Genomic DNA, 44337 nt, shown 5'->3' with positions numbered 1-44337 from the left:
TAATGTGGCGTGCGGATCTTTAGTGTGATCGTTCCCCCGCTCCGCGTGGAAATGCATCCCGTGACGCTCTGCGTCACCTACTCAGGCATGGGACGCGGAGCGCCCGGGGCGGCATTCCCACGCGGAGCGTGGGAACGATCATGGTGCGGCGTGGGGAGAATCATCAGCGCTAAAAGCGATCCAATCCGCCCGTGGCATTTGCTGCCGCCCTCGCCCCGGATTTAAGTACGAAGTAGGGTCCCGTCTCCCGGGGCGCGACGAATCTGCCGAATATCCCGAGCCCTCTTGTCAGCCCTCACATCAGGTGGGATACAGGCGTTCAGTCCCACTTGAATAACGCATAACGGAGCCTCGCCATGTCCGCCCTGCCGCACCCTTCTTATACCTATCGCCCCATGACCGTGGCCGACCTGACCGCCGCCCATGACTTGTCAGTGCAACTGAAATGGCCCCATCGCCTGGACGACTGGGCGATGCTGCACCGGGTCAGCGACGGCTTCGTGGTGATGGATGGCGGCCGCCTGATCGGCAGTGCCTTTGTCTGCCCTCAGGGTGATTTCGCGACCATCGGCCTGGTGATCGTCAGCAACGATTACCAGGGCCAGGGCATCGGCCGCCGCTTGATGGAGAGGGCCCTCGCCGCGTGCGAGCCGCGCACGCCGATTCTTAACGCCACCGTCGCCGGCAAGCCGTTGTATGCCAGCCAGGGTTTCGTCGAATTCGGCCGGGTGCAGCAGCATCAGGGGCAGGCCATTGTGCCGGCGCTGGTGGAGCTGGCTGACGGTGAAACCTGCCGCGCCCTCACTGCCGACGATCACGCCGCCCTGCTCGCCCTCGCCAAAGCCGCCAGCGGCCTGGACCGCAGCGACGTGCTGCGCGATCTGCAGGTGGAGCACGCCGTGGGCATCGAGCGTGACGGTCAGCTGCGCGGTTTCGCCCTGCTGCGGCCGTTCGGGCGCGGGCGCTGCATCGGGCCGGTGGTGGCGGAAAACATCCATCAGGCCCAGCACCTGATCGGTGTGTTGCTTGCGCAGGTGCCGGACACTTTTGTGCGCATCGACATCCCCGTGGCCTGCGGCCTGAGCGACTGGCTGGAAACGGCGGGCCTGAAGAACATCGACACCGTGGTGCAGATGGCCCGAGGCACGCCGCCCGAGGCCAGCCAGGGCGTGCAACCTTTCGCGCTGATCACCCAAGCCATCGGCTGACTTTTTCAACGGAGCGCTAACCATGTCATCTCCCGGTATTTTGCTGTTGGCGCGCGCTGATGGCAGCGGCGTTGCGACGTCTTTCAACTCGGCGCCATTGGGCGCCCTTGACCCCTTTGCCGAAGCGCGACAGGTGGCGTGGCGCGGCGACGACGGGGTGTCGGCCGGGCTGGTGCGGTTCACCGGCGACGCGTTGATCGAGGACTTTCCCTACAGCGAGACGCTGGTGGTGCACGCCGGCCATGTGGTGTTGAGCAGCGCGGAGCAGACGCTGGAGTTGGGCGTCGGTGACAGTGCGGTGATTGGCCGTGGCAGTCGCGTGGCGTTGCATGCCAGCACTGGCAGCGAGTGGGCGTTTTGTGCGGTGGATGTGGAGGGTGCGCCGGCGCGTCCCGGTTTGACGCTGTTGCCGGCGCATACGTGGCTGGAGCCGTCTGCGACGCTGGAGCCGCCGATTTTGGTCGGGCCTGCGCCGCAGTGTCGGGCGTTGAGTCTGTTCGAGGATGAGGTGACGGCGTTGAAGGTGGGGATCTGGGATTCGACGCCGTATCAGCGCCATGGTCGTGCACATCGGTTGCATGAGTTGATGCATCTGTTGGAGGGGAGTGTGACGCTGGCCGATGATGAGGGCGGTGAGGTGACGGTTAATCCGGGGGATACGGTGTTTGTGGTGAAGGGGGCGTTTTGTGCGTGGACCAGTACGGTTTATGTGCGCAAGGTCTATGCGGTGAAGTGATTTTTTTTAATCAAGATCAAGATCAAGATCAAGGGCGTCTGCCTGGGGGCAGACTGTTTCGCCTTCGGCGAGTTACTTGGAAAAGCACCCCAAGTAACCAAGGGTGCTTGCTCCTGGTTGGGCTCCTCCTCCGTCGGAGTACCCTCACTCCGACGACGCTCCGTGGGCCCGCGCCGAACGGACATCCATGTCCTGACGGCGCTCTCGCCGCATCCATGCGGCTCGGCCCACTGCGCGTCGTCTGCGTTCGGCCTGCACCCAAGTCGCGTTCTGCGGTGTCTGGGCTATTTGTGTTTGAAGATCAAAAGCGCTTAGTAGGACCGGCTTTAGCCGGGAAGCCTTTGATCTTGATCGTTCCCACGCTCTGCGTCTTGATCGTTCCCACGCTCTGCGTGGGAATGCATCCCCTGACGCTCCGCGTCACCGGTCTCACTGATGCAACGCGCGCTGTTAGTGGGACCGGCTTCAGCCGGGAAGAGGCCAGTCTGGACGACATCAATTTAGCAGTGTGACGCCTGACGCCTTCCCGGCTAAAGCCGGTCCTACAGGGCGCGCGGTGTTTTTTTGTGGGACCGGCTTTAGCCGGGAAGAGGCCAGTTGCAGCGCCGACGATGTTGCGGTGTAAAGCCTGCTTGCCGATCGAACTCGCCGTTCACACCTTCAACGCATCTTCCAGAAACGCCACTAACGCTTGCACCCTCGGGCTGCGCAGTTTGCGGGAGGGTACGAGGAGGTTGACGGGGGCGCTGTCGAAGTTCCAGTCGGCGAGGACGCGCACGAGGTTGCCGCTGGCGATGGCGTCGCTGACGTCCCATTGCGAGCGCAGGACCAGGCCCAGGCCTTGTTCGGCCCAGCGGCGGGCGACGCTGCCGTCGTTGGTCAGCAGGGCCGGTTCGACGCGCAGGGTTTTGCGGGCAGGGCCTTTGCGCAGGTGCCAGAGGGTGACGTCTTCGTCGTTCTCGCGGATGCAGATGCAGCGATGGGCGCTGAGTTGGTCCGGCGCGGTCGGTTCGCCGTGTTCTTGCAGGTAGGCCGGGCTTGCGCACAGCCAGCGTTCATTGGGGGACAGTTGCCGCGCGGTCCACAGGCTGTCGTTGAGGTGGCCGATGTGGATCACGGCGTCACTGTCGTGGCGATCCGGCCAGGGGGTTTCGCGCAGGTCCAGGTGCAGGCACAGCTGCGGATGCAGCCGGATGAAACGCGCCAGCAGCGGTGCCAGTCGCTGGCGTCCGAAACCGAAGGGCGCCGCCAGTCGCAGGGTGCCGACCAGTCTTTCGTCCTTTTGCCGGAAGGACTCTGGCAGCGCTTCGAGCTGTTCCAGCAACAGCGCGCTTTCCCGGGAGAAGCGTTCGCCATCGGCCGTCAGGCTCAGGCGGCGGGCGTCGCGGTTGGCCAGGGTCAGGCCCAGCAGGGTCTCCAGTTTACGCAGGCGCATGGACAGCGCCGGCGGCGAAACATTGAGCGCTCTGGCCGCCGCACTCAGGGACTCGGCACGGCTCAGGGCGACCGCCAGGCGCAGGTCTTCGATGGAGATCATTCACTTTTACTTAATGATTGATGAGACTGGATTGAACCACACCTTAACGGCAGCTGAGTAGAGTGCAGCCTGTCCCTCGCCACCCGAGTTCCGTCATGTCTACGCCGATCGCTTCTCTCGACACGCCCGCCGCGCTGGTGGACGTCCCGCGCATGCAGCGCAACATCCAGCGCATGCAGCAACGCATGGACAGCCTCGGCGTGCGGTTGCGTCCCCACGTCAAGACCAGCAAATGCCTGCCGGTGATTCAGGCGCAGATCGCGGCCGGCGCCAGCGGCGTGACGGTCTCGACCCTGAAGGAAGCCGAGCACTGTTTCAACCAGGGCATCAGCGACGTGTTGTATGCGGTCGCCATCGCGCCCGGCAAATTGGCCCAGGCACTGGCGCTGCGGCGGGCCGGCTGCCACCTGAGCGTACTCACCGACAGCGTTCAGGGCGCACAGGCCATCGTCGCGTTTGCGCAGGAGCACGACGAACGCTTCCGCGTCTGGATTGAGGTCGACTGCGACGGTCATCGTTCGGGCCTCGCCGCTGAAGACCCGGCACTCATCGACGTGGCGCGCATCCTCATCGACGGCGGCGTGCAGCTGCGCGGTGTGATGACCCACGCCGGTTCCAGCTACGAACTCGACAACCCGGAAGCCCTGCAGGCCCTCGCCGAGCAGGAGCGCGCCCTCTGCGTTCGCGCCGCTCAACGCATTCGTGACGCCGGGATGGCCTGCCCGGACGTCAGCATCGGCTCCACGCCCACTGCCCTCTCGGCCCTGAACCTGGATGGCGTGACGGAAGTGCGTGCTGGCGTTTATGTGTTCTTCGATCTGGTCATGCACAACATCGGCGTCTGCCAGGCCGACGAGTTGGCCCTGAGCGTGCTGACCACGGTGATCGGCCATCAGCAGGACAAGGGCTGGATCATCACCGACGCCGGCTGGATGGCCATGAGTCGTGATCGCGGCACCCAGCGTCAGCGCCATGATTTCGGTTACGGCCAGGTGTGCACCGAAACCGGCGAGTGGATCGAAGGGGCGTTGGTCACAGGCGCCAATCAGGAGCACGGGATCGTTACCTTGGGCGTCGCCGACAGTGCCGACCTCGCCACACGTTTCCCCATCGGCAGCCGCCTGCGCATCCTGCCCAACCACGCCTGCGCCACCGGCGCGCAGTTCCCGGACTATCACGCCCTCGACGCCGATGGCGCGGTGCACACCTGGAGTCGTCTGCATGGCTGGTGATCTCGAAATCATTCACACGCCCGACGCAGCGGCGCCGGGCGGACACTATTCCCAAGCAGTGGCTTACGGCGGCTTGCTGTACGTGTCCGGGCAGTTGCCGGTGCGCGCCAACGGCGAGCACAGCGCGGACCAACCGTTCGAGGTGCAGGCCTTGATTGCCCTCGACAACCTCATGGCGATCCTTGCACAAGCGGGTTTGAGCCCCAGCGATCTGCTGAAAGTGACGGTCTATGTCGTGGGCATTGAACACTGGCCGGCCTTTGACCAACTCTATGGGCGATACCTGGGTGAGCATCGACCCGCCCGCGCCGTGGTGCCGGTCCCGGTCTTGCATCACGGTTACCTGATCGAAATCGAAGCCGTGGCGCGTGACCTGCAACCCCGCGGCCTGCCAGCCCGTAACCTGCAAGAGGAGCCTTTATGAACCCGCAAAAAAGCGATGTGCTGGTGATCGGCGGGGGCGTCATGGGCGCCTCGTCGACGTTTTTTCTGCAACGGCGCGGCTGCTCGGTGACCCTGCTGGAACGCGACCAGATCGGTCAGTACGCCAGCGGCGTGAACTTCGGCAACGTCCGCCGCCAAGGGCGTTATCTGGGCCAGCTGGAACTGGCGAATCGGTCGTGGGGATTGTGGAAGCGCCTGCCGGAGTTGATCGACGACGACCTCGAATTCATCCCCAGCGGGCACATGCGCGTGTGTTATCGCGAGGACGAAATCGCCGAGCTGGAGGCCTATGCCGCTGCCCCGGAAGCCGAGCAACTGGACCTGAAAATCTATCGCGGCGCCGAGCTGCACAAGCGGTTCCCCTTCCTTGGCGCAGAGGTGAAAGGCGGCTCCTACGCGCCCCACGACGGTCACGCCAACCCGCGTCTGGCGGCACCCGCCTTTGCCCGCGCGGCTCGTCGGCTTGGCGCACGGATCGAAGAACGCACCGAGGTTGCCGATGTGCAAAAGGTCGGCGGCGTGTTTCACGTCACCACCACTGACGGGCAATTGTTTGTCGCCGAGCAGCTGTTGATCACCGCCGGCGCATGGGCGACCAGGCTGTCTCAACAGTTCGATGAACCCGTGCCCCTGGAACCCAACGGTCCGCAGATGTCGGTGACCGAGCCGGTGCCCTACGCATTGCCGACGGTAATCGGCGTATTCACCAAGATTAAGGAAGAGGTGATCTACTTTCGGCAGATCCCGCGCGGGAACATCATCATCGGCGGCGGCGCCCGTTGCGCGCCGGACATGGTCAACCGTCGGGCGTTTTTCAAGCCTGAAAGCCTGCTCAATCAGATGCGTCAGATGAAGCGGCTGGTTCCCGGCGCCGAGAAACTCAACATCATCCGCACCTGGAGCGGCATCGAAAGCTACACCCCGGACTCCCTGCCGGTGATGGGCCGCAGCGGCATGGTCGACGGGCTGTTTTACGCCTTCGGTTTCTGCGGCCATGGCTTTCAGCTCGGCCCTGGGGTCGGCGATGTGATGGCCGAACTGATCAGCACCGGCAGCACCAGCACGTCCATCAGCCCCTTCGACATTCGCCGGTTCACTCAGCCATCACTCGTACCGCAATTGGCGACCAGCCTTTTCAGCACAGGAAAACTCATATGAGCGACGCCTACGTTTATCGCATGGCGACGGCCGCCGACATGCCCGCCGCCCACGCGCTGTCCGTGCAGTTGAAGTGGCCCCATCGCGAGGCAGACTGGGCGATGGTGCAGCGCACGTCCGAGGGTTTCGTCGCTGAACATGACGGGCAATTGGTGGGGGTGGCGTTTGCCTGCCATCAGGGGGCTTATTCTTCCATCGGGCTGGTGATCGTCAGTGATCAGCACCGGAGCAAAGGCATTGGGCGCCGGTTGATGAACCTGTGCCTGGACGCCGCCGCGCCGCGCACGCCGATCCTCAATGCCACTGAATCAGGGGCGCCGCTCTATGTAAGCATGGGTTTCGTCGAATACGCGCGGATTCAGCAGCATCAGGGCGTGCCTCAGACGCCGCCTGTTCCGGCTGCGATGGGGGCTGGGCTTTGTCGCGAAGTAACCCAGGACGAATACCCGCAGGTGATCGAACTGGCCAACGCCGGCAGCGGGCTGGATCGCACGGCGGTCCTCAATGATCTGCTGCCGATGACGGAGTGTGTGGTGGGCGTCGAGGTGCACGGCCAACTGAAAGGCTGCGCCCTGCTCCGCTGTTTTGGTCGCGGGCATCTTATCGGGCCGGTGGTTGCGCAGAATCTGGAGCAGGCGCAACAGATGATCACGCACTTGCTGGACCTGATCCCCGGCGCGTTTGTGCGTTTCGATATTCTGGCTGATTGCGGGCTGGTGGATTGGCTGGAGGGTCTCGGCCTGCCATGCGTTGATCGCGCGCCCCGCATGGTGCTGGGCGAACCGCCGCGGTCACGGGATGGGATTGCCCAGTTTGCGATGGTGACCCAGGCGATTGGGTGAACGTTGCCAGGCGCGCCGCCATTTGTAGGACAGGCTTTAGCCAGGAAAGCGTAGGGCGCTACACCGAAAAATTGATGGCGCTCACACGGGCCTCTTCCCGGCTGAAGCCGGTCCTACAAAAACAGACCGCGTGCATTCAGGATATCCGGCATGACCCCGACTGTAGGACTGGCTTTAGCCGGGAAGACGTCGGGCGTCACTCCGCAAACTGATGTCGCTTACACGGGCCTCTTCCCGGCTGAAGCCGGTCCTACAAAAACAGACCGCGTGCATTCAGGATATCCGGCATGACCTCGACTGTAGGACTGGCTTTAGCCGGGAAGACGTCGGGCGTCACTCCGCAAAATTGTGGGTGCTCATGCGGGCCTCTTCCCGGCTGAAGCCGGTCCTACAAAAACAGACCGCGTGCATTCAAGATATCCGGCATGACCTCGACTGTAGGACTGGCTTTAGCCGGGAAGACGTCGGGCGTCACTCCGCAAAATTGTGGGTGCTCATGCGGGCCTCTTCCCGGCTGAAGCCGGTCCTACAAAAAACAAACCGCGTGTATCCCGCCAATGATGCAGCGCACGCCATCACCTGTAGGACCGGCTTTAGCCGGGAAAGCGTCAGGCGTTACACCGCAAAATTGATGGCGTACACATCGCCGGATTCAGCAGATTCTCCCTTGCAGACCGCAACAACGGCATCTTTTGCCTGGGCCGGTTTGTTAGCGTATCGAGACGTCAGGACTCGCTGTTCGCAGCACTTATCACCGCTCCAGGGAGCTAGCTGGATGACCTCACACTCTTCACACACCCACGGCCTTGAGCTGCACAACGCCGGGCAGTTTTACATCAATGGCGAGTGGACTTCCCCCGCGGTTCCGGCTCTTCTGCCGGTGATCAATCCCGCCACTGAAGAGGTGGTCGCCGAGGTCGCGCGGGGTTCGGCCGAAGACGTTGATCGAGCCGTCGCAGCAGCGCGCGCTGCCTTCCCCGGCTGGTCGGCAACGCCGGTGGTAGAACGCGCATCGATCCTGAGCAACATCCACGCGCTGATCCTTGAGCGTAAAGAGCCGCTGGCCCAGGCCCTGTCGCTGGAAATGGGCGCGGCCATCAGTTTCTCCCGCGCCATGCAGGTACCGCTGGCCGCCGAGCACGTGCGGGTGGCCCGGGATCTGCTGTCCACCTACCGCTTCCAGACCGTCGAAGGCAGCACCGCCATCGAGCGGGAAGCCATCGGCGTCTGCGGCCTGATCACGCCGTGGAATTGGCCGCTCTACCAGATCACCGCCAAAGTCGCGCCGGCCCTCGCCGCCGGTTGCACCGTGGTGTTGAAACCCAGCGAGCTGTCGCCGTTGAGCGCTTTGCTGTTCGCTCAACTGGTCCACGACGCCGGCCTGCCCCCCGGCGTGTTCAATCTGGTCAACGGCAGTGGTCCTGACGTCGGCGCCGCGATCGCCGCACACCCTGACATCGACATGATTTCCATCACCGGCTCAAATCGGGCCGGTGCCCTCGTCGCGCAAGCGGCGGCGGTGACGGTCAAACGCGTGACCCAGGAACTGGGCGGCAAGTCGCCGAACGTGATGCTGCCCGACGCTGACTTCGCCAAAGCCGTGCCGCTGGGGGTGCTGTCGGCCTTCCGCAACGTCGGCCAATCGTGCAGCGCGCCGACCCGGATGATCGTGCCCCGCGCCCGCCTCGCCGAAGTCGAAGCGCTGGCCGCCGACACCGCCAACGCGTTGATCGTCGGTGACCCGCAATCCCCCGACACCCAACTCGGCCCGATTGCCAACGAAGCCCAGTTCAGCCGCGTCCAGGCCATGATCCAGGCTGGCATCAGCGAAGGCGCGAAACTGCTGTGCGGCGGGCCGGGCCGCGTGGAAGGGTTTGAAAAAGGTTATTACACCAAGCCAACGGTGTTCTCCGAAGTGGGTTCGGCGATGCGCATCGCTCAGGAGGAAATCTTCGGCCCGGTGCTGTGCATCCTCGCCTACGACACCATCGACGAAGCCGTGACCATCGCCAACGACACCGTCTACGGTCTGGGCGCCCACGTGCAGGCGCAGGACCTCGAACTGGGCCGCGCCGTCGCCTCGCGCATCCGTGCCGGACAAGTCCACCTGAACCACCCGGCGTGGGATGCGATGGCGCCCTTCGGCGGCTACAAGCGCTCGGGCAACGGCCGGGAGTATGGGGTGATGGGGTTTGAGGAGTATCTCGAGACCAAGGCAATTATCGGTTTCAACGCCTGATCGCCAGCTGGCCGGGATCCTTGGACGTCGCAAATTGTGGGACCGGCTTCAGCCAGGAAGGCGTCATTCGTCACACCGCAAAATGGGTGGCGCACAAACCGGCCTCTTCCCGGCTAAAGCCAGTCCTACGAAGGCGTCGCGTGCAAGACAGCATCCGAAGCCGCTGAAACCAGGAATCAGCGCCCACAAAAAAGGGCTGTCCGCGCAAACGGACAGCCCTTTTCAACAACCGCCCGGTTTACGCCAGGCTTTTGCTCACCACTTCATACACGTCCGGCGACAGCGGGCCGGAGGCGAGGATGCGCTCCAGTTCCGCCTTCATCAGCGCTTGCCGCGCACTGTCGTACTTGCGCCAGCGGGTCAGTGGCGCCAGTTGGCGAGAGGCGATCTGCGGGTTGAAGCCGTTCAGCTCGATGACCAGATCGGCCAGGAAGCGATAGCCCGAACCGTCCGCCGCGTGGAAGTTGATCAGGTTCTGCCCGGCAAAGGCACCGATTAGGGCACGCACCTTGTTCGGGTTCTTCATCGTGAACGCCGGGTGCTGCATCAGCGCTTTCACCCGCTCCAGCCCGCCCGGCAAGGTGCTGCCGGCCTGTACGCTGAACCACTGATCCATGACCAGTGCGTTGTCCTTGAAGTTTTCCGCGAACACTTCCAGCGCCTTGGCCTTCTCTGCCTCGAACGGCGAGTTCACCAACACGGCCAGCGCGGTCAGCCGCTCGGTCATGTTGTCGGCCGTGTCGAACTGATCGATGGCGGCGGCCAGCACGTCCGGCTTGCCGGTCTGCATCAGGTACGACAGCGCGATGTTCTGCAAGGCACGGCGAGCGAAGTGCTCGGACGCAGCCACGTACGGCGTCTGCTTCGACAGCTCGCGGTTGGCCTGATAACGCTGCCACAGCGCGTCGCTCAGGTTGTCGGCCAATTGCTGACGGGCAAACTCCCGCGCGGCGTGGATGGCGTCGACGTCCGCCACTTCGCTGATCTCGATGAGGTACGCCTCGCCCGGCAGCGACAGCATTTCCGCGACCATGGCCTGATCCAGAGTCTCGTCCGTCAGCACCGTGTGCAGCGCGGTGATCAGACGCTGATCCATGACCAGCGGCTCGCCCTTCTGGTGCTGGGCGATCAGGTCCTGCAGCACCTGAACCGACAATTGCTGACCGGCATCCCAGCGGTTGAAGCCGTCGCTGTCGTGCTGCATCAGGAACATCAGCTGATCGCGGTTGTACGGGAAGCTCAGTTTCACCGGCGCCGAGAACCCGCGCAGCAGCGAAGGCAGCGGCTGCTCGGCGATGTCGATGAAGGTGAAGGTCTGCTCGGCTTCGGTCACCGACAGCACGCGGGAGGTATTCACCGCCGGTGCCTCGCCCTGCAGGCGCAGCGGAAGCTCCTGACCCTGAGCGTCCAGCAGGCCCATGGCGACCGGAATCACGAACGGCAGCTTCTGATCGCCCGGCTGGCCCGGCGTGGTCGGCGTGCTCTGACGGAAGGTCAGGCTGTAGGTCTTCGCGTCAGCGTCATAGGACTCGCTGACCGCCAGACGCGGCGTGCCGGCCTGGGAGTACCAGCGCTTGAACTGGGTGAAGTCGACACCGTTGGCGTCTTCCATGGCCTTGACGAAGTCGTCGCAGGTCACGGCCTGGCCGTCGTGGCGCTCGAAGAACAAGTCGCTGCCCTTGCGGAAACCTTCAACGCCCAACAGCGTGTGGATCATGCCGACCACTTCCGCGCCCTTCTCGTACACGGTCAGGGTGTAGAAGTTGGAAATCTCGATGAAGCTGTCGGGGCGCACGGCGTGGGCCATGGGGCCGGCGTCTTCGGCGAACTGGTGGGTGCGCAGGTAGGCGACGTCTTGAATGCGCTTGACCGTGGCCGAGTTCATGTCCGCCGAGAAGCCGGAATCACGGAACACCGTGAAGCCTTCTTTCAGCGACAGCTGGAACCAGTCGCGGCAGGTGACGCGGTTGCCGGTCCAGTTGTGGAAGTATTCGTGGGCAACGATCGCTTCCACGCGCTGGTGAGCAGCATCGGTGGCGGTTTCGGCGCGGGCCAGTACGGCGCTGGAGTTGAAGATGTTGAGGCCCTTGTTCTCCATGGCGCCCATGTTGAAGTCGTTGACGGCGACGATCATGAAGATGTCCAGATCGTATTCGCGGCCATAGACTTCTTCGTCCCAGCGCATGGACTTCTTCAGGCTGTCCATGGCGTGCTGGCATTTGTCGACGTTTTCCGGCTCGACGAAGATGCGCAGCGTGACCTTGCGCTGGCTCATGGTGGTGAAGGTGTCTTCGATGCACCACAAGTCACCGGCCACCAGCGCGAACAGGTAGGCCGGCTTCTTGAACGGGTCCTCCCAGGTTGCCCAGTGACGCTGGGTGTCATCGGAGGGGCCGGCGGCAATCAGGTTGCCGTTGGACAGCAGGATCGGGAAAGCCTGCTTGTTGGCGCTGACCGTCGTGGTGAATTTGCTCATCACGTCCGGGCGGTCGAGGTAATAGGTGATCTTGCGGAAGCCCTCGGCCTCGCACTGGGTGCAGAACATGCCACTGGATTTGTACAGGCCTTCCAGGGCGGTGTTGGTTTCCGGGTGGATCTTCACGGTGGTGTCGAGGGTGAAGGTCTCGGAGGTGGGCTGGACGGTCAGGCTGTCAGGGGTCAGCCGGTAGCCGTTCTGTGCAAGGTCGCCCTCGGACAGGTCGACATCCGCCAGCTTCACCGACAGCAGTTCAAGCTGCTGGCCGTCGAGTTCCAGCGGTGGCAAGGCCGCGCCCTGGGCAAGCGCGGCGCGCTCCGGGTTGCGGCGCATCACCAGCTGCGCGTGCACCAGCGAGTGGTCGTCGAACAATTCGAATGTCAGGTGGGTCTCGTCAATGAGGTACTCAGGCGCCTGATAATCCTTCAGGTAAATCATTTTGGGCTGGTCGGTGCGCATGCGGTTGTCCCTTCTTCTGCTAATACGGGCTACTGATGCACGGCGAGTTGATACGCCGTGTATTTGCGAATATTGATCACGCCGGTGTCGAAGATCAGGTACTGCCCTTTGACGCCCAGCAGGGTGCCTTCGGCGATCGGATCCTTGTCCAGATTGAAGCTGACGATCTTGGTCGGATAGGCCTCTACCGGGTATCGAATCTCGATGGGCTCGACATCGTTCATCACCTGAATGGCCTGCAGGCCAAAGCGCATCTGCAGCGCGACCAGGCCTTCGGCGCAGGAGTCGAACAGTTGCTGACGAATCGCCGCCAGATCAACCGCCGGTGCGTCGCCCTTGAGCAGCGCGCGCCAGTTGGTGCGGTCGGCCACCTGGCTGCGGAACAGGTCTTCGACGAAACCGGACTGCTGGCGCGTGGCGCAACGCACGATCGGCAACGCCTGACTGGCGCCCTGATCCAGCCAGCGGGTGGGCAGCTGGGTGGCGCGGGTGATGCCGACTTTGACGCCCGACGAGTTGGCCAGATAGACCACGTGATCGGTCATGCAGAACTGCTCGCCCCACGCCGGATCGCGGCAGGTGCCATGCTCGTGATGGCAGCGCTCGGGGCTCATGATGCACAGGTCGCACTGCGCCAGCTTGAGCATGCACGGGTAGCAATAGCCCTGGCTGTAGCTGGTTTTGGTGCGCTTGCCGCAATGGCTGCAATGAATCGCACCCAGAAACTCAAGGCGCACGGTCTTGCCGATCAGTGGATTGACCGGGATCTGTGAATCACCCAGCCGGAACGCGTATTCCACCCGCGAGGCCTCAAGCCGCGCGGACATTTTGTTGACGGAGCCTCTGCCGATTTCAATCAATGAATGGAGTCCGATTTGAACAGGATATTGGGCACCGGCGCCGACTTCGAGGCGCACTCTTGCGGGCCCATGTAGCCGATGCGCTGGTCCTCGGGCACGTTGCGCACTTCCCAGGCAATCAACGCCTGCAGCGACAGCTCACGTTGCTCCTGGGTCAGCTTGCGGCCGTCGGACCATTTGCCGATTTCCACCGCCAGCTTCAGGCTTTCGTAGACGTCCGGGGTGATGTTTTCGATCATTTCGACAAAAGAGGACATTGGGTTCTCCCAGAATGTAGCGGGCAATTTTAGTGCTTGCGGCGGGCCAGTGCACCGCCCACAAGACCTGTAGCACAACCGATGATCAGTCCGCCGACATGAGCGCCGTTGGCGATTTCGCCAAACCCGAACGCACCGACGACGCCGGACAGGCAGACCACCAGCCAGATCAGCATCATCCCCAGAACACCCCGTGGTAAACGATACATGGGGTTGGGGGCGAGCAATTGAAAGATCCAGCAATGGCCGAGCAAGCCATAAAGTACCCCGGACAGGCCGCCGAACAGGCTCGGGCCGCTCCAGAAATACTGGACGTAATTTGAAAACGCGCTGAACGCCAGGGTCAGCCCGAGCAATTGCCAACCGCCCTGGCGCATTTCGATGCGCCGACCCAGTTCCCAGAACCACAGCGCGTTCATCACCAGGTGCAGCAGGCCGAAGTGAATCAGCATCGGCGTGACGACCCGCCACCACTGCCCTGCCCCCAGGGACGTTTCCACCGGCAGGAAGCGGATGTACTCGCCGTTGACGCGGAAGTCGTTGAAGGTCAGCCAGCTCAAGGCCTCGAAGTTGTCGCCGAGCAACGTGACGCCAGCGACGATCAGGCACAGCAGCAAGATCACGCTGGTCACCGGGCTGCTGCGCACTTGCACCAGCGGGCTCGGCCTGCTCACGGCCACGACTTCGCGGCCCGGCGGCAACTGCGCGGTCGGGTCGCCTTCGGGGTATTGCTGATACAGCTGGCGGATGTCATCGGCCAGTTGTGGCGCATCGGGCACCCACAGCACTTGCTCGCCGGCCTCTTCGCTGACCCGATGGGGCACGTTGAGGCGCCGTAGCAACTCGACAAAACCGCTCAGGTCGGTTTGAAGCGGCAGGCGTAAGACAGCAACCGGACTCATTGACCTATCTCCGGTCGGGTAACGTCCACCCAGACGAACTTGTCCGGGTCGATCTGTATTTCCTGATCCAGCCGGTAGGCGACCAGCTTGCCGTAGAGCACGGCACTGTAGTCGAGGCAGGCCAGGTTGGGGCGGATCGGTGCGGGAATGCCGCTGCGCCAGTAGTGACCGACGAACAACAGCGGCTCATCGGCGCCGTACCGCAGCAGCGCGTTTTTCTCGCTGGGGGACAGCGGCCGACGGGCCACGGGCTCCGGCAGCGCGTCAGGCTGGAACACCACGTCGCCGTAGGTCTGCGGGTCGTCTTCCCAGAATTTGGTGCGGAACGAGGCGCGGGTCAGGCCGTCGCCGCCGGTCAGGGTCATGCCGTGGGGCAGGCGCATGTCGGTGCCGCGCAGCAGCCGATCAAACACCGCGCTGGCAAAACTGCCCGGCTCCGCCGAGGCCTGCACGAAGGCCTGATCGATGCGGCCGTCGCCGTAAACGCTGCGCAAAGGCGCGATCAGGCTGGCATCCCAACAGGCGTGGACGACACGAAAGCGCTCGGCGTCGATGAACAGCGGCAACTGATAAAACCATTTGAGAAAGTCATTCCAGTCACCGGGGTGCTGCTCGAACTGCGCCAGGGTTTCGCCCAGCAGGCGGGCATGGCGCGGCGTGTGTTCGCGCACCCACTCATGGCCGCTGTCGGGCGGCGCCGGCGTGCTCCAGCCCAGCGCGTTGAATTCATGGTTGCCCATGATGCAGAACGCCTGGCCGGCCTCGACCATGTCACGGACGATGTGCAGCGCTTCGCGAATGTGCGGGCCGCGGTCGATGATGTCGCCCAGGAACACGGCGATGCGCTCAGGGTGGCGCCAGACGCCGGCCTGAAAGCGGTAACCAAGGGTGGCGAGCAAGTGCTCAAGGGTCTGGGCACAACCATGCACGTCACCGATCAGATCGTAGCCACGCGCGGGATCGAGCATCAGTCGCTCCCGCCGCCAAGCCGACTGCCCCAACCGAGTTTGGTCCGGCAGACTTCGTAGTAGTTGTGGTCGAGGGGGTGAATGAGGCGCAGCTTCTGCGGCTTCTTTTTCACGGTCACGGTGTCACCCGGCGCGCAGGTGAAGTGGTTCTGGCCATCGCAGGAAACCTGTGGGTAGATCGTCATGTCCTTTGAGACAACGATTTTCAGCTCACTGTTTCCATCGACGACAATCGGCCTGCCGGACAGCGTGTGCGGGTACATCGGCACGATGACGATAGCGTCGAGCTTGGGGTGCATGATCGGGCCGCCCGCCGACAGCGCGTAGGCCGTGGAGCCGGTCGGGGTGGCGACGATCAGGCCGTCGGCCTTCTGGCTGCAGACGAACTGGCCGTCGATGTAGATTTCGAACTCGATCATCCGCGTGGACTTGCCAGGGTGCAACACCACGTCGTTGAGGGCGTCGCCCTGGCCGATCGCTTCGCCATGGCGGCGCACTTCGGCCTGCAGCAGGAAACGGTTTTCCACCAGATAGTGGCCGTCGAGCACTTCGGCGACTTTGACTTCCAGCTCATCGGGGCGAATGTCGGTCAGGAACCCCAGACTGCCGCGGTTGATGCCCAGCACCGGCACGTTGTGCTTGGCCAGCGCACGGGCAGCGCCGAGCAGACTGCCGTCGCCGCCGACGACGATGACCATGTCGCAGACTTCGCCGAGCATCTTGCGCGAAGAGGTCTGCAAACCGTGGCCAGGCAGGACCTCGGCAATGGCGTCTTCGAGGATCACATGCAGGTGCCGGGATATCAGGAATTTCTTGAGTCGGCGAACGGTCTCCACCACCTGGGTACTGCCCAGGCGACCAATGATGCCGATATTTCGAAATTGCTCCATGGGGCTCCCGCAGGCTTGATGCGTGTAAAGAACGCGATTATGGGCGAAGGGGTCGGGGGCGGCAAATGGGCTCTCTGCGCGCAACCTCCGATCAGCGCCGTTCCATGGGTGCGAAATGTTTGGGTTGCATCCGAAGGCGACGGTGGAGCGGTGGCCCCAAGCGCCCATCACCCGCTATTCTGCCTGGATGAATAACCCTTTCCCGTCCCTGAGCGCCCTGCCCCGTCAGCTGCGTACGCCCACCGTGCGTGACCTGGCGTGGGTGATTCTGTCGCCGCCCCTGCTGGCGGAAACCCGGTGGCCCCAGCGTCACCCGCTCAGCGGCAGTGACTGGGTGCAGCAGCCCGAAGCGCTTGAAGCGTTTTTAACGCAGCTGGACCAAGACGACAGCGCACTCAGCGACTGGCTGGCGAGAAGCTCGACGCGCCGGCTCGGGCTGTATTACGAGCGGCTGTGGCAATTCGCGATCCAGCACGCGCCAGGCGTCGAGCTGCTCGCGGCGAATCTGCCGATCCAGGGCGAAGGGCGCACGCTGGGCGAGCTGGACCTGCTGCTGCGGGATAAAGACGGCGTTTACCACGTCGAGCTGGCGATCAAGCTCTACCTTGGTCGGGAAGACCAGGACGGCGAAGATCCGGCGCACTGGCTCGGCCCCGGCTCCGTTGACCGGCTGGATGTGAAGCTCGCCCACCTTAATGAGCATCAACTGCCCATGTCGGCGCGCCCGGAAAGCGCAGCGATCCTCGCCGAACGCGGTGTGAACACCTTCGGCGCGTCGCTCTGGCTGGGGGGTTATCTGTTTTACCCGTGGCCAAAGACTGCATCCTCGCCGCAAGGTGCCCATCCCGAGCATCTGCGCGGGAGGTGGCTGCATCAAAAGGACTGGCCGGGTTACGCAGAAAACAGCCTGGACGGCCGCTGGCAATTGCTGCCGCGTCCGGCCTGGCTGGCACCAGCGCGCTGCGACGAGGCATGGACACCCCGCGAGTTTCAGGACTGGCTGTGTGCCCTCGACCCGCTGGCGCCGGCGCAACTGCTGGTGCGCCTGACACGCCATGCCGACGGCCACTGGGAAGAGGCCGAGCGGCTGTTTCTGGTGTCGGACCTGTGGCCGAACCAGCCGGACGCCCGCCGCGTTACAGACTCAGTCGCACCACCAGCGCCGCGAGAGTAATCAACAGCACCGGTACGGTCAGCACGATGCCGACGCGGAAGTAATAGCCCCAGCCGATGGTCACGCCCTTCTTCGCCAGCACATGCAGCCACAACAAGGTAGCAAGACTGCCGATCGGGGTAATTTTCGGGCCCAGGTCGCTGCCGATGACGTTGGCATAAATCATCGCTTCCTGCAGCACGCCGTGGGCGTGGCTTGCATCAATGGACAACAGGCCAATCAGCACCGTCGGCAGGTTGTTCATCACCGACGACAGCAGCGCCGTCAGCACGCCCGTGCCCATCGCCGCGCCCCACAAACCGTGTTCGGCAAAGCGATCGAGCCAGGTCGCGAGGTAATCGGTCAGGCCCTGATTGCGCAGGCCGTACACCACCAGGTACATGCCCAGGGAGAAAATCACGATCTGCCACGGCGCGTCTTTCAATACCTTGCGCGTCGAGATGCGGTGGCCCTTGGCAGCGATGCCCAGCAGGATCGCGGCGCACACGGCGGAGATCGCACTGATCGGAATCCCCAGCGGTTCCAGGGCAAAACAGCCCACCAGCAAAATCCCCAGCACCCACCAGCCGGTCTTGAAGGTAGCGCGGTCCTTGATGGCCGAAGACGGTTCGGCCAGTTGCGAGGCGTCGAAGGTTTTCGGGATATCGCGGCGGAAGAACAGCATCAGCACTGCCAGCGTGGCGGCGACGCTGACCAGATTGACCGGCACCATCACCGAGGCGTAGCGGTTGAAACCGATGCCGAAATAGTCGGCGGACACGATATTGACCAGGTTGGAGACCACCAGCGGCAGGCTCGCGGTGTCGGCGATGAACCCCGCCGCCATGACGAAGGCCAGGGTGGTCGCCGGCGAAAAGCGTAGCGCCAGCAGCATCGACATGACGATGGGCGTAAGGATCAACGCCGCGCCGTCGTTGGCGAACAGCGCCGACACCAGCGCGCCGAGCAGCACGATGAACGCGAACAGCCGCCGGCCCTTGCCGTTGCCCCAGCGCGCTACGTGCAGCGCGGCCCAGTTGAAGAACCCGGCCTCGTCGAGCAGCAGGCTGATGATGATCAGCGCAATGAACGTCCCGGTGGCGTTCCAGATGATGTGCCAGACCTGGGGGATGTCACTCAGGTGCACCACACCGAAAATCAGGGCGAGCACTGCGCCAAAGGTTGCACTCCAGCCGACACCAAGGCCTTTGGGTTGCCAGATCACCAGGGTGATGGTGACCAGAAAAATCGCGACGGCTATCAACATCTTTTTGAAGTTCTCGGAAGCAGGATGGCGAGGATGCCCAACAGCGGCAGGTAGGAGCACAGCCTGTAGACATAAACGATGCCGTGAAGATCCGCGAGGTGACCCAATAATGCAGCGCCGATGCCGCCGAAGCCGAACATCAGACCAAAGAAGATGCCGGCGATCATGCCGACGTTGCCCGGCACCAGCTCCTGGGCGTAGACCACGATGGCCGAAAACGCCGAGGCCAGGATGAAACCGATGATCACGCTGAGCACGCTTGTCCAGAACAGGTCGGCGTAGGGCAACGCGATGGTGAACGGCGCCACGCCCAGAATCGAGAACCAGATCACCGCCTTGCGGCCGATGCGATCACCGATCGGCCCGCCGAAGAACGTGCCCGCCGCCACCGCCGCCAGGAACATAAACAAGTGCAACTGGGAACTGGCCACGGACAGATGGAATTTGTCGATCAGGTAGAAGGTGAAGTAGCTGGTGAAGCTGGCCATGTAGAAATATTTGGAGAACACCAGCAGCGCCAGCACCACCAGCGCGCTGGTCACCCGACGCTTCGACAGTCCGTGGGTCGCCGCTTGCCCGGCCTTGATCTTGAACAGCGCCAGGTGCGCCTTGTACCAGCGGCTGATGGCGTACAGCAGGCCCACGGAAAACAGCGCCACCAGCCCGAACCAGGCGATGTGCCCCTGGCCGAACGGGATGATGATCGCCGCCGCCAGCAGCGGCCCGATGGCCGATCCGCTGTTGCCGCCCACCTGAAAGGTCGATTGCGCCAGGCCAAAGCGCCCGCCTGAGGCCAGCCGGGCGATGCGCGAGGCTTCGGGGTGGAAGGTCGACGAGCCGATGCCGATCAACCCTGCGGCGAGCAGGATCAGCGGGAAGCTGCCGACGGTCGCGAGCAGCATCACGCCGCCCAGAATGCACAACGAGCCGACCGGCAGCACCAGCGGGTTGGGATGACGGTCGGTGAAATAGCCGACCCAGGGCTGAAGCAACGACGCCGTGACCTGAAACGTCAGGGTGATCAGCCCGACCTGGGTGAAACTCAGGCCGTACGAGGCCTTCAGCATCGGGTAGATCGAAGGCAGGATCGACTGGATCAGGTCATTGAGCAGGTGCGCCAGTGCCACCGCACCGATGATGCGCATGACCAAGGGGCTTGATTGCGCTGATTGCGGGGCGGGAACGGGTTGGGTATCGGTCGCGGGCACGGTTGCAGGGCGAGTAACGGCCATCGGGTCCATCCATCGAACGTTGACGCGCCGTCGGACTCGTTACAGAACATGTCAGCGGCACAAGGGGTCGCCAATGTGCCATTTTTTGGGGCGCCGCTGCCATGTTTTGTTGCTGATTTGTGAGTGGGATAGCGTGTTGCAGTTGTTCTGGCACCCCGTTATCGTCTGGCAGGCGCACCCCTTGTGGGAGTGAGCTTGCTCACGAAGACGGCCTGCAATCTGCCGAAACTCCAGCAGATATTCCGACATCTACGCGAGCATAGAGCACCGCCCCCAGTCAAACCACCGTCTGCAATCTCCCCCGCGCCGTCAGCGAACCCTCGACCTCATGCAGCGACACTTTGGACGTCTCCGGCAGGGCCAGCCCGCCCGCCAGCGCCAGCAGCGCGATCACGATCAGGTAAAACGCCGGCGCCAGGTTGCTGCCCGTCGCGCCGATCAACCAGGTCGCCATCAGCGGCGCCGTTCCGCCGAAGATTGTGTACGCCATGTTGTAGGTGATCGCCGAAGCGGTGTAACGGGTGCGTGTCGGAAAGGTCTCCGACAACAGCGCCGCCGTGACCACTCCGCACAGGACCGCGCCAATCGCCAGCAACATCACGCCGACGATCGACGCCACAAACGAACCGGAACTGGCCATCAAAAACGACGGATACACCACCACGATCAGCAGGACACAGGTGCTGAGCACGGTCTTGCGGCGCCCGACCTTGTCGGAAAATGCCCCGGCCACCGGACAGATGGCGGCGGCGAACAGCAAGGCGATCAACGACACCAGCAGCGCGGTGGCACGACTCAGCCCGCCCGCCACCTGCAAGTAGGTCGCGAAATAGGTGGTGAACATGTAGAACGACAGCGCCGTCAGCGACACGAACGCGCCAAGGCAGCAAATCACCGCGCCGTGGTTGCGCAGGGTTTCCTTAAGGGGCGAATGAGCGACAGCATGCTCCTGCTTGACCGCCTGAAACGCAGGTGTTTCGTCCAGTTTCCAGCGCAGGTACAGCCCGACCAGCCCCAACGGCGCTGCGATCAGAAACGGCAGCCGCCAGCCCCAACTGCCCATGGCTTCGGTGCTCAGCGAGGCTTCCAGCGCGTAGGCAATGATCGCCGCCGCCGCGAACGCCGAAAAAGTCGATACCGGCACGAAGCTGCCGTACCACGCCCGCTGCGTGCGTGGCGCGTGCTCCATCAAGTAAGCGCACGCCCCCGCGTACTCGCCGCCGGCAGAAAAACCCTGGGCGCAGCGAATGAGGGTGAGCAAGACGGGCGCCATCACGCCGATTGCCGCGTAGGTCGGCAACAGACCGATGATTGTCGTCGCCCCGGCCATCAGCAGAATGGTGAACGCCAGCGTGCGTTTGCGGCCGATGCGGTCGCCCAGCATGCCGAAGAACACCCCGCCGAGGGGACGAAACGCGAAGGCCACGGCGAACACCGCGAAGGTTTTCAACAACGCCGCGCTGGCATCGCCGCTGGGGAAGAACTGCTGGGCGATGGTCGTGGCCAGAAAGCCGTACACCGCGAAGTCGAACCATTCGACGAAATTGCCGATGGCGGCCGCCACGATGACTTTTCTCAGAGTGGCAGGATCAACCTGCTCAAAGACGGGAGTGGTCATGGAAACCTCGGCGCACGTGGGAAAGATCCGATTATCGGCACAGCGCCCTGCCCGCCCGACTCCAGAAATGCCGCCGACGTACTCAGGACCGACCTGTCGGGAGGTCTGGACCGCAGGATTCGTGCCAGTACGCGAATGCGTGCCTGGGCGTCAGCGATGTGCTAGTTCAGGATCGAAAGTTCGTTTGCCCTGTAATCCCCCCGTGTGCAGGAAAATCAGCCGCGTGCCCTTGGCGACTCGGCCCGAGATCACTTCGTCGTGCAGCGCCAGCAAAGCCTTGCCGGTGTAAAGCGGCTCGAGGGGTATTCCGGATTCGGCTTGGTGACGGGCGATGAAGTCGAGCAACGCGGGGTCGGTCTTCGCGAAGCCGCCACGGCTGGCGTCGAGCAAGCGGTAACCCTGAGGTTTACAGCTGGTAGGCAAAGTGGCGTTAAGCAGCTGTTGATCACGTTCGGCCAAGGTCGCCGGTTTCGACAACGAAACCGCCCCTGTAGGAGTGAGTTTGCTCACGAAGGCTGAAAGAATGTCCTCCACATTGCCCTCAACCCCATGACCATCGGGCACCGCCATCGCGCCGATTACCTCATGCTGCCCCGCCTCCGCCAGCACCAGTCCAGCCAATGTGGTGCCAGTCCCGCACGCCAGCCACCAGCAGTCGTAATCTTCCCATCCCAAAAGGCCGAGCTGGCGGCGCGCCTGTTCGACGATTTCAACGCAGCCCACTGCCCCGTCGAGCCCGCTGCCGCCTTCAGGCACCGGATAAAGATGCGGATAACGCTCGCGCCACGGCCCCCAGAAATCCGCGTCATGCCGCGCGCGATATCCGGCGTAGCCCAGCCAGTGCAGCTCCATGCCGAACGCCCGCAGATCCAGCACCGTCGGCGTCTCGACCGCATGCCCGCGCAGCAACCCGACCGTGGCAAAACCAAAGCGCTTACCCGCCGCCGCCAGCGCATGCAGGTGATTGGAATGCGCGCCGCCCAGGCTGATAACGCCCTGTGCCCCGGCCTGTTCAGCCGCCGCCAGATGGTGCTTGAGCTTGAACCATTTATTGCCGCTGATCAGCGGATCGACAAGGTCCAGCCGCAGGATCGCCGCCTCCACGCCGGCTGCCTGGAGCCAGTCGAAACGGAGGGGTTGCAGCGGTGCACCAGGGAGTGGTGATGAGGGAGCAAACATGAAATCGGTCGGGCAATGGACGGTGCGCGAGTCTAGCACTCGTTGCGCCGGGGTCTCGGCTTGGGAGGCTGTGTAGGGGAATTCTTGATCTTCATTAGGACGCGTCCGGTTCGTGTTTTGCCTATGGAATGACGCTTTGAAAAGCCTCATCTTCGCCCGCCTCAGCCCTCTCTCATGGACGAGTTGACCCGGTTTTCTGCAGACCGGTCAGGGGCGCTTATTCCTGCCAAGGACGCTCACCCATGCTCACCGTATTGCCACCTTTCTTCGATCACAGCCGCCATAAACTTGTTGTTCATGGTTTGCCCATTGCGCTCGATGTACTTGCCTTCGACGGCGAGGAGCGGCTGAGTCAGCCATTTCTTTATCGCGTGGAATTTACTTCCGTCGAACAGGACATCGGCGCTGATCGGGTGCTGGGGAAGACCGCTCAGTTCAGCCTGCATGCGGCGGCGCATACGTTGCCGGTGGCGATTCGTGGTTTGTCGGTGCCTAAAGTTGAGGCGCTGCGGACACTGTATGGGGTGATTACCGGGTTTAAACGGCTGTCGGGTTCTGCTGACGAGGCGCGCTATGAAGTGACGCTGGAACCGCGCCTGGCGTTGCTGGCGCGGGGGCGGCAGTTTCGGATCTATCAGCATCAGTCGGTACCGCAGATTGTCGAGAGCATCTTGCGGTCACGGCACGATTTTGAGGGGCAGGATTTTCTGTTCACGTTGATGCGGGAGTATCCGACGCGTGAGCAGGTGATGCAGTACGGCGAGAGTGATCTGGCGTTTATTTCGCGGCTGTTGGCTGAGGTGGGGATCTGGTACCGCTTCACTAACGATGAGCGATTGGGGATTGCGGTCGTCGAGTTTCATGATGATCAGCGGCATTACGTTCGGCCTCGGATCAGTCTGCCGTTCAGGCCTCAGTCGGGGTTGGGCAGCAGCGGGCAGGACGGGGTCTGGGGGCTGCAGTCCAGTCATGGGGTTGTGGAGCAGAGCGTTCACTTTCGTGCTTATCACCATCGGGATGCGAGTGCGTGGCTGGATGGGGATGTGGAACAGACGCGGGGGGATTCCACGACTTATGGCGAGGCGTATCACTATGCCGAGCCTTATAAGGTGCTTGGCGACAAGCTGGATCAGGATGAGGATCTGATGGGGGAAAGCGGGTTCTTCTATGCCCGGTTGCAGCATGAGCGGTATCTGAATGATCAGACTCGCTTAAGTGGCGTGAGCAGCAGTGCTTCGTTGGGATTGGCGCAGGTGCTGGCGATTTCCGGTGGGGCGCCTCAGGCGTTTGAACCGGGGGCGGTGATTACACGATTGAAGCTGCGCGCTGCGCGGGATCGCAGTTTTGAGCTGAGTTTTGAGGCGATTCCGTATTCGGAAAGTGTGTGTTTTCGGCCGCCGTTGCTGGCCAGGCCTGAGATAGCGGGCACTGTTCCGGCGCGCGTGACCAGTTCGCTGGCCAACGATCCGTATAGCCACATCGACAGCGAAGGCCGCTACAAGGTCAGCTTTCTGTTTGACCGAGACAGCTGGAAGTTGGGTGAGGAAAGTCTCTGGCTCAGGTTGGCTCGGCCTTACGCCGGGGATACCCACGGCCTGCACCTGCCACTGATCTGCGGCACCGAAGTAGCGATTGCCTTCGAGCAGGGCGACCCGGACCGGCCCTATATCGCTCACGCCCTTCACGACAGCCGCCATCCCGATCATGTGACGCTGCTGCGCAGCGATTACAAACGCAACGTGCTGCGCACGCCAGCCAATAACAAGCTGCGCATGGAAGACGATCGCGGGAAAGAGCACATCAAGCTCAGCACCGAACACAGCGGCAAGAGCCAGCTCAATCTAGGGCATCTGGTGGATGACGAGAAGCTGAAACGCGGAGAAGGGTTTGAACTACGCACCGATGGTTGGGGTGCGATTCGGGCCGGGCGTGGGGTGTTTATCAGTGCGGATGAACAGACCAAGGCGCAGGGTAAACAGCTCGACATGAGCGCGGCGGTCGGTCGGTTGCAAAGTGCCGGCGATCGGTTGGAAACAATCTCGGCAGACGCCGCAGTCAGTCAAGCCGACCCCGCCGACGTGCAGGCGCAACTCGATCTGCTGAAACAGGACCTGGACGCGCTCAAATCCTCGGTCCTGCTGCTCAGCGCACCGGATGGTATTGCGCTGACCAGCGGCAAGCATCTGCAACTGGCCGCACTAGACAACCTGATGCTCGACGCGGGCGGCCACGCCGACATCAGCGTGGTCAAGAAACTGTTCATGGGTATAGGCCAGGGCCTGAGCCTGTTCGTTCGCAAGGTCGGCCTCAAGCTGATTTCCAACGAAGGCCCGGTGAGCATCCAGGCACAGAACAATAATCTGGAATTACTCGCTCGCCGGGGCATAAACATCACCAGCACCGAAGATGAAATTCACATCACGGCGAAGAAGCGGATCGTCCTCAATGCTGGCGGCAGCTACGTCGCCATTGAGCGGTGCAGCATCGAATCCGGCACCGCCGGCGACTATCTCATCAAAGCCGCGCACTTCGACTTCAGACCGAAAGCCGCGCAGGAGGTTGAACTGCCGGCCTTGCCACCACTGTTGGATATCCCGCCTGAACTGCACGAGTTCTGGCCCAGCTTCAGCGGCGGCAACATTCACTACGAGCGGAGCATGATCAAAAATGCTGCGCCGGTTGAACAGCCCGAGACACTTGAGGAGGAAGAAGAGGAAGAGGAAATCACCGAAGGGATCACCCTGCGCATCGGGTTGTTCTTTGATGGCACGGGGAATAACCAAAGTAATGCGACGGCGACCGCACAGTGCCGGCAATCGGATCTGGACAGCTTCAGCCGTGAAGAGCTGGAGAGCATTGCGGCGACGTGCAAGCAGTATGGGTTTGGAGAGTTTGACGGCAGTGCGTTTAACAGCGCGCCGAATAACAGTTACGGGAATGCGCCGAGTAATGTGGCGCATTTGTATGATTTGTATCCGGATAACAGCACTACTCCGCTTAAAGCAGACCAAACAATCGCCTATATCTCCACTTACATAGAAGGGATCGGCACTCGTAGTGGCGGCGAGGATGCCACTCTTTATGGGCAGGGATTGGGCCAGGGTGAAACGGGCGTTGTGGCGCGGGTGCAGCAAGCACCTAACTCAGTAAGGGGGCGTCTGCGGGAATTCATTACAAAAAACCCCAGTGTGACGATAAGCAAAATCGAGTTTGACGTGTTTGGTTTCAGCCGTGGCGCTGCTGCTGCACGACATTGCGCCAACGAAGTATTGAAGCCCGGACGCGGAATATTCAGCGAGATGCTCACAAGCGGCAGGGGCGGTCTCCCAGGAAGCTTCGATCCCGCCGCTGATGTGTGCATCAATCTGATTGGCCTGTTTGATACCGTTGCCGCGATCTCGACACCCTTGCGTGGCGATTTCAGTCCCGGCGATGACATTAATCGAGGCGTAAATCTCTACCTGCCACCCGACTGCGCGCGGCAGGTTATCCAGCTTCAAGCGCTCGACGAGTACCGCGCCGACTTTTCTCTCAACAACGTGCACCACACGCACCTCCAGATAGGCCTGCCGGGCGCCCACTCCGATGTTGGTGGGGGATATCTACCGCGCGCGCGGGAAAAACTGTGGATGACACGACCCCGCAAGGCCAGCGCTCCGACCGGTCAAAGGGTTGAATCCCATGCCGCGTGGGCCCTTGCAGAGGCGGACGCCAAGGCATTGCGCGAATCAGGCGTGGCCCGCGATGGCTACGTTGCGGTGAAAGCCTGGCCTGCAGCAACTAATTCTCGCGGCAAAGCTGAGCCGGTCATGCAGGACTACTGGATAACCGTAATCCTTGAACGCCCGGTGCATGGCGAACTGAGCCTGATTGCACTGCGTGTCATGCGTGAGATGGGGATGCGTCACGGCGTCCCGTTTAAGAGCCTGGACGGGCGGCCTGAGCTCGCAATGCCCGACGAGCTCAGGCCTATCGCCAAGCGAATCTTGCAGTGGGTGATGACGGACCGGCTCGTAAGACTCGAACCTGCGCAAGAGGCGTTGCTACGAGCGAGGTACATCCACCTGTCCGCACACTGGACCCCTGAAGGTCCCTTCTTACTCAGCAAACCGGCACCGCTGAATCGTAGGAAGGTGCATCTCAATCGTCCGCAAGAAGGTTATCCCGAATGAGGCACTTGGCGTATGCAGTGGTATTGCTGATCAGCCTGAGTGCCTGTGCAGCTAACTCTTCATTTCCAGCGAGGCCCAAGCTGCCGTATCCGGCGTGGTATGTAGGGTTGGCGGCGCCCCAAAATATGGAGGTGTGGGTGGAGACGGTTGATGTGCTGGATCAGCGCGGCCTTGCATTTTTTCGCGTGCACGGTGGCGTCGCAAGCTACACGGGTCAGCCGGATGGCTGGCACAAAGGAGGAGGCAAGTCCAAACCCATCAATAACGTCGACTTGCCAGATCAAATTTTTCTGCGCTGGCAATCCTTAGTTGAACCACAAGCCTACAAAGTTTTGATCAAAATACCCCAGTGGGTACGCTATGAAATGATCAAGCCACAGCGGGAGTTTTGTAGCTGGGATCAGGAAGTCGTCACTCTATATCGGAACACCATAAGCCTGGGCATGGCGCCCGGAGGCATCGTGAAGGTCTGGGTCGGAGCAGGGTGTTTAGAGCATAAGGAGGTCGGCCGCTTTCAGGCTGAAGTCGAGCCGCTCGGTCCCTACCGTGGCGCAAGCAAAGGCAAGTACATCCCGCTCGAACCGGAGAACAAAGCTTACGTAGAACAGCACGGCATTCCCTATGGGAGTTGGTAACCGCCCCCAACCGCCAGAGCCCCCACAGCCCCTGGCGGCACGCGACCCAACCCGCCAAATCCACCAGCACCATCACCCGCCAGAACCAACCCCCCTTACAACCCCGCCGCCAACCGCGACCCCTGATCAATCGCCCGCTTGGCATCCAGTTCAGTCGCGACATCCGCCCCGCCAATCAGATGCACGCTCTGCCCCGCCGCCTTTAGCCCGTCATACAGTTCACGCAGCGGATCCTGCCCGGCGCAGATCACCACGTTGTCCACCGGCAGCAGTTTCTCCTCGCCCTCTGCCCCAATCCGAATGTGCAGACCCGCATCGTCAATCTTCAAATATTCCACGCTGTTGAGCATCTGCACCTGTTTGTTCTTAAGCCCCGTGCGATGAATCCAGCCTGTGGTCTTGCCCAGGCCATCGCCGACTTTCGTGGCCTTGCGCTGCAGCAGGAACACCTGACGGGCCGGTGCATGGGGATGGGGCTTGATCCCGGCCACGCCACCCCGCGCTTGCAGTCGGGTGTCGATGCCCCACTCATCCCAGAACGCGTCGCGATCCAGGCTGGTGTAGACGCCCTGGTGCACAAGGTATTCCGACACGTCGAAGCCGATGCCGCCCGCGCCAATCACGGCGACGGACTTGCCCACCGGCTTGCGGCCGAGGATCACGTCGAGGTAGCTCAGCACCTTGGGGTTGTCGACGCCGGGGATGGCGGGCGTTCGCGGCGCGATACCGGTGGCCAGAATCACTTCGTCATAGCCCTTGCCGAGCAGGTCATTGGCCGTGACGCGGGTGTTCAGGCGCAGGTCGACGCCGGTGGTTTGCAGCTTGCGGCTGAAATAGCGCAGGGTCTCGAAGAACTCTTCCTTGCCCGGAATGCGCTTGGCGATGTTGAACTGCCCGCCGATTTCGCTGGCCGAGTCGAACAACGTCACTTCATGCCCGCGCTGGGCCGCGACGGTTGCGGCAGCGAGGCCCGCAGGACCGGCGCCGATCACGGCGATTTTGCGGACCTGGGTGACCGGCAGGTAATTGAGCTCGGTTTCATGGCAGGCGCGGGGGTTGACCAGGCAGCTGGTGAGCTTGCCGCCGAAGGTGTGGTCGAGACATGCCTGGTTGCAGCCGATACAGGTATTGATCTCGTCGCTGCGCCCCGCCGCGGCCTTGTTGACGAATTCGGGGTCGGCGAGAAACGGACGCGCCATGGAGACCATGTCGGCGTCACCTTCGGCGAGTATCTGCTCGGCAACCTCGGGGGTATTGATGCGGTTGGTGGTGATCAGCGGGATCGACACCGAGCCGCGCATTTTCGCCGTCACTTTGGCGAAGGCAGCGCGCGGGACTTTGGTGGCGATGGTCGGAATCCGCGCTTCGTGCCAGCCAATGCCTGTGTTGATCAGCGTGGCCCCCGAACGCTCGATGGCCTGGGCCAGTTGCACCACTTCTTCCCAGGTACTGCCGCCCTCGATGAGGTCGAGCATCGACAGGCGATAAATGATGATGAAATTCGGGCCGACGGCTTCACGCACGCGCCGCACGATCTCCACCGGCAGGCGCATGCGGTTTTCGTAGCTGCCGCCCCAACGGTCGCTGCGATGGTTGGTGTGGGCAACGAGAAACTGGTTAATGAAATAACCTTCGGAGCCCATGATCTCGACGCCGTCGTATTCGGCGGTCTGCGCCAGGGTCGCGCAGGTGACGAAATCCTGAATCTGCTTCTCGATGCCCTCTTCGTCGAGCTCTTTGGGTGTGAAGGGGTTGATCGGCGCCTGGATCGCGCTCGGTGCGACTTGCTTGGGGCTGTAGGCGTAGCGGCCGGCGTGAAGGATCTGCATGCAAATTTTGCCGCCAGCCTCATGCACGGCTTTAGTGACGACACGATGGTTGGCCGCCTCTTCCGGCGTCGACAGCTTGGCCGCCCCCGAATACACCCCGCCTTCAGCGTTCGGTGCGATACCGCCGGTGACCATCAGGCCGACCCCGCCCCGTGCGCGCTCGGCGAAATATACCGCCATGCGCTCGAACCCGCCCGGCTTCTCTTCAAGCCCGGTGTGCATCGAACCCATCAGGGTGCGGTTGCGCAACGTAGTGAAACCCAGGTCCAGGGGAGCGAGCAAATGCGGGTAGTGGGGGGCGGCCATAAAAACTCCATCGAGCATCATCACGGGGCGCGAGCGCTCTGCGGCGCTCGTCGAATCAGTCAGGGCCTTGGACGAGCGCCTTGTACATGGCGCAAACAGTAAACAGCCGCCCGGCCATGCTCAATGACTGGAAGTGACAAATCAATGATCAAGCGGTGCACCTCATCGTTCATCGGGCCAGCCTCCAGATTCGGCCTTCGGCGCCGATAGCCCCACAACGACCTTGCCGCACCGCCTCGATGGCTGAGCAGTGTCCTTTTTCTCAATACCTCGGCAGGACGACCAATGAGCTGGATCAATGATGCAAAAATTTCGACCAAGTTGGTCGCAGCCTTTGTGCTGTGCGCCTTCATCACCTTGGGTGTGGGTGTGCTCGGAAGCCGTGGCGTGTCGGACCTGTCGGATAGCCTGAAGCTGGTGTTCAGCAACAACCTGGTGTCCGTCGCAAAAACCGGCCAGGCCAAAACCAACGCCGTAGGGCAAAGCCGCGATCTCTATCGGTTATATACGGCGACGGCCGCCGGCATGCCCCAGGGCGTGAAGGACGAAGTGATTGCATCGATCAACGCCAACCAGCAGCAAAGCGAGAAAGCCTTCGCCGAATACCGCAAGACCCCGCTGGCCGACGATGAGCGCGCGGCGGGCGACCAGATGGAAAAAGACTGGCCGGCCTACCAGGCACTGGTCCAGAAATACGTCGGCCTCATGAAAGCCGGCGACCTTGATAACGGCCGTGCCTTGTTGTTTGGCGATCTGCAGGCGGCGTTCCGCGTGGTGCTCGATGAATTGACCGTTATGGTTGAGTCCAATAACCGGCAGATCGGCGAAGGCGCCGAGGATGCCGCCCGCATGGAGTCCTCCGCCAAGACCTCGCTGTACATCGGCATCGCTATTGCCTTTCTGGCGGCGATCTTGCTGGGTATGTTCATCAGTCGCCTGATCAGCCGTCCTCTCGCCTATGCGGTCACGAGCGCGCGGAGCATTGCCGGCGGTGATCTGACTCAACAGATTGTCAGCACCGGCCGTGATGAAGCCGGGCAATTGTTGACGGCGCTGGGCGAGATGCAGGGCAGCCTGAAAAGCACCATTCAGCAGATCGCCGATGCGTCCAGTCAACTGGCCTCTGCCGCAGAAGAGCTGACCGCCGTCAGCGATAACGGCAGCCGAGGGTTGGTCCGCCAGAACGACGAGATCCAGCAGGCCGCGACCGCCGTCACGGAAATGACTTCCGCTGTGGAAGAAGTGGCGCGCAACGCCGTGTCGACTTCCGACGCGTCGAGGACTACCAGCAAACAGGCCAGCGAGGGCCGCGACCAGGCCCGTGGCGCGGTCGAAGCCATCAACAGCGCGACCACCGAAATCGCCACCTCGACCAACATGGTCCGCGACCTCGCCGTGCAGGTCCGGGACATCGGCAAAGTGCTGGACGTGATTCGCGGCATCGCCGAACAGACCAACCTGCTGGCCTTGAACGCCGCCATCGAAGCCGCCCGTGCCGGTGAGCAGGGCCGGGGCTTTGCCGTGGTCGCCGACGAAGTCCGGGCCTTGGCCGCGCGCACCCAGGCCTCGACCGGTGAAATCGAAGGCATGATCAACAGCGTCCAGGCCAGCGCCGACCAGGCGGTCGGGGCGATGGGCAAAAGCCAGTCGCTGGTGACCGACACCCAGGCCCTGGCCCAGGCAACGGGCCGCGCCCTGGAGCAGATCGCCGACGGCATCGCCCAGATCAACGAACGCAACATGGTCATCGCCACCGCATCCGAGGAGCAGGCGAATGTCGCGCGCGAGGTGGACCGCAATCTGGTGAACATCCAGGATCTGTCTACCCAGACGGCGGCCGGTGCGCACCAGACCAACGCGTCGACTCAGGACCTTTCCCGCCTGGCGGTTTCGTTCAACACGCTGGTCAGCCGCTTCCGCCTGTAAACGCGCTGCCCGTGATGCCTGCAAATCGCCGGCATCACGGTTGATTCATACAGCGCAGGCGGCCGCCGACGCCGCCTCGCTTCAATTCCTTCGCCGAATGGCCGCCCTGGTCGTTGGCAAACCTTCTCCAAATCGCCGTTTTGCCGTAGCCTTCCGGCAACGTCATGGCGCCCCGCGCGCCTTCTTCAGAGGCAGCTCTCCTTTCTTCATGCGCAAAGTTCTCGGCTCACTTACCGCAGCAGTGCTGGTGATGCTTCTCGTCAGCTACGGGCTGTGGACGGGCAAGCGTCATGTCGGGCACTACCTGACGGACCTGCGCATCCAGTTGGTGATCAACGACGGGCAACCCGGGGAACGCGGCAACCTGCTGGGCATTCAGCCCGAGCTGTTCCCTTCCGATTATTCGAGCGTCAAGCGCCTGCACCGCAAGCTTGCGTCCTATCTGGTGCAGGCTCGCGACCATGGGCTGCTCAACGATAAAACCATCGTGGTGCTGCCCGAGCACGTCGGCACCTGGTTGTTGGCGGTGGACGAAAAAGCCCAGTTCTATCAAGCCACCACCCTCGAAGAAGCAATGAACTGGCTGGCGTTCAGCAACCCGCTGCTGTTCATCGACGCCGTGTTTCACGCGCGGGGAAGCAGCCGTTTCGAGGACGCGCGTTTGCGCATGAAGGCGCACAGCATGGCGCAGGACTATCAAACCGTGTTCGGCGGGCTGGCGAAGGAATTCGGGATAACGCTGGTGGCGGGCTCCATCGTGCTGCCCAGCCCGCAGGTGGAAAACGGTGAACTGCACATCGGCCATGGCGCGCTCTACAACAGCAGCCTGGTGTTCGGCCCTGACGGCCTGCCCTTGGGGCAACCCCAGCGTCAGTTGTTTCCGGGCTGGAATCAGCGGGGTTACATCCGCCCCGGCAAGGACGCGCCGCTCAACGTAGTCGACACCCCCGCCGGGCGACTGGCAACGCTGATTGGCAGTGACAGCTGGTACCCCGACAACTACGCGCGCCTCAATGCCAGCGGCGTCGAGCTGATTGCGGTCCCGGCCTACGTTGCCGGCACGGACGGCTGGTCGCAACCCTGGCGCAGCGACAAGCACGACGCGCTGGCGGCCCATCTGAACCTGGGCGCCAAGCCGATCACCCAGGGCGAAGCCTGGCGTCGATTGGCCCTGACACCGGCCAGCACGGCGAAAGCCGGCGTCAGCGTATTCATGCGCGGCCAGTTCTGGGACCAGGGCAGCGCCGGCCACAGTTTCGCCAGCCGCGACGGGCAGGGCATCGCCGAGCAATCCATCAGCGCCGCCCCGAAAGGCGTCCGCCCCGGTCATGGCGCGCGCCTGATCAATCTTTGGTTGTAACCGATGACCTCCCCTCGCGTGCGTCTGGGCGATCTGTCCGTGGGTTTCGTCCACAGCCTCGCCGATGCTGTTCGCAGCGAAGGCAAGAACCCTCAACCGCTGCTTCAGCAATACGGCCTGGATGCCGCGCGACTGGGTGAGGCCGGCGCCCGGCTGTCGATCCCGCGCTACATGCGCCTGGGCCATGGGGCCATCGAACTCACCGGCGTGCCTGCCCTGGGCCTGCGGATGGGTCAATCGAGTCGTTTGAGCCACGCGGGCCTGGCCGGCATCACCGCCGCGCAGGCGCCCACCGTGCGGGAAGCAGCGCGGACGCTGATTCGTTTTGAAGCGCTGTACGGCTCGAATTATCGCGGCCAGTCGAGCCTGCACGAAGACAGCGCCGGTGCCTGGCTGCGTTTTTACTCGATCAGTCCGTACAACGACTACAACCGCTTCGTGGTGGATTCGATTCTCAGCGGCTGGCTGCATCAGCTGTCGACCCTGAGCGGGACGAAGCTTGTCGCCGAACGTCTGGAGATCGAATTCGACGCCCCCGCCTACGCCGCGGAATACGCCACGCTCTGCGAGCAGCCCGTGAGTTTCGCAGCGGGCGTCAACCAGTTGCGCCTCAACCAGCATCAGCTTGGCCTGCGCAACCCCGACCACGTGCCGAGTACCTGGCGGCATCTGCTGCAGGTGTGTGAACGGGAACTGGAACAGCTCACCCGCACCCGCAGCCTGCGCGAGCGCATCACCCAGTTGCTGGGGCCGTTGTTGAATGGGGGGCGGGAGCCGGATCTGGAAGAAGTGGCCGCGCGACTGAAGCTGCCGACCTGGACCCTGCGCCGCAAGCTGGCGGACGAAGGCACACAGTTTCGCGCGATCCTCAATGACACCCGGCGCGACCTCGCCATGACCTACATTCGGGACACCGAACTGGCCTTTGGCGAAATCGCTTATTTGTTGGGATTTGCGTCGGCCGAAGCCTTTCAGCGGGCCTTCAAACGCTGGACCGAACAGACGCCCGGTGCGTTTCGTCGTAGCCAGCGCCAGTCGCCCTGACTGGCAGGCGTGGGCTTTCTTACAACTCGGTGGCGTCTTCGGCAGGTTCCAGCGGGTCCATCTCGTACGCCTGGTATTCCAGCAGTTCTTCTTGGTACTCGTCCATTTTTGCGCCCTCGTGGCGGGTTCTTGTGATCGATGGTGTTTTTGTGTCGCTGAGTCATTCAGCAACAGATTCACTGACTACGCGCCCAACCCTAAAGTGCCCTCATGAACAAAAAATGAAGGCCCGTTGAACACTAGACGCGCCCGGATAAACGGCAAGTGCCAAGTGATCTCCAAGCCTTCTTTGGGCTCGCCCTCCGTTTTTTTCGGCCTGCCAGTTTTTTAGCGATGACGGGGTTAGCCCCCTTGACGACCTCGCCGTGTTCGCAATAGTCTCGACGCCATGAACGCACCCCAGCATTTCTTCGGCCAGATAATTATTACCGTCATTCCAGTCATGGCGGGTTAGCCGACGTTTGCACCCAACCCGCCCTAGAGGCGGGTTTTTTATCTCTGTCTCCCGGGCCAAAAACCACATCAGGAGCCAGACATGATCATTCGCCCTTCCCTCGCTTTCTTCGCCGCCAACCTGATCATCGCAAGCCTTCCCACGAGGCCCACACGATGAATCAGATGCCAGCCCAGCCGCTCGTTCAGGGCGACTTGCTCAATCACTACGTCAAAAAGATCCTGACCTCCCGCGTGTATGACGTTGCCGTGGAAACCCCGCTGCACGCCGCTCGCCAGCTGTCTGCGCGCCTGGGCAATAACGTGCTGCTCAAGCGCGAAGACCTGCAGCCGGTGTACTCCTTCAAGATTCGCGGCGCGTACAACAAGCTGGCGCAGTTGAGTCCGGAAGAACTGGCGCGGGGCGTGGTGACGGCGTCGGCGGGTAATCACGCCCAAGGCCTGGCGCTGGCGGCGAAGACGCTGAACGTGTCGGCGACCATCGTGATGCCGAAGACCACCCCGGAGATCAAGGTCGAGGGCGTGCGCTCCCGGGGCGGAAAAGTCGTACTCCATGGCGACTCCTTTCCCGAAGCGCTGGCGTATTCGCTGAAGCTGGTCGAGGAACACGGCTACGTCTATGTCCACCCGTATGACGACCCTGACACCATTGCCGGGCAAGGCACGGTGGCAATGGAAATCCTGCGTCAGCATCAGGGCCCACTGGACGCGATCTTCGTCCCGGTCGGTGGCGGCGGGCTGATTGCCGGTATCGCGGCGTACGTGAAATACCTGCGCCCGGAGATCAAGGTGATTGGCGTCGAGCCCGATGATTCCAATTGCCTGCAACAGGCCATGGCCTACGGTGAGCGCGTGGTGCTTCAGCAAGTCGGGCTGTTCGCTGATGGCGTCGCGGTGGCGCAGATCGGGCAGTACACCTTCGACATCTGCAAGGATTACGTCGACGAAGTGATCACGGTCAGCACCGATGAAATCTGCGCGGCGATCAAGGACATCTACGACGACACCCGCTCGATCACCGAGCCCGCCGGCGCCCTGGGCGTGGCCGGGATCAAGAAGTACACCGAACAGTACGAAGTCACCGGGCAGACCTTCGTCGCCATCGATTCCGGCGCCAACGTCAACTTCGACCGCCTGCGCCATGTGGCCGAGCGCGCTGAGCTGGGCGAAGGCCGCGAAGCAATCATTGCCGTGACCATTCCGGAACAGCCGGGCAGCTTCAAGGCGTTTTGCGAGGCGATTGGCAAGCGGCAGATCACCGAATTCAACTACCGCTACCACACCGACCGCGAGGCGCACATCTTCGTCGGTGTGCAAACCCACCCCGACACCGACCCCCGCAAAGCCCTGATCGCAAGCCTCACGGAGCAGGGTTTCCCGGTGCTCGACCTGACCGACAACGAACTGGCCAAACTGCACCTGCGGCACATGGTGGGCGGGCATTCGGAACGGGTCGACGACGAGGTGGTGCTGCGCTTTGAATTCCCCGAGCGGCCGGGTGCGCTATTCAACTTTCTGAACAAGCTGCGCGGGAAATGGAATATTTCGATGTTCCACTACCGCAATCACGGCGCGGCGGATGGCCGAGTGGTGGCGGGGTTGGTGGTGCCGGAGGATGAGCGGCATCTGGTGCCCCAGGCCCTGGCGGAGATTGGGTATCCGTATTGGGATGAAACCAGGAACCCTGCTTACAAGCTGTTTTTGGGGTGATGCGGCTACGAATGACGCCGAAGATCTGCAGGCCCAGCGCACCCTTGTGGGAGCGAGCTTGCTCGCGAAGACTTTAGTACAGCCACTAAACCTCCAGTGGCTGAAATGACCACTTCGTGAGCAAGGTGGAGCACCACCCCAGTCACTTCCACAGGTTTTGCGATTGCTGCACGTGCGGTGTCAGCACGCGGGACATCACCTGGGAAGTAACAGCGCAGCTCACTGCGCCGGCGTTGACTCAACCGCTGGCGCAGCGCTCGGCTCGGTGGTCGTTGCCGGCGCAGGCGTTGTGGCAGGCGCGGCCTCCGCAGGCGTCGCTGTTTCGGCCTTCAACGGCTCCGGTTCGGCAGGCGCAGGCATTGGCTCGCTGCTCTGTTCGGCAGCGGGCGCAGGCTGAGTCGCAGGGGTTGCCAACGGCGCTGGCACAACGGGCGTCGTTGCAGCTGGCGCGGCAGCGGCAGGTGCAGCCGCCGGCTTCTGCTCGGTCAACGCCGCCGGTTTGCCCGGCACCGGCTCAGGCATGCCCAGGTCGGTCTTTGGCTTCTCTTCAATGTGCGCGGCTTTCTTCACTTCAGGCGGCAGGAAGTTTTCCACCAGCCCGAAGAAACGATCATAAAACTTGGACGATGCCACGGTTTCGCTGGCGACCTTGACCATCGAGTCGTCGGTCGAGCCAATCGGCATAGACACCGAGCCCAGCACGCCTACCCCCAGACTCGCGGAGTTGTTGACCTTCTTCAGCGCATAGCGATCCTGCAGCGCATTGGCGAACATGGTGGTCTTGTTGTCGGCACTGCCGTCCGGCGCACACACCACGTTGAAGCTGATCTCCATGTGGGTTTCGCCGGTCTGCTGGAAGCTTTTATGGCCGCTGATCACTTTGGGATCGCTGCTGGTGATGATGTAGCCCTGGCTCAGCAGTGCCCGCCGGGCCGCTTCGCAGGTGGCGGCATCCGACACCGGGTAGTTGCGGGAGAACGTCCCGGCATCGTCGAAATTCTCATGCTCATAGACCGTCGGTTTTTTCGACGAGCAGCCTGCGGCAGCCAGCAGGGTAATGACCCAGCATGCGGTACGAAAGCTCAGTAATTTAGGCATCAAACATCCTGGGGCAATTGGTCGACTGAAAGTGGACCGGAGAAAACGCCGGTAAGTCTGCAACAAGCCTGCCATGGGATCAACGCAGAGTTTGCAACCGTGTGGATACATCGAAAGGGTAACTGTGCACGGGGCCTGCACCCGTGGGCCTGTCCGGGAAGCGCAGGGTGCGCTGATCAGACCGCAAGAGGGTCGGAAAAATCGGCACGCCGGGCCTGGCATCGATCAGTCGACTGCCTCAGGCCCGGCATGCTCTGGGCTTCAGACCTCGCCGTGCACCAATTTCACGCCGAGGAATTCCAGCGCACGCCAGTAGCCGGGGTAAGTTTTGCCGACGCATTCCGGATCCTGAATCCGCACGCCTGCCACCTTCAAGCCGGCCAGCGCGAAACACATGGCAATGCGGTGGTCGGAGTGCGTGTTGATCAAGGCGTCGCTGCTGGTCCCCGCCAGACTCGGATCAGACGCAACGAGTAAGTCATCCCCTTCTACCGAGGCCAGTCCGGGGCGGACCTGATTCAGGCCATCGTGCAGCGCCTGAACGCGATCGCATTCCTTGACTCGCAGGTTAGCCAGATCGACGAAGCGCACCGGCGTCTCGTTGAAAGCTGCCAGCACCGCCAGTGTAGGAATCGCGTCCTGCATCTGTGAGCCATTGATGACCGCAGGCATCTTCGGAAACTGCGCGATCACTTCCATGGCCTTGGCGTCTGGCTGAGTGAACGCCTCCCCCGCCACGCCCAGGTCGATCTTGCCGCCGGTCAATGCCTCGGCAGCCCACAAATAAGTCGCGGCCGATGCGTCGGGCTCAATCTGGTAATCGCAGGCGGTGTAACCCGTCGGCGCAACGCGCCACAACGCATCATCCAGCACCTCGACCTCGGCCCCGAACGCACGCATGCAGGCGATGGTCAGGTCGATGTAGCCACGGGCGCCGATCTCCTTGCCGGTCAGCGCCACTGCAATCGGCGCATCGCCACAGGCCGCCACCATCAACAGGGCGGAAACGTACTGACTCGACAGGCCGCCGTCGATTTCAAAGCGAGTGGCGGTGATCGAACCGGTCCCGTGCACCACCACCGGCGGACAACCGGTGGCGCTTTCCGCGTTCAAGCCGCCTTTGCGCAGTGCCTCCAGCAACGGGCCGATCGGGCGCTTCTGCATGTAGTGATCGCCGTCCAGCGTAACGCTGCCATTCACCGTGCACACGGCCGCTGTCAGGAATCGTACCGCGGTCCCGGCATTGCCGAGGAACAGCGCGTCTTGCGGCGCCTCAAGATGCCCGCTGCTGGTGACGACGAAGCTGGTGTCGTCTGGCTCGTCGATGGTCACGCCCATCTGCCGCAGGGCGTTGGACATGTGACGGGTATCGTCGCTTTTCAGTGCACCGCGCAAATGGCTGGTGCCCTTGGCGAGGGCTGCCAGGAGCAGCGCGCGGTTGGTGATGGACTTCGAGCCGGGCGGCGACACATGGCCCGTCAGCGGTACGCCCGGCGGGATGACAGTGATGGTTTGGTTCATGCCCATGGTCCAGCTCTCCAAATTCGAAATCAGGCACCGCACAGCGCCGCGTTTACAGCCGGCGATGATGGCATTTATCGCCGGGCTGTGCAGCATCCAGCGCGACAGGCGATGCTTTCGCCAAATCGCAGGCACAAAAAAAGCGATCCAGGGATCGCTTTCTCTGTTGCTTCAAGGCGTTCAAGGACCGCGAAGCTATGTATGGCGCAGCGGACGGGACTCGAACCCGCGACCCCCGGCGTGACAGGCCGGTATTCTAACCGACTGAACTACCGCTGCTTGTCGCACAGATTTGCATCTGCTTAACGCTGTTGAAACCGACCCTTGGGCCTGCTTCGTAAAACACTGACCGAAAACCTTGGTTTTCAATCTCAAACCGGGAAACCCCAATTCGGAAAATGTGGCGCAGCGGACGGGACTCGAACCCGCGACCCCCGGCGTGACAGGCCGGTATTCTAACCGACTGAACTACCGCTGCGCATTGCGTGGACTTTCGTCCTGCTGAATCTCAGTATCCTTCAGCGTCTGATGCTGCTGTGAAACACTCAACGATGGTGGGTGATGACGGGATCGAACCGCCGACCCTCTGCTTGTAAGGCAGATGCTCTCCCGGCTGAGCTAATCACCCTTGCTTCGCTGAGGCCGCGAAATTTACGCAGGTGACGAACCTAAGTCAATAGCCCGCTTGAAGTTTTTTTAAAAAGAGCGATTTTTAGCAGCAAGCACGAAGCTGCACATCAGGAACAAAAAAGCGAGCCCCGAGGCTCGCTTTCTTGTTCAGGCACCTGCTTACAACGCAGCCAGACCCCGCGCGAGATCCGCCTGCAGGTCAGCGACGTCTTCCAGCCCTACCGCAACGCGGATCAGGCTGTCACGAATACCGGCGGCTTCACGTTCCTGCGGCGACAGCCGACCGTGGGACGTGGTGCTCGGGTGGGTGATGGTGGTCTTGGTGTCGCCCAGGTTGGCGGTGATCGAGATCAACCGCGTGGCATCGATGAAGCGCCACGCGCCATCCTTGCCACCCTTCACTTCAAAGCTCACCACCGCGCCGAACGCCTTCTGCTGACGTTTGGCCAACGCGTGCTGCGGGTGGCTCTCGAGACCGGAGTAATGCACCTTCTCGATGCCCTCCTGCTGTTCGAGCCACTGCGCCAGTTCAAGGGCGCTCTGGCAATGGGCACGCATGCGGATGTTCAGGGTTTCGAGCCCCTTGAGGAAGAGCCAGGCGTTGAACGGGCTCAGGCTCGGGCCCGCGGTGCGCAGAAAACCGACGACTTCTTTCATCAGTTCGCTGCGACCGACCACCACGCCACCCATGGCGCGGCCTTGACCGTCGATGAACTTGGTCGCCGAGTGCACGACCACGTCCGCCCCCATACGCAGCGGCTGCTGCAGGGCCGGTGTGCAGAAGCAGTTATCGACCACCAGCAGCGTGCCCTTGGCGTGGGCGATTTCCGCCAGCCCGCTGATGTCGACCAGCTCCGCCAACGGGTTGGACGGTGATTCGACGAACAGCATCTTGGTATTCGGTTTGATCGCCGCGTCCCAGCCGGACAATTCGGCGAGGGGGACGTAATCGACCTCGACCCCGAAGCGCTTGAAGTACTTTTCAAACAGGCTGATGGTCGACCCGAACACGCTTTTCGACACCAGCACATGGTCGCCGGCGCTGCAAAAGCTCATCACCGTAGCAAGAATGGCGGACATCCCGGTAGACGTCGCCACCGCCTGCTCACCGCCTTCCAGTGCGGCCATACGCTCTTCAAACGAAGCCACTGTCGGGTTGGTGTAGCGCGAATAGACGTTGCCGGGGATCTCTCCGGCGAAGGTCGCGGCCGCCTCGGCTGCCGTGCGGAACACGTAGCTGGAGGTGAAAAACAGTGGATCGCTGTGTTCGCGTTCCGGCGTGCGGTGCTGACCGGCACGAACCGCGAGGGTGTCGAAACCGACGCCCTCGAGATCGCTGTCCAGTCGACCGGCATCCCATTCCTGAGTCATGCCGCCTGCTCCTTGTCTGGATTAGTTGTTGTACAGATCGATGATCGCGCTCACCGCCTGAGTCTTGACCTTGGAGGCGTCATTGCGCGCCTGCTCGATCTTGTTCAGGTAGTGCTCGTCGATGTCACCGGTCACGTACTTGCCGTCGAAGACCGAACAGTCGAAATTGTCGATCTTGATCTTTTTGCTGCCACTCACCGCCTCGATCAGGTCATTCAAGTCCTGATAGACCAGCCAGTCGGCACCGATGAGGTCGGCCACGTCCTGGGTGGAACGGTTGTGAGCGATCAGCTCGTGGGCACTCGGCATGTCGATGCCGTAGACGTTGGGGAAGCGCACGGCCGGGGCCGCGGAACAGAAATAGACGTTCTTGGCGCCGGCTTCACGGGCCATCTGGATGATCTGCTTGCACGTGGTGCCGCGCACGATGGAGTCGTCCACCAGCATCACGTTCTTGCCACGGAATTCCAGCTCGATCGCATTGAGCTTCTGGCGCACGGATTTTTTCCGCGCGGCCTGGCCCGGCATGATGAAGGTGCGGCCGATGTAGCGGTTCTTGACGAAGCCTTCGCGGAATTTCACGCCCAGGTGGTTCGCCAGTTCCAGCGCCGCCGTGCGGCTGGTGTCCGGGATCGGGATGACCACGTCGATGTCGTGATCAGGACGCTCGCGCAGGATCTTGTCGGCCAGCTTCTCGCCCATGCGCAGACGCGCCTTGTAGACCGAGATGCCGTCGATGATCGAGTCCGGGCGCGCCAGATAGACGTGTTCGAAGATGCACGGGGCGTATTTCGGGTTGGTGGCGCACTGACGGGTGTGCAGCTTGCCGTCTTCGGTGATGTACACCGCTTCACCCGGGGCCAGGTCGCGGATCAGGGTGAAACCGAGCACGTCCAGCGAAACGCTCTCGGACGCGATCATGTACTCCACGCCTTCGTCGGTATGACGCTGACCAAAGACGATCGGGCGGATGGCGTCCGGGTCGCGGAAGCCGACGATGCCGTAACCGGTGATCATCGCCACGACCGCGTAACCGCCACGGCAACGCTTATGCACGTCGGTGACGGCCGCGAAAATGTCTTCCTCAGTTGGCTGCAACTTGCCGCGCACGGCCAGCTCGTGGGCGAACACGTTGAGCAGGACTTCAGAGTCGGAGTTGGTGTTGACGTGGCGCAGGTCGGATTCGTAAATCTCCTTGGCCAACTGCTCGACGTTGGTCAGGTTGCCGTTGTGCGCCAGGGTGATGCCGTAAGGCGAGTTGACGTAGAACGGCTGGGCTTCGGCTGACGTGGAGCTGCCTGCCGTTGGATAACGTACGTGACCAATGCCCATGTGCCCGACCAGACGCTGCATATGGCGTTGGTGGAACACGTCCCGAACCAGACCGTTGTCCTTGCGCAGAAACAACCGGCCGTCATGGCTGGTCACGATACCGGCAGCGTCCTGGCCGCGGTGCTGGAGGACGGTGAGCGCGTCATAAAGCGCCTGATTGACGTTCGACTTGCCGACGATACCGACGATGCCACACATGCGACACAACCCCTACTTAGTGGAACTGGATTTACCGAACACTTCCGGCGGCGTTGTAGGCGGCAGGAGGTGATCCTTGAACGGGATGTCAACAGGTACGCTGACTCCGCTGGCTAGCCACTTGCTGGACATCCCGAGAATCAGGTTTTTCGACCAGTCAGCGACCATGACAAATTGCGGGAGCAGCCTCGACTGCTGCCACCATTGATCCTGTTGCACCGGGCCCAGGCTCAACAGCCCGACCGCGACGACAACCAGCAAGGCTCCGCGCGCCGCGCCGAAGACCATGCCCAGAAAACGATCGGTCCCGGACAGCCCGGTGACGCGAATCAGTTCTCCAATCAGAAAGTTGACCATGGCGCCGACCAGCAGTGTGGCGACGAAAAGAATGGTGCAGCCCGCAATCACGCGCGCCGAAGGTGCTTCGATGTAGTTGACCAGATACTGGGCCAGCGATCCGCCAAACATCCAGGCGACGGCACCTGCGATGATCCACGTCAGCAAGGACAGTGCTTCTTTGACGAAGCCGCGCTTGAGACTGATCAAAGCGGAGATGGCGACAATTGCAATGATCGCCCAGTCAACCGGAGTAAATGACACGTCGCAGCCTACAGACTGATAAGGCGGCGGATTTTAGCAGAGCACTCGCCTGCCGGTAAGCAGCGATTGCGGATGAAGGCCAATTAAGGCGAACTATTGGACTTTGTTCGAGGTCGGGGCGGGTTGAACCCTAAATCGAGGGTGTCAGATCCGGCCCCGGGCAGACGCAACGAAACTTACTTACGCTCCGGCTGGAAGCGCACGACGATGCCTTTGATTTTCTGCTGCTTTTCCAGCGTGTCACGCAGACGATCGGCCTCGGCACGCTCGATCACCGGGCCCACGAAGACACGGTTCACGCCATCGGAGGTGCGGATGTAGGCGTTGTAGCCCTGAGTGCGCAGGGTCTTCTGCAGATTGTCGGCGTTGGCGCGGTTGGACAGGCTCGCCAGTTGCACCGACCACGTGACCGACAGACCATTTGCATCGACTCGGCTGGTGTCAGCCGCCGATGCGACGGGTGTTGGCGCTTGAGCGGGTGCAGGTGTCGGCGCCGGAGCAGGTTTCGCGGGCGCGGTCTGAACGGCCTTAGGCGCAGCAGCCACAGGCTTGGAAGGCGCTGGCGCAATGGGCATTGCCGGCGGCTGCTGACTGGTGCGCTGCTGAACGGGCTGAGCAGTATGGGTGGACTGAGCAGGCTGGGTCAGTTCGTCATCGGTCGGCACGGGCTCCTGCGGCAATGGCTGCTGTTCAGGCACGCTGACCGGCTCGACCTTGATCGGCGAGGTGGCCGGCGCTTGCGGAGCGGCAGGCGCATCGACCTGCACACGGCGGGCTTCGTCCTGACGCGAAAACAGCATCGGCAGAAAAATCACCGCGATGGCAATCAGCACCAACGCTCCCACCATGCGCTGTTTGTACGCTTTATCCAGCAAAGCCATGTGTCACTTCCTCCGTGACGCGCCAGCAAGCCATTCCAGGGCCTCGGCTACGCAGTAAAAAGACCCGAACAGAACAATCTCGTCGTCGGCTGTCGCGTGGGCGCACTGGGCTTCAAGCGCCAGCGCGATACTCGGGTGAGACGTCACGCGAGCGCCAAGGTTCTGCAACGCCTGTTCGATCTCTTGTGCCGGACGACTGCGCGGCGTTGGCAGCGGCGCCACGGCCCAGCTGCTGAACGTTTCGATCAACTCCGCCAGAACGCCTTGCAGGTCCTTGTCATTGAGCAGACCGAACACCGCCAGCCGCTTGCCTGCCACCGGTCGCTGATTCAGGCGCTGGGCGAGAAACGTTGCCGCATGGGGGTTATGGCCGACATCCAGCAGAAGGCTCAGCGATTTGCCCTGCCAGTCGATGCTGCGACGATCAAGGCGACCAGTGACGCGCGTGTTGACGAGCGCATCGCGAAGGGTCGCCTCATCCCACGGCAAATCCAGCAGCAGGTAGGCCTGCAGCGCCAGGGCCGCGTTCTGCATGGGCAGGTCGAGTAACGGCAGCGAATGCAGTTCGACTTTCCGGCCGTTTGCGTCGGTGCCCGACCAGTCCCAACCCTGTC

The 44337-nt window shown here is 62.4% G+C and carries 32 protein-coding genes, 3 tRNA genes and 4 pseudogenes; 16 read left to right on the top strand and 23 right to left on the bottom strand.

Annotated elements, in window-relative coordinates:
* Positions 1 to 356 precede the first annotated feature (356 nt).
* Both QMX88_RS18505 and QMX88_RS18500 read left to right on the top strand, forming a co-directional pair.
* Entirely contained in the window at positions 357 to 1208 is an 852-nt protein-coding gene (locus QMX88_RS18505; protein ID WP_282371761.1) for a GNAT family N-acetyltransferase, read from the top strand.
* Positions 1209 to 1230: 22 nt separating this feature from the next.
* The gene (locus QMX88_RS18500) at positions 1231 to 1944 is read left to right on the top strand and encodes a cupin domain-containing protein (RefSeq protein WP_282371760.1); all 714 of its coding nucleotides are present in this window, start codon (positions 1231 to 1233) and stop codon (positions 1942 to 1944) included.
* Between the two features lie 652 nt (positions 1945 to 2596).
* Here QMX88_RS18500 and QMX88_RS18495 read toward each other — a convergent pair.
* Entirely contained in the window at positions 2597 to 3481 is an 885-nt protein-coding gene (locus tag QMX88_RS18495; protein WP_282371759.1) for a LysR family transcriptional regulator, read from the bottom strand.
* A gap of 95 nt (positions 3482 to 3576) precedes the next feature.
* Here QMX88_RS18495 and QMX88_RS18490 point away from each other — a divergent pair, with 95 nt between their 5' ends.
* The 5 genes from QMX88_RS18490 to QMX88_RS18470 all read left to right on the top strand — a co-directional run bounded on the left by QMX88_RS18490 (position 3577) and on the right by QMX88_RS18470 (position 9396).
* Positions 3577 to 4713 carry a DSD1 family PLP-dependent enzyme gene (locus QMX88_RS18490; RefSeq protein ID WP_282371758.1) on the top strand — a complete coding sequence of 379 codons (1137 nt, stop codon included), beginning with the start codon at positions 3577 to 3579 and terminating at the stop codon, positions 4711 to 4713.
* Positions 4703 to 5137, top strand: a complete 435-nt coding sequence (locus QMX88_RS18485) for a RidA family protein (protein ID WP_282371757.1) — start codon at positions 4703 to 4705, stop codon at positions 5135 to 5137. Before QMX88_RS18490 ends, QMX88_RS18485 begins: the two co-directional genes overlap by 11 nt.
* Positions 5134 to 6315 (top strand): NAD(P)/FAD-dependent oxidoreductase, encoded by a 1182-nt coding sequence (locus QMX88_RS18480; RefSeq protein ID WP_192172700.1) that lies wholly within the window; start codon positions 5134 to 5136, stop codon positions 6313 to 6315. The genes QMX88_RS18485 and QMX88_RS18480 overlap by 4 nt, the downstream gene beginning before the upstream one ends.
* Positions 6312 to 7157 (top strand): GNAT family N-acetyltransferase, encoded by an 846-nt coding sequence (locus QMX88_RS18475; protein WP_282371756.1) that lies wholly within the window; start codon positions 6312 to 6314, stop codon positions 7155 to 7157. The genes QMX88_RS18480 and QMX88_RS18475 overlap by 4 nt, the downstream gene beginning before the upstream one ends.
* A gap of 775 nt (positions 7158 to 7932) precedes the next feature.
* Positions 7933 to 9396: an aldehyde dehydrogenase family protein gene (locus tag QMX88_RS18470; RefSeq protein WP_282371755.1), complete on the top strand. Its 1464-nt coding sequence runs from the start codon at positions 7933 to 7935 to the stop codon at positions 9394 to 9396.
* A 238-nt stretch (positions 9397 to 9634) separates the two neighbouring features.
* Here QMX88_RS18470 and pepN read toward each other — a convergent pair whose 3' ends face one another.
* The 6 genes from pepN to QMX88_RS18440 are packed head-to-tail and all read right to left on the bottom strand — an operon-like array spanning position 9635 to position 16208.
* Entirely contained in the window at positions 9635 to 12331 is a 2697-nt protein-coding gene (gene pepN / locus QMX88_RS18465) for an aminopeptidase N (RefSeq protein ID WP_282371754.1), read from the bottom strand.
* A 29-nt stretch (positions 12332 to 12360) separates the two neighbouring features.
* Complete coding sequence (locus tag QMX88_RS18460; RefSeq protein ID WP_282371753.1) at positions 12361 to 13191, bottom strand: DUF2797 domain-containing protein; 831 nt, start codon at positions 13189 to 13191, stop codon at positions 12361 to 12363.
* Positions 13188 to 13448 (bottom strand): YeaC family protein, encoded by a 261-nt coding sequence (locus QMX88_RS18455; protein WP_074888021.1) that lies wholly within the window; start codon positions 13446 to 13448, stop codon positions 13188 to 13190. Before QMX88_RS18455 ends, QMX88_RS18460 begins: the two co-directional genes overlap by 4 nt.
* A 29-nt stretch (positions 13449 to 13477) precedes the next feature.
* Positions 13478 to 14350 carry a rhomboid family intramembrane serine protease gene (locus tag QMX88_RS18450; protein WP_282371752.1) on the bottom strand — a complete coding sequence of 291 codons (873 nt, stop codon included), beginning with the start codon at positions 14348 to 14350 and terminating at the stop codon, positions 13478 to 13480.
* Complete coding sequence (locus tag QMX88_RS18445) at positions 14347 to 15318, bottom strand: metallophosphoesterase (RefSeq protein WP_282371751.1); 972 nt, start codon at positions 15316 to 15318, stop codon at positions 14347 to 14349. The genes QMX88_RS18450 and QMX88_RS18445 overlap by 4 nt, the downstream gene beginning before the upstream one ends.
* Positions 15318 to 16208 (bottom strand): NAD(+) kinase, encoded by an 891-nt coding sequence (locus QMX88_RS18440; protein ID WP_037011709.1) that lies wholly within the window; start codon positions 16206 to 16208, stop codon positions 15318 to 15320. The genes QMX88_RS18445 and QMX88_RS18440 overlap by 1 nt, the downstream gene beginning before the upstream one ends.
* Before the next feature lie 187 nt (positions 16209 to 16395).
* Here QMX88_RS18440 and QMX88_RS18435 point away from each other — a divergent pair, with 187 nt between their 5' ends.
* Positions 16396 to 17382, top strand: a complete 987-nt coding sequence (locus QMX88_RS18435; RefSeq protein ID WP_282371750.1) for a DUF1853 family protein — start codon at positions 16396 to 16398, stop codon at positions 17380 to 17382.
* On the opposite strand, the gene QMX88_RS18430 is transcribed toward QMX88_RS18435, so the two are convergent.
* The 4 genes from QMX88_RS18430 to QMX88_RS18415 form a co-directional block, all read right to left on the bottom strand.
* Positions 17345 to 18628: an arsenic transporter gene (locus tag QMX88_RS18430; RefSeq protein WP_282371749.1), complete on the bottom strand. Its 1284-nt coding sequence runs from the start codon at positions 18626 to 18628 to the stop codon at positions 17345 to 17347. The genes QMX88_RS18435 and QMX88_RS18430 overlap by 38 nt on opposite strands.
* Positions 18622 to 19773: an MFS transporter gene (locus tag QMX88_RS18425; protein ID WP_282371764.1), complete on the bottom strand. Its 1152-nt coding sequence runs from the start codon at positions 19771 to 19773 to the stop codon at positions 18622 to 18624. The genes QMX88_RS18430 and QMX88_RS18425 overlap by 7 nt, the downstream gene beginning before the upstream one ends.
* Positions 19774 to 20137: 364 nt before the next feature.
* Positions 20138 to 21478 (bottom strand): MFS transporter, encoded by a 1341-nt coding sequence (locus QMX88_RS18420; protein ID WP_282371748.1) that lies wholly within the window; start codon positions 21476 to 21478, stop codon positions 20138 to 20140.
* Positions 21479 to 21628: 150 nt separating this feature from the next.
* Positions 21629 to 22657, bottom strand: a complete 1029-nt coding sequence (locus QMX88_RS18415) for a 1-aminocyclopropane-1-carboxylate deaminase/D-cysteine desulfhydrase (RefSeq protein WP_282371747.1) — start codon at positions 22655 to 22657, stop codon at positions 21629 to 21631.
* Positions 22658 to 22899: 242 nt separating this feature from the next.
* On the opposite strand from QMX88_RS18415, the pseudogene QMX88_RS18410 reads away from it, so the two are divergent.
* The 3 genes and pseudogenes from QMX88_RS18410 to QMX88_RS18400 all read left to right on the top strand — a co-directional run.
* Positions 22900 to 25162, top strand: a pseudogene (locus QMX88_RS18410) (type VI secretion system Vgr family protein); the annotation flags it as partial.
* Positions 25163 to 25314: 152 nt separating this feature from the next.
* Entirely contained in the window at positions 25315 to 26829 is a 1515-nt protein-coding gene (locus tag QMX88_RS29465) for a T6SS phospholipase effector Tle1-like catalytic domain-containing protein (protein ID WP_336620234.1), read from the top strand.
* 17 nt (positions 26830 to 26846) lie between these two features.
* Positions 26847 to 27464, top strand: coding sequence for a DUF2931 family protein (locus tag QMX88_RS18400; protein ID WP_282371746.1), 618 nt, complete (start codon positions 26847 to 26849; stop codon positions 27462 to 27464).
* A 95-nt stretch (positions 27465 to 27559) separates the two neighbouring features.
* Here the strand turns inward: QMX88_RS18400 and QMX88_RS18395 are convergent, their stop codons facing one another.
* Positions 27560 to 29599 (bottom strand): NADPH-dependent 2,4-dienoyl-CoA reductase, encoded by a 2040-nt coding sequence (locus tag QMX88_RS18395; protein ID WP_282371745.1) that lies wholly within the window; start codon positions 29597 to 29599, stop codon positions 27560 to 27562.
* 285 nt (positions 29600 to 29884) lie between these two features.
* Between QMX88_RS18395 and QMX88_RS29770 the strand changes: the two are divergent.
* Together QMX88_RS29770 and QMX88_RS18390 are read left to right on the top strand one after the other, a co-directional pair.
* Positions 29885 to 30358: pseudogene (locus QMX88_RS29770) on the top strand (MCP four helix bundle domain-containing protein); the annotation flags it as partial.
* A gap of 12 nt (positions 30359 to 30370) precedes the next feature.
* A pseudogene (locus QMX88_RS18390) lies at positions 30371 to 31525 on the top strand (methyl-accepting chemotaxis protein); the annotation flags it as partial.
* Between the two features lie 34 nt (positions 31526 to 31559).
* Here QMX88_RS18390 and QMX88_RS18385 read toward each other — a convergent pair.
* Positions 31560 to 31691, bottom strand: coding sequence for a hypothetical protein (locus QMX88_RS18385; RefSeq protein WP_282371743.1), 132 nt, complete (start codon positions 31689 to 31691; stop codon positions 31560 to 31562).
* Between the two features lie 42 nt (positions 31692 to 31733).
* Between QMX88_RS18385 and QMX88_RS18380 the strand changes: the two genes are divergently transcribed.
* The 3 genes from QMX88_RS18380 (at position 31734) to ilvA (ending at position 36092) form a co-directional block, all read left to right on the top strand.
* A complete protein-coding gene (locus QMX88_RS18380) occupies positions 31734 to 32885 on the top strand; it encodes a carbon-nitrogen hydrolase family protein (RefSeq protein WP_282371742.1) in 1152 nt (383 codons plus the stop codon).
* A 3-nt stretch (positions 32886 to 32888) separates the two neighbouring features.
* Positions 32889 to 33929 carry an AraC family transcriptional regulator gene (locus QMX88_RS18375; RefSeq protein ID WP_282371741.1) on the top strand — a complete coding sequence of 347 codons (1041 nt, stop codon included), beginning with the start codon at positions 32889 to 32891 and terminating at the stop codon, positions 33927 to 33929.
* A gap of 618 nt (positions 33930 to 34547) precedes the next feature.
* The gene (gene ilvA, locus QMX88_RS18370) at positions 34548 to 36092 is read left to right on the top strand and encodes a threonine ammonia-lyase, biosynthetic (RefSeq protein ID WP_282371762.1); all 1545 of its coding nucleotides are present in this window, start codon (positions 34548 to 34550) and stop codon (positions 36090 to 36092) included.
* A 219-nt stretch (positions 36093 to 36311) separates the two neighbouring features.
* Here the strand turns inward: ilvA and QMX88_RS18365 are convergent, their stop codons facing one another.
* The 10 genes and pseudogenes from QMX88_RS18365 to QMX88_RS18320 form a co-directional block, all read right to left on the bottom strand.
* Complete coding sequence (locus QMX88_RS18365; protein ID WP_192172714.1) at positions 36312 to 37190, bottom strand: DUF2242 domain-containing protein; 879 nt, start codon at positions 37188 to 37190, stop codon at positions 36312 to 36314.
* Between the two features lie 261 nt (positions 37191 to 37451).
* Positions 37452 to 38717 (bottom strand): 3-phosphoshikimate 1-carboxyvinyltransferase, encoded by a 1266-nt coding sequence (gene aroA, locus QMX88_RS18360; RefSeq protein ID WP_282371740.1) that lies wholly within the window; start codon positions 38715 to 38717, stop codon positions 37452 to 37454.
* Positions 38718 to 38913: 196 nt separating this feature from the next.
* A tRNA-Asp gene (locus QMX88_RS18355) sits at positions 38914 to 38990 on the bottom strand.
* A gap of 122 nt (positions 38991 to 39112) precedes the next feature.
* Positions 39113 to 39189, bottom strand: a tRNA-Asp gene (locus QMX88_RS18350).
* Between the two features lie 74 nt (positions 39190 to 39263).
* Positions 39264 to 39339: transfer RNA gene (locus QMX88_RS18345), tRNA-Val, on the bottom strand.
* 161 nt (positions 39340 to 39500) lie between these two features.
* Positions 39501 to 40712, bottom strand: coding sequence for an O-succinylhomoserine sulfhydrylase (locus QMX88_RS18340; RefSeq protein ID WP_282371739.1), 1212 nt, complete (start codon positions 40710 to 40712; stop codon positions 39501 to 39503).
* 21 nt (positions 40713 to 40733) lie between these two features.
* A complete protein-coding gene (gene purF / locus QMX88_RS18335) occupies positions 40734 to 42242 on the bottom strand; it encodes an amidophosphoribosyltransferase (protein ID WP_065986403.1) in 1509 nt (502 codons plus the stop codon).
* A gap of 12 nt (positions 42243 to 42254) precedes the next feature.
* Entirely contained in the window at positions 42255 to 42842 is a 588-nt protein-coding gene (locus QMX88_RS18330) for a CvpA family protein (RefSeq protein WP_037011737.1), read from the bottom strand.
* Between the two features lie 176 nt (positions 42843 to 43018).
* Complete coding sequence (locus QMX88_RS18325; protein ID WP_282371738.1) at positions 43019 to 43723, bottom strand: SPOR domain-containing protein; 705 nt, start codon at positions 43721 to 43723, stop codon at positions 43019 to 43021.
* Positions 43707 to 44337 (bottom strand): annotated as a pseudogene (locus QMX88_RS18320) (glutamate ligase domain-containing protein); the annotation flags it as partial. The gene QMX88_RS18325 and the pseudogene QMX88_RS18320, both read right to left, overlap by 17 nt.

The sequence above is a fragment of the Pseudomonas sp. PS02290 genome (assembly GCF_029960075.1).
Classification (GTDB): domain Bacteria; phylum Pseudomonadota; class Gammaproteobacteria; order Pseudomonadales; family Pseudomonadaceae; genus Aquipseudomonas.
The sequence above is the reverse complement of the archived record's forward strand: the minus strand, read 5'-3'. Positions and strand labels throughout refer to the sequence as shown.

Bases quoted from the DNA above. Each gene is read 5' to 3' on its own strand.
- QMX88_RS18500 (WP_282371760.1), top strand. From the start codon at position 1,231: ATGTCATCTCCCGGTATTTTGCTGTTGGCGCGCGCTGATGGCAGCGGC.
- QMX88_RS18495 (WP_282371759.1), bottom strand. From the start codon at position 3,481: ATGATCTCCATCGAAGACCTGCGCCTGGCGGTCGCCCTGAGCCGTGCC.
- QMX88_RS18485 (WP_282371757.1), top strand. From the start codon at position 4,703: ATGGCTGGTGATCTCGAAATCATTCACACGCCCGACGCAGCGGCGCCG.
- aroA (WP_282371740.1), bottom strand. From the start codon at position 38,717: ATGGGCATGAACCAAACCATCACTGTCATCCCGCCGGGCGTACCGCTG.
- QMX88_RS18385 (WP_282371743.1), bottom strand. From the start codon at position 31,691: ATGACGTTGCCGGAAGGCTACGGCAAAACGGCGATTTGGAGAAGGTTT.
- QMX88_RS18365 (WP_192172714.1), bottom strand. From the start codon at position 37,190: ATGCCTAAATTACTGAGCTTTCGTACCGCATGCTGGGTCATTACCCTG.
- QMX88_RS18430 (WP_282371749.1), bottom strand. From the start codon at position 18,628: ATGTTGATAGCCGTCGCGATTTTTCTGGTCACCATCACCCTGGTGATC.
- QMX88_RS18440 (WP_037011709.1), bottom strand. From the start codon at position 16,208: ATGGAGCAATTTCGAAATATCGGCATCATTGGTCGCCTGGGCAGTACC.
- pepN (WP_282371754.1), bottom strand. From the start codon at position 12,331: ATGCGCACCGACCAGCCCAAAATGATTTACCTGAAGGATTATCAGGCG.
- QMX88_RS18415 (WP_282371747.1), bottom strand. From the start codon at position 22,657: ATGTTTGCTCCCTCATCACCACTCCCTGGTGCACCGCTGCAACCCCTC.
- QMX88_RS18380 (WP_282371742.1), top strand. From the start codon at position 31,734: ATGCGCAAAGTTCTCGGCTCACTTACCGCAGCAGTGCTGGTGATGCTT.
- QMX88_RS18475 (WP_282371756.1), top strand. From the start codon at position 6,312: ATGAGCGACGCCTACGTTTATCGCATGGCGACGGCCGCCGACATGCCC.
- QMX88_RS18375 (WP_282371741.1), top strand. From the start codon at position 32,889: ATGACCTCCCCTCGCGTGCGTCTGGGCGATCTGTCCGTGGGTTTCGTC.
- QMX88_RS18445 (WP_282371751.1), bottom strand. From the start codon at position 15,318: ATGCTCGATCCCGCGCGTGGCTACGATCTGATCGGTGACGTGCATGGT.
- ilvA (WP_282371762.1), top strand. From the start codon at position 34,548: ATGCCAGCCCAGCCGCTCGTTCAGGGCGACTTGCTCAATCACTACGTC.
- QMX88_RS29465 (WP_336620234.1), top strand. From the start codon at position 25,315: ATGATCAAAAATGCTGCGCCGGTTGAACAGCCCGAGACACTTGAGGAG.
- purF (WP_065986403.1), bottom strand. From the start codon at position 42,242: ATGTGTGGCATCGTCGGTATCGTCGGCAAGTCGAACGTCAATCAGGCG.
- QMX88_RS18455 (WP_074888021.1), bottom strand. From the start codon at position 13,448: ATGTCCTCTTTTGTCGAAATGATCGAAAACATCACCCCGGACGTCTAC.
- QMX88_RS18505 (WP_282371761.1), top strand. From the start codon at position 357: ATGTCCGCCCTGCCGCACCCTTCTTATACCTATCGCCCCATGACCGTG.
- QMX88_RS18395 (WP_282371745.1), bottom strand. From the start codon at position 29,599: ATGGCCGCCCCCCACTACCCGCATTTGCTCGCTCCCCTGGACCTGGGT.
- QMX88_RS18435 (WP_282371750.1), top strand. From the start codon at position 16,396: ATGAATAACCCTTTCCCGTCCCTGAGCGCCCTGCCCCGTCAGCTGCGT.
- QMX88_RS18340 (WP_282371739.1), bottom strand. From the start codon at position 40,712: ATGACTCAGGAATGGGATGCCGGTCGACTGGACAGCGATCTCGAGGGC.
- QMX88_RS18480 (WP_192172700.1), top strand. From the start codon at position 5,134: ATGAACCCGCAAAAAAGCGATGTGCTGGTGATCGGCGGGGGCGTCATG.
- QMX88_RS18425 (WP_282371764.1), bottom strand. From the start codon at position 19,773: ATGCGCATCATCGGTGCGGTGGCACTGGCGCACCTGCTCAATGACCTG.
- QMX88_RS18490 (WP_282371758.1), top strand. From the start codon at position 3,577: ATGTCTACGCCGATCGCTTCTCTCGACACGCCCGCCGCGCTGGTGGAC.
- QMX88_RS18420 (WP_282371748.1), bottom strand. From the start codon at position 21,478: ATGACCACTCCCGTCTTTGAGCAGGTTGATCCTGCCACTCTGAGAAAA.
- QMX88_RS18325 (WP_282371738.1), bottom strand. From the start codon at position 43,723: ATGGCTTTGCTGGATAAAGCGTACAAACAGCGCATGGTGGGAGCGTTG.
- QMX88_RS18450 (WP_282371752.1), bottom strand. From the start codon at position 14,350: ATGAGTCCGGTTGCTGTCTTACGCCTGCCGCTTCAAACCGACCTGAGC.
- QMX88_RS18470 (WP_282371755.1), top strand. From the start codon at position 7,933: ATGACCTCACACTCTTCACACACCCACGGCCTTGAGCTGCACAACGCC.